Raw genomic sequence first — 57,671 nt, forward strand, 5'->3', positions numbered from 1 at the left:
TTGGCAGCTATTCGTGTCGCTAATGCAGGGATTGTCAATTATAAACAGGTTGCAGGAGCCTTTGCTTCCATTATTGAGAAAAATGGTGGTGAATTACTTCTTAATACTAAGGTAGAGAACATTGTGAATAAGGCAGATGGAATAGAAGTTGAGAGTAATCGTGGTTCATTTAGGACTCATTTTTTGATCAATTGTGCTGGACTTCAGAGTGACCGAATGGCGAAACTGGAAAAAGTAGAAACAGATATAAAAATTATCCCGTTTCGTGGGGAATATTATGAACTGAAACCTGAAAAGCGGTGCCTTGTAAAAAATCTTATATATCCCGTTCCAAATCCTAATTTTCCCTTTTTAGGCGTGCATTTTACACGTATGATTGACGGTAGAGTGGATGCAGGACCTAATGCAGTTCTTAGCTTAAAAAGAGAAGGCTATTTTAAGACTGATTTTGCTATGCAAGATTTTATAGAAGTCATGACCTACCCAGGATTTTGGAAAATTGCATCAAAATACTGGAAAAATGGTTTAGAAGAAATGGTTCGGTCCTTTAGTAAATCAGCTTTCGTCAGGAGTCTTCAGCAACTCATCCCGGAAATCAGTGCTTCAGATTTAGAGACGGCCCCTGCTGGTGTAAGAGCTCAAGCATTAAAATCAGATGGAACGCTGGTGGATGATTTTCATATTGTTTCTGGTAGAAATTCGATTCACGTATGTAATGCACCATCGCCTGCGGCTACTGCATCTATTCAAATAGGTAATGCAATAGTTGCAAAAATAAGTGAGCAGTTTCCTCGGGCAGAACAATTAGCATATGAATCTCCTGGAGAATATAGAAATTAAAAGAAATGATATCGTTCCACTTACAAACATTATTGAAGATTGCTTATAAATTTCCATTGAGTTCTTAGATAAAGCAATGAAACTCGCAAAAGAAATGAGTTATGAACATGAACTTGTTGTAGGAGGACTGTGTCTTGAATATAATACGTTCCTGTCGCTTTTTATTAGGATTAAAAAAACTAGATAAGTAGGGATGTTTATGAAAGTGGTGATTGCTCCAGATTCATTCAAAGGCTCTATTTCTGCTGGGGATATTTGTTTTGCGATAAAAGAGGGAATCCTCCGTGTATTTCCAGATGCGGAAATAAAGGCTGTACCGCTTGCTGATGGTGGTGAAGGAACACTGGAAAATATGATTTATTCATCAAATGGTACCTTAATGCGAATAAAAGTAAAAGGACCAATGGGGAAAGAGGTTATTGCTGCATATGGAATATTGGGAGATGGGGAAACAGTTGTAGTTGAAATGGCTCAAGCTTCTGGTCTTCCCCTTGTTGAACCCGAGGAAAGAAATCCGTATATTGCTACAAGTTTTGGCACAGGCCAATTAATAAAACATGCACTAGATGCAGGTTACCGGAGATTCATCATTGGTTTAGGTGGTAGTGCAACGAATGACTGTGGCACTGGAATGCTAACGGCTCTAGGATTAAAGCTTTTTGATAAAAATGGAAATATATTAACAGAAGGTGGGGGATTTCTCTCCGATTTATCATTTTTCGATGAATCAGGGCTCGACCCTCGGATAGTCGAGTCGAATTTTACCATTGCAAGTGATGTAATAAATAAGCTTTGCGGAAAGGAAGGAGCATCTGTGGTATTTGGCCCTCAAAAAGGTGCATCACCTGAAATGGTTAAACACCTTGACGATGCGCTAAGTCATTTTGCGGACATTGTGTATAAACAAAAAGGTGTTGATATTAAGAGGTATCCAGGAGGTGGTGCTGCTGGTGGCATGGGGGCAGCACTTATTGCATTTCTAGGAGCTTCCGTCCAGTCTGGTGTTGATGTTATTATGAAAGAAGTTGACTTTGATGGGCAAATTATAGGTGCTGACCTGATTATTACAGGTGAAGGAAAGCTTGATGCACAAACAATATCGGGGAAGGTAATTTCAGGGGTAAGCAAAATTGCAAGAAAACATCAAGTACCTGTCATTGTCATATGTGGAGGAGTAGAAATAGAACCAACCAAGTTTAATGAACTGGGCATTCTTTCTGCATTTTCAATTGTTCCCGGACCTTGTTCCTTAAATGAATCCATGAAAAAATCGGCGGCATGGATTACTGAACGGACGGAAGCAATTATAAGAATAATTAGCTACTATAAATAGTTATTATTCAGGTGTTGGCAGTCTTAAAATTTGCCCGAGATCTGCTTGCAAGGGGACTGGTTGTTTAATTCCCACTTTTCCCCGTCAACCAAATGCATCATACCAACAGTCTCGGAGATTTTTCAGTTATGTTTTTCCGACTGTTTAAACTTGAGTTGAAAGTGCGGAATCACCAGTATTTTTCTGAATATTACATAGACTATTACGACGGAATTTGATTTTATGTCCAATCCACCAAGTATTGTATGAATGGTGGATTTTTTTTGCATAAATAAATAGGGAAACCCAAAATAGAGTGAATACCTAAGATTAGGTTGGGACAAATTAACCGCTTCTGTTCTGAAGTTATTCGGAAAAACAGCACAATGGAAAACATTTCATCCTTCATAAAAAGTCCAAGTAAACTTTTCTATTAGGTAAAATATCAGTTGTAAATCATTCATAAACAAGAAAAAATTGAATTGGCTGAGTTCTAAAAAGTAGGTAAAATTCTTTAAGAACGTAGTCTGCTTTCCATTTTAGTATACTGATTTCAGAGGTGTTGTTTATTTCTTTGTTTTTTTGTTTTTTGTCCATAGTTCTTAAGAAATTCATTTTTTGTGGAGGGAAAAAAGTGGGAGATTCTAAAAAAGAAATCGTACCATTACCCGAGGATTTTTATGTTCAGCCCACCCTTGAACTGGCAAAGGCATTGCTTGGATGCCTCCTTGTAAAAGAAACGAATGAGGGAATGTCGGCAGGATATATTGTTGAAACAGAGGCATACATAGGTCCTGGCGATAGGGCTGCACACAGCTACAATAATAGGAGGACGCGAAGAACAGAGGTTATGTTCCAACGTTCAGGACTTGTTTATACTTATTTAATGCATACACACTGCCTTTTCAATGTGGTCAGTGGCGGTGAAGAACATCCTGAAGCCGTTTTGGTCCGCGCCCTTGAACCTCGATACGGTCTCGAATTAATGAAAAAGAGAAGAGGTAAGGAAGATTTGCCAAGTCTGACAAATGGCCCTGGCAATCTGTCAAAATCATTAGGCATTACCATGGAGGACTATGGCTGCCTCCTCACGCTTCCACCGTTATATATCGCGAAGGGCTTTTGTCCGGAAACTATATCCGTCGGCAAAAGGATTGGAATTGATAAATCTGGTGAAGCCCGGGATTATCCATGGCGATTCTGGGTGACGAATAATCAATATGTTTCTCGGCATCAAAAATCTGACTATGTAATTGTCTGAAAAGTAAAGAGGACTTAACTCGTTGGTTAAGTCCCTATAATAAATGGATTCGTTTAGTTTTCCTTAGTAAGAATTAGGCTTATAGCCAATTATTCTTCCTTTCCTAAAGTTTATTTATCGAAAAGGATTATCCATTTAATCCTTTTGTTTCGATTTTACGAGTATGAAGTTTTTCTAAGACTACAATCCTGGTCAACACCCCCTCGTCATAGAAATGGTTTGGTTCTGATCACCCGGACCGATAAAATCTAATGCGGCAGGAGAAAAAACTATAACTTTTCTTTTAACGGCCTCCAAAGGAATTCGGATTGGCTCAAAAACCTCCCTATCCTGAAAAGCTTTACCTCCCTTGGTTATTCGCTTTTTCTCATCTCTTTCGAAGGCAGTCTTATTTTTCTTGTCAATTGTGTTCATAGTGACATGCTCTTTCACTTTTTCAGTTAGTAGTGATGGTTCTTTCTCGGTTTGGCAAACTTCTACTTCCATCGAAGCTACTATTCCGATTTCTCGATTATTAACCACCAAAATGAAGTTGTAACCGGTTTTGGTTTTCTTTTGGAGAATTTCAACTTCTTCTGTGATTAACGTGACGAATTCTTCAGGTTGTTTCGTGTGTGAGTCTTGAGAGTTTTCTTTTTCCTTAATGACACGATAAGCTGCTTTTGCGCCAATTCCTTCATCTGTAAAGTCAAAAGGTTTGATACTCTGTGTGCGTACAAGGTATACATCATTAACCTTTTCTTTGTTGTTTAATTGGACACATAAAGCAACATCTTCTTTCACCGCCTTTCCCTCACTGTTCGAGAGAGTAGGGACATTCATTTTCATTCCTGGAAATTGAACGAAGATGTAGCTGAAGTTTTTCTTGGGATGCACATCTGAAAGTCTCATAAACTCACAACCTTTCCGATTTGTACAAGTTTTTTTCCTTGTAGTTGTATAATTCAATAAGTATCTTCTCATTCCTTTATGAGTATGTTGAGTTTTCATCGTCACTTTCTTATGAAATGTGATGATTCCTCCTAAATTATGAGGAAATCTACTATCGAAACATGTAAATGAGATAAAAACGCTTACAAAAACGACAATTTATAGACTATTCGCTCAATTATGTTACAATAAATTTTATATATTAATGCGACACAAAGAGTCTCCCGCTTAAAAAAATCTTAAAACTTATATACCATGGAGGAAAACTATGAACTTTGTTAGTACACGCGGAAGCGTAAATAAAATTGGTTTTATCGATACAGTCTTAATGGGATTAGCTAATGATGGGGGATTATTAGTACCAGAGAAGATCCCACAAATTCCTGCAGAAAAGTTAGAAGCAATGTCAAAACTTACTTATCAAGAATTAGCTTACGAAATCTTTTCTTATTATGTTGATGGTGAAATTCCAAACAATGAGCTAAAGTCGTTAATCGAGAAAAGCTATGCTACCTTCCGTCACCCAGAGGTAACACCGGTACAAAAGCTGAAGGATAATATGTATGTATTAGAACTTTTCCATGGCCCGACCTTTGCTTTTAAAGATATTGCTCTGCAATTCTTAGGAAACCTATATTCCTATGTTTCAAAGAAGACTGGTGAAACGATTCATATTATTGGTGCAACTTCGGGAGATACTGGTGCATCAGCCATTGAAGGAGTAAGAGGAAAAGAAGGTATTCGCATTTGTATTTTGCATCCCCACGGTAAAGTAAGTAAGGTGCAAGAATTACAAATGACGACTATTGATGACCAAAGTGTATTGAATTTGGCTATTAAAGGGACGTTTGATGATGGTCAAAGAATTATCAAGGAATTGTTTGCAGATGTAGAGCTAAAAACTAAATATCACCTGCGTGCCATTAATTCCATCAACTTTGTTCGTATTTTAGCGCAGACAGTTTATTATTTCTATGCCTATTTCCAAGTGACAAAAGAGAGCGATGTAAAAAATGTTAACTTTAGTGTACCAACAGGTAATTTCGGAGATATCTTTGCTGGTTATCTTGCCAAGAAAATGGGTCTGCCAGTTGGTAAACTCATTGTGGCGACAAACGAAAATAATATTTTAGAAGGGTTTATCCGTGATGGTGTGTATAAGCCAGGTGAGTTCCGCAGCACCTATAGTCCTTCTATGGATATCCAAGTAGCAAGCAATTTTGAACGTTATTTGTACTACTTGCTTGATGAAAATCCAATCGAAGTGTCTGCCTTAATGGAGAAATTCAAGACAGAAGGAAAAATCGTCGTGAACGAGGAACTGCTCCACCAGGTGAAAGAGGATTTTGCGGCACATGGGGTTGATGGAGAAGAATGCTTGCAAACCATTAGTAAGTATTATGATGAAACGAGTTATTTATTAGATCCACATACTGCATGTGGGGTTGCTGCATACGAAAAGTGTAATAAACCTAATGAGGTTTGTGTCACTCTTGCAACTGCTCATCCTGCAAAATTTAATGAGTCCATTGAACGTTGTGATATTAAGCAGCCATTCCCTGAACAAATAAGTGAATTGTTTAATAAACCACAGCAATTCAAAGTGGTTGAGGCGGATAAAGACGAAGTAGTACGTCAAGTAGAAACGCTCTTTCAATTCTCAGCAAAATAAACTCTTTTTATTTTAGTATAAAAAGCAACTACCTCATACTTATGGTAGTTGCTTTTTTCTTCCATTTATAATTGAACCTTTAATTTTATTGTTTTCTTATTTCTGAAATGTACTGTAGTTGCTCCAAAGGTTTTCCTCCGACAATTAATTAATTAATTAATTAATATTTAAAGAAAGATAACTATCATGTATTTTACACTATATTATGAAAAGGGGAGTTAACAGCAGCTCCCTTATTCATAAGCAATTGTTACAGAGCTGTTTTTAATAGCCAAGAATTTATTTGTTATTAATTTTATAAATATTATAAACATTATATATTTTTGTTTTTGGGCTATTGACGAAATATGACCCATATGTGTAAAATACACCTATAGTAATTTTATTGAGGTGTAGTCATGACAAATAATAATAATGAAAAAAATGTTACTCCATCTAAGCACTTTATCCTTCCATTTATATTATTGCTACTTAGTAGGATGTCACTTCATGGCTATGAACTAATTCAAAAGCTTCAAGCTGTCGGTTTTCACACACTTGACCAAGGTAACTTGTATCGTTTAATGAGACAACTAGAGAAGGACAATCTTGTGCAATCAGAGTGGCATACAAATGGAAGTGGTCCTGCCAAACGAAGTTATTCAATAACTGATACTGGTAAAGGGTATTTAAAGGGTCATGCAATACAACTCGAGCAATACCAATCCATGCTCGATAAATTCTTCAACATGTACTTTAGTTTTCTTGAGCTCTACCTTCCTCCTTTACATAGGGAGGATAAAATAGAGAAATTAACGAAACAAATTAACGAAACAAATGAGGAGGAACGACGATGAGCCAAAAGGTGATTGATCAAAAAGAAGAAGTCCTAAAAAAGGAAGTTAAAAAAGGAGAGGTTAAAAAAGTGGAAGTTTCAAAAGTAGAAGTACCAAAAGTGGAAGTTCTAAAAGTAGAGAAGCAGAACGAAACAAGCTATGTTACGGATTCATTTATTGATATTTTTTGGGGGCAATTTGAAGCTGCAGTTTCTCGTACTAGAGAACTTAGAGAACAACAGCAAGATCTTTACTTAAAGGCTATAAAAGAAACAACCAAGTTCAATGGAGTGTACCGCAATACTTTAAAGGGTCTTTTTGAACAAGTAACGACTATAAATGGCGATTTGCGTAAAGGGATATTCCAATACAACGTTATTAACGGAAATGAATCTACACAAGTAATGACTGAATCTTTAAAAAGTCAAGTAAGTGAAGTAGCTAGTAAATTAGAGGAGCTTTATTTAACTCCAATTAACTCAGCTTTTGATTTAATTGAAGGTACAGAGAAGCGTTTTGAACAAAATAGCGAGTCATTCATCGAATCTACAAATGAAGCACTTAATGCTTGGGAATCTGTCACAGACGACTATTTAAAACAAGCTAGAAAAACTCATGAAGATATTGCTCATAAATTGGAAGATAGCGTACGTGGACTTGTTGCTCCAATTAAATAGTACATATCTAAAAGAAAAAACATTCTTTATCTGATGAGCCCTTCTTTGGTAATAGATAACCTATATCACACAAAAAAGCAGCTTTACCTTCATGGCAAGCTGCTTTTTTTTAATAATAACGATTTTACAACCGAGTATTCCATCTTCATATTATTACTTGAAAGTAGGTAATTGAGTAAAGTGGAGTGAGAAAAGTATGCATAACCTTAGCACTGAACAATTGCTAGAAGCATTTGATTCTGCTATTAAGTTAAATCTTTGCAAAGACTTTGTTCTGCTATTGGCTAATGAGTTAAACACACGATTTATTAATGAATCATCACCCATAAATGATTATAGAAAAATTTTAAATCAGTATATTAATTCAGATTAGAAACTTTTCTCGTAGATATGTGAAATGTTTTTCAATCATAGATTACTTGCACCTAAGAAGATTCAATAGACTTTTTGATATCTATTAAAAGTGGAGGGATTTTTATGAATGAACAAGAAAAAACTATATTTATGAGTGAACAAGAAAAAACATTAATATATAAAACCTCAAGCATTTTAAGAAAAGATACCAGCATCATGAGACTAAACGATATTATTGAAGAACTTGTTCAAGTTATAGAATCAAAAACAAAGCCGGATTAAGAATAGAAATGAAGCAATATTAGGTTTTAAAAGCCCATCCATTTAAACTTGGATGGGCACTTTTAATTATAAAGGATATCAACAAAACGTTTTTAAACATTCCAAAAGGAACTTGGATTTTTCTGAAAATGGCTTGTCATATGATTGGATATACCAAAAATTGACATCTGAGGATTGATTGGAATGAATATTTTTAAAAAGATGAGTTTTAGATCTCAGTTAAGCACTTTAGGTTCATTTTTAATCAAGGAGTCATAGCTAATAGAGATGCCTTGCCCGGCTATTACTGATTTTGAATAATATCAAGATTATTTTTAATGAATGGAACTTTATTATGACATGGAAGTCCAATTTTACTATTAAAAATAGTGAATGAGGTAAAAAGAAATGGTAAATATGACTTTCGACGTATATTCTCAGTCAGTATACTATAAAGATACTATTACAGAGTATTAATTACCATATGATTCCTACTTATCAATGAAAAATGTAGGATATACTATGAAATTATCAATTGTGAGGTGGAAAAAATTGAAGGCAGATGCTGTTTTTGAAGGTGGTGGGGCTAGGGGAATTGCTTTTATTGGAGCGATTCATGCAATGGAAGAGGAAAAAGTAGAATGGCAAAGATTGGCTGGAACATCAGCGGGAGCTATCATCGCTGCTCTTTTGGCAAGCGGTTATAAAAGCTATGAAATTAGAGATCATCTAAGTAAACTAGATTTTTCAAAGCTTCGAGGCAGGACGTACTTGAATCGAATTCCTATTATTGGGTCCTTATTAGAACTAATGTTTCATCTTGGTATTTATAAAAACGATTATTTGGAAACATGGCTGGATTCGCTTCTTACAGAAAAAGGGATTAAGACATTTGCGGATCTTCCAAAAGATAAATTGAAGATAATCGCTTCTGATGTTTCGAATGGGGAAATGCTTATTTTGCCAGATGATCTGGATCGCTATGGGATGACTTCTGCTGATCTAAAAGTTTCAACCGCCGTTATGATGAGTGCCTCTCTGCCATTTTTCTACCGTCCAGTTATTTGGAAATTAAAAGACAGTAAAAAATCTTACATTTTAGATGGCGGCTTACTTAGTAACTTCCCAATATGGATATTCGATACAGACAACCCTCGGTTTCCGACGTTCGGCTTCCGTTTTGTGAAAGACAAAGTGAACATAGACGCCGTTATACCAACCCCGCTTCACCTTTTTAAAAATATCATTAAAACGATGATTCAAGCCCATGATTTACGATATTTGAACAAGGATACGATTGAACGGACCATTCAAATTCCAACTGGTGAAATCAACGCTACTGATTTTGAACTTAATCAGGATGAAATCGATTTTCTCTATATGTCAGGTTATGCTTCAACAAAAGAATTTTTATCGAAGTGGGATTTTGAACAATATAAGATAAAAAGAATGCAAAGATTAAAGACTAAATAGCTGAAAAATCAGTCCAAGGGTAACCAGTAGAAGCGACTAATGCCCGTGAAGGTAAAAAAATCACCTCAACGGTAACTAGTGGAAGCCACTAATGCCCGTAAAGGTAAAAAAATCACCTCAGCGGTAACTAGTGAAGGCCACTAATGCCCGTAAAGGTAAAAAAATCACCTCAGCGGTAACTAGTGAAGGCGACTAATGCCCGTGAAGGTAAAAAAATATCTCAGCGGTAACTAGTGGAAGTGAGTAATGCTCGTGAAGGTAAAAAAATCGCCTCACCGGTAATTAGTGGGAGCAACTATTACACGAGACGATAAATGAGTGTAAATAAGCCATGCTTATCTTTAGCACGGCTTTTCTCATTTCCACCATTGCCACCATTTCCTTTGCTCAGCGGCTGCGATTTGTTTTCTTGTTTCTTCATCAATCATTTTACTTCGTTCCTTCTCCAGTTGCTCCTGACGTTCTACATACTTCCAAATTAGACTAATTTTCTCTTCCTGCTTAGCTTCCCGTACGGCCTTCTCCTTCAAAAGTTTGATTAAATCTAAGTTTATTTGCTCCAAATGTTCTATACGATCCAATAGCTCAATAGTGTTAGTATTCTGCTCAAAATCCCCATCATTAGTTGTCTGTAACGGCACCACTTCCTCAAGGGTTACCGGTTTATATTCTTCAGTGACCCATGTCATCACTGCTTCGGCAGATCGATCCATCGTCATACCCTCTTTGTTACAGAATTCGATTAACTTTCGGAGTGAAATAACATCTTTTTCAAAATATGTTCTATGTCCTCTATTATTGCGCTGAACTTGATAGCCATGTCCTTCCAAGAGAGAGGCATACTTCCGTAATGTACTCGCATCAATTCCAAGCAATTCCTGTACGTCACTAGGTGAATATATGACCGTCATAACACTGCACCTCCAATTTAACACTTCTATAAATCACTGAGAATTTCCTTTTTTTAATTAGAAAATCAATCTTCTGAACTAGATAGATGTTTTCTCTATTTGAAAGTCAATTCAGTTGCTGATGATCAGCAATGAGAATTATAGGTTAAGCATTATATGGAAGGATATGGCTAAAAAAGTCAGTATGTCAGAGATATATTATTGAGTTAGGATGACATTCCTTTATACAGTAAAATACAACGTTTTTTCGACTTTGTGTGACTTAGGATTCAATGATAAGATGAAAACTACCCTAAAGAACAATTCGCCATGTGAAAAAAACTGAAAGGAATGATTTTGTTATTAATCATTTACAATTAAGTTATACGAGCGAAATGGAAAAAGCGATGCGTAGTGCCCATGGAGTAGGTTATGAAGACTACAGACGTCATCATGCAGTGAGAATGAGAGTCGAAAAACGCCGTAAAATGGACTATATTAGGTGTCGTAGAATGACAGCAGATTTAGACAGACTTGTTCATTATAATAATCGCCTAAAGATATGAATGAAAAGGGAAAACCATGTGAATAAATCACACGGGTTTCCCTTTTTTTACTTTTAAATAAAAACAAAAGGTCAGGCACTTCTCAATATTTGAAGATGTGTTTTTTTTACTATTTTTTAATCACATAAATAGGTGTATCTTAACTGGACAATATATTTATAGTTAAGTAGACTACAACTAAATCAACAATGCCGCCTTTTTTTCCAATCAGGATAAAAATTTTTGGTCTGCGATTATTGGAAAGCAACAGGAAAATATCCTGCCACCTAAATTACTATAGAGGAGAAATGAACATGTTAGAATTTGATACATCTATGGACCAACTCGCCACGATTAAAGTCATCGGTGTAGGCGGCGGGGGAAATAACGCCGTGAATCGTATGATCGAAGAAGGCGTTGAGGGTGTCGAATTTATTGCCGTTAATACCGATGCACAAGCTCTTCATCAATCAAAAGCAGCCGTCACGATGCAAATCGGTACAGCCTTGACAAGGGGTTTGGGAGCAGGGGCAAATCCGGAAATAGGCAGAAGAGCAGTGGAAGAAAGTAAACAGCAAATCAAGGAAGTGTTAGAAGGCGCAGATATGGTTTTTGTTACAGCAGGAATGGGCGGTGGTACAGGAACAGGCGCAGCTCCTGCCATTGCTGAAATTGCCCGAAATCTTGGTGCCCTGACAATTGGGGTTGTAACACGTCCGTTTAAATTTGAAGGCAAGAAGCGTGCAGTTAACGCAGAAAATGGAATTAGCGGTATGAGGGAAGCGGTAGACACCTTGATTATTATCCCCAACGATCGCTTATTAGAGATTGTAGATAAAAAGACACCGATGATTGAAGCTTTCCGTGAAGCGGATAATGTACTACGCCAGGGTGTTCAAGGAATTTCCGATTTAATTGCTGTACCAGGTTTGATCAATCTAGATTTTGCTGACGTGAAGACGGTTATGTCCCATAAGGGAACTGCGTTAATGGGTATTGGGATTGCCAAAGGTAAAGATCGTGCTGTTGAGGCTGCGCAGAAAGCTTTAAATAGTCCGTTACTTGAAACTTCGATTAATGGTGCTCATGGTGTGATCATGAACATAACTGGGGGAAATAATTTAAGTCTTTTTGAAGTACAGGAGGCAGCCGATATCGTTGCTTCTGCTTCTCATGAGGAATTAAATATGATTTTTGGTTCAGTTATAAACGAGAACTTAGTAGAAGAAATTATTGTGACGGTTATTGCCACCGGATTCACTGAGAAAGAAGATATAATAGTACCAACAGCTACCCAGCCGTCAATTGAAGAAATACCCAATCCATATCAAAGGGAGCAACGAGTACAACGTAATCCAATACACCGAAGTGAACCAATGCAAGATTATGACAGACACTCGGAACAGCAAGAAGAATCTCTAGATATTCCAGCGTTCTTGCGTAATCGAAAAAGACGATTTTAATTAAATAAATAATCCCCTAGCGTTAGATCATAATGGTCTATCTAGCTGGGGATTTTTTTGTAGTTAGAAGTAATATGGGATGGTTTACCGTATAGAGTTCCCCGAGTATACCACGCTTCATACAAACCGAATCTTATAAAAAATCAGTTTACTTACCAATACCATGCTCATTTCCCCTCCTGAAGCTTGAACAGTACGAATTAATACTTCAGTACTATTTCTATGATTGAATCCAATGAATATTGCGAATTTTTATGACTTTTATAACTCTCGCAATAATGCAATACCATTCTAGTATGTTATAATACTATCAAATTAAAAAGAGGCGGGAGTGAATGTTATGATTATTCGAAGCAAAGCGAATGTGGAGCAGTTTTGTGAGAGGTTTGGTGATTTGGCCAGCTGGGATGGTTCTAAACACTACATCGCCATAGAAGATGAAGAAAATAATGGAGTACTTACGTTTATGCAATATCCTGATGGTACACTGACTGCGCATAGGAAATACCAAACGTATTGGGACATTAAGGAATTCCCAGTTGAAACTAAAGATATTTGGCGGTATAGAAAAGTATTAAATTATTACTTGAAAAATATCGATAATTAACAAAGACGACTCTGATTTTTCGGAGTCGTTTTCATCTTATTACAAACTCTATTTGTTATGCATTAAACACTTCGTTTATGAAAAACTACAAGGGAGCCAACACATTGAAAGATAGAGGTGAAAATGTGAATTTAACACATCCTACAGATTATGAAGTACACCTTTTTCATGAGGGAAGTTTGTATGAGAGCTACAAAGTATTTGGTGCTCATCTTGAAACGCAAAAAGGGGTAAAGGGTACTCGCTTCTCTGTTTGGGCTCCTCATGCTATTGAAGTTAAAGTTGTCGGAGACTTCAATAAATGGGATGGCAGCAATCATGGAATGTCTAAGCTAAATAATGAGGGAATATGGTCCATATTTATACCTGGCCTACTAGAAAATGAAAACTATAAGTATCAAATAGATACAGCCGCCGGAAATAGGTTCTTAAAAGCAGATCCCTATGCCTTTTATTCAGAGCTCAGGCCACACACAGCTTCTGTTATTTATAATATTGAAGGATATGAGTGGCAGGATCAGGAGTGGTTCAAAAATAAAAAAAAGAAAAGGGTTTATGAAGCACCCCTTGCCATATACGAGGTTCATTTAGGTTCATGGAGAAAAAAGGATGCAGAAAGATTTTATACATATAGAGAGTTAGCTGCTGAACTGATTCCATACGTTCTTGAGCATCATTTTACACATATTGAAATGATGCCTCTCGTTGAACATCCGTATGATCGTTCTTGGGGATATCAAGGAACAGGATACTATTCTTCAACAAGTCGATATGGCAGTCCACACGATTTAATGTATTTTATCGACCAATGCCATCAAAACGGTATTGGTGTTATTCTTGATTGGGTTCCTGGACATTTCTGCAAGGATGCCCATGGTTTATATATGTTCGATGGTCGGCCTACCTATGAATATAAAGATGTATTTGTTCGAGAAAACGAGGTGTGGGGAACAGCGAATTTTGATTTGGGGAAAGGTGAAGTAAAAAGCTTCTTAATTTCTAACGCCTTATTCTGGATGAAATACTATCACGTCGATGGATTTCGTGTGGATGCGGTTGCCAATATGCTGTACTGGAATGCTGGGGGGATTTTTCAAAAAAATGAATACGCAGTATCCTTCTTACGTAATCTGAATGAAGTGGTTTTTGAGACCGATCCTACCGTCTTAATGATTGCAGAAGATTCGACAGATTGGCCGCTTGTCACAGGACCTGCCTATGAAGGTGGTTTAGGGTTTAACTATAAATGGAATATGGGTTGGATGAACGATATTTTGAAATATATGGAGGCGGAACCTCGGGACAGAAAGTATTTGCATGATAAAGTAACCTTCTCCTTAATTTATGCGTATTCTGAAAACTTCGTCTTACCATTCTCACACGATGAAGTTGTACACGGTAAAAAATCACTTTTAAATAAAATGCCGGGCGATTATTGGCGAAAATTTGCCCAACTACGCTTATTATATGGGTTTCTCATGTCACACCCCGGTAAAAAGCTCCTATTTATGGGCGGAGAATTTGGTCAGTTTGATGAATGGAAGGATTTAAAGGATTTAGATTGGGTATTACACGATTTTGAGATGCACCGCGTTTTGAATGATTACTTTAAAGAATTGATGCAGTTCTACAAACGTACGAAAGCACTGTGGGAGCTTGATCATACAAATGAAGGATTTGAGTGGATTGATGCTAATAACAAAGATCAAAGTATTTTCTCTTTTATAAGAAAAGGAAAAAAAGAAAGTGATCTTCTTATTATCGTTTGTAATTTTACAGAGGTCGTATATGAAAACTTCAAAGTCGGGGTTCCATCCTATGCATATTACAATGAAATTTTTAATAGTGATGCGGTTTCCTTTGGTGGCTCGGGACAAATAAATAAAAAGAAAATCAAATCCGTTGAAAAACCGTTTCACAACCAGCCGAGTCATCTAGAAATGACCATCCCGCCTTTTGGTATATCCATCTTACGACCAATAAAAACAAGACAGGGGAGTCTTAGCAATGGGAAAGAAAAAACAGTGCGTAGCTATGCTGCTAGCAGGCGGTCAAGGTAGCCGATTGAGTGCACTAACAAGAAATAAAGCAAAGCCGGCTGTTTCATTCGGTGGAAAATATCGAATTATTGATTTTCCACTAAGTAACTGCACAAACTCAGGAATTGATACAGTTGGGGTATTAACTCAGTATTTGCCCCTTGTATTGCATACCTATATCGGAATTGGAAGCGCATGGGATTTAGATCGCAATAACGGTGGCGTTACCGTCTTACCTCCCTATTCGGAAACGGCAGGTCTTAGGTGGTATAAAGGTACGGCAAACGCGATCTATCAAAATTTAAATTATTTAAAACAATACAATCCAGAATACGTCCTTATTCTTTCAGGTGACCATATTTATAAAATGGATTATTCTAAAATGCTCGCGTATCATATTGATAAGGAGGCAGATGTTTCCATCTCTGTCATTGAGGTGCCTTGGGAGGAAGCTAGCCGTTTTGGGATTATGAATACAAATGTGGATTTAGACATTATTGAATTTGAGGAAAAACCGAAAGATCCCAAAAGTAACTTAGCATCAATGGGAATTTACATTTTTAAATGGCCGGTGTTAAGAACCTTTTTAGAAATGGATGATAAAAATCCTGAATCATCCAATGATTTTGGCAAGGATATTATTCCTCTCTTACTGGAAGAGAAGAAAAAGGTCGTGGCTTATCCATTCAAGGGTTACTGGAAGGATGTTGGGACTGTTGGTAGCTTGTGGGAAGCCAATATGGATTTATTAAAAGAGGAAACGGACTTGGATCTTTATGACCGGAATTGGAGAATTTCCTCTGTTAATCCAAATCAACCGCCACAATATATTGCGCCAACCGCTCATATCGAAGAGTCATTAATTAATGAAGGCTGTATTGTAGAAGGGACAGTTAAGCATTCCGTTTTGTTCCAAGGAGTTACAGTCGAAGAAGGAAGTGTAATACATGACTCTGTAATCATGCCAAATGCCCGAGTCGGAAAAAATGCGGTGATAGAGCGGGCCATTATCGCTCCAGGAATGACAGTGGAGGACAATGCCGTTATTCGCCCCTCAAAGAACAATGATGCCATCATGTTATATGCGGATGAAGATTAGTTAAAATCCACAGAAAAGGAAGGGCGATTCTATGCCGTGTTCAATGCTTGGAATTATTAATGCAACGAATGAGTTTGACACGTTTAAAAACTTAACTGCTCATCGTTCTTTAGCATCACTTCCGTTTGCCGGACGATATCGATTAGTCGATTTTATGTTATCAAATATGGTGAACTCAGGAATTACGAATGTAGCTATTTTTACTGGAAAAGAAGTTCGGTCACTGATAGATCATTTAGGATCTGGTAAGCAATGGGACCTGGACAGAAAGCGTGATGGTCTGTTTGTCTTTTCCCCTGAGGGCACTTCCAGAATCGAGCGATTTGGTTCCTTTGCCCATTTTGCAAAAAATATTACCTATTTCTTACGAAGTAAGCAAAAATACGTAGTGATTACCAATTGCAATATAATCGGAACCATTGATTTTTGCAAAATATTAGATCACCATATCGAAACGGAAGCAGATATTACCGAGGTGTTTCATAATGGGCAATCGCTGCAAACATACATTTTGGACAAAAATTTATTACTCTCTCTGTTTGAACAATACAAAAATCAAGGATATTACACGATTTTTGATGTTGTGCATGATAAACGCCATAAATTTAAAATTAATATGTATGAATGGTCTGGCTACATTACCATAATTGACTCTCTCCAAAGCTATTATCAAAATAGTTTGGATTTGCTGCAGCCAACCGTATGGAAGCAGGTTTTTACGAAGAATGAGCCAATCTTTACGAAAGTAAAGGATGAGCCGCCAACGCAATATAAAAATGATGCAAAGGTTACGAACTCGATGATCGCAAATGGATGCATTATTCAAGGAGAAGTGGAGCATAGTATCCTTTTCCGTTCGGTTAAAGTTGGAAAAGGAGCTGTGATTCGTAATTCTATTATTATGCAGAAGTGTCAAATTGGAGAGAATTGTGTAATTGATGGTGTAATATTGGATAAGGATGTTAAGATTGATAATGGTGTACAACTGGTAGGAACTAGAGAAACACCATATCTAGTAGAAAAAGGAACAGTTCAAAAGGGGCGTTGAGAAAAAGTGAAAGTTTTATTTGCAGTATCGGAGTGTGTCCCGTTTGTCAAAACAGGAGGTCTTGCTGATGTAGCGGGTGCACTTCCTAAGGCGTTAAAAAAGTTAGGGACTGAAGTACGTGTTATTTTACCAAATTACAGTTTAATTCCTGAGAAACTTAAAAATTTATTTCATTTTCAACAAGCGATAAATGTACAGGTAGGATTTCGCAGTCAATACTGCGGTATCCTAACTGCTGAGCATGAGGGAATAACCTATCATCTGATTGATAACGAATATTATTTTTTTCGTGATTCATTATATGGTCATTATGATGATGGTGAACGATTCTCATTTTTCTCTAAGGCCGTTCTAGAGTGTATTCCGCATCTCGATTTTATTCCAGATGTGATCCATTGCCATGACTGGCATACAGGAATGGTGAATTTTGTATTAGATGCTGAATATCGTCATATACCAATGTATAAGGATATAAAAACAGTCTTTACGATTCACAATTTACAATTTCAAGGGATTTTCCCATATGAGGTGATGAGTGAGCAGTTAGGATTAGGGCATCAATATTTTAATAGTGAACAACTTGAATTTTATGGGAATATTAGCTTTATGAAGGGCGGTATTATTGCATCTGATATTGTAACCACTGTCAGCCCAACCTATAAAGAGGAAATTCAAAATCCCTATTTTGGCGAAAGGCTTGATGGGCTATTACGGAAAAATAGCCATAAGCTAATCGGAATTGTCAATGGTATTGATGATACAGCCTATAATCCTAAAACAGACCGTGATATTGCTCTTCCTTATGATCTTGAATCACTAGAAGGGAAAATGGAAAATAAACAAGAATTACAGCAATATTTTGGGCTGCCAGAAAAAGAAAACACGCCGATCATTGCCATGGTCACACGCTTAACAAGTCAAAAAGGCTTAGATTTAGTGCTCCATGTATTTCAAAATATGATTCAGGAAGATGTCCAATTCATAGTGCTTGGTTCAGGTGACCCTACATATGAAAACTTCTTAAAGCAAATGGCACATGAATATCCGGATAAGGTTCGTGTATACATAGGCTTTAATGAAGCAATGGCACATCAAATTTATGCGGGGGCTGATTTATTTTTAATGCCTTCTCAGTTTGAACCCTGTGGATTAGGGCAGCTTATTGCCTTACAGTACGGAACAATCCCCATTGTTAGAGAAACCGGCGGCTTAAATGATACGGTTCATTCATATAATGAATTTACAGGTACTGGGAACGGCTTCACCTTTAAAAATTTCAACGCCCATGATATGCTCTATACCATTAAAAGAGCCATTTATTTTTATCATCAAAAAGAGAACTGGACTAACTTAGTACAAAAAGCAATGGGTCAAGATTACAGTTGGTTACAATCCGCTAAGGAATATAACGAAATTTATGAGGACTTACTGGCAGGCTCAAAATAATATTCACATAAAAATATGAAAAAAGGGGGACCAGTGTGAATGAACATTGGTCTCCCTTTATTATTCAATAGCTATGAGCTAACCTTCTTAAGTTGTATTTCCTTCACTTTCTGATATTGCTCATCCGGCCACCATGCACCACAATCGTCTGATACAACACATGCAGCACATTTTTGTAAGTCGTAGACCATCATTCCTGTAATGGGAGGGGAATAAAGATGGAGAGTTACCATATCGGTATGGTTGGAAGCTTTCATTTTATGGATTCCCTTTTTGGGGGCATAAAAATATTTTCCTTTATGATGGATTTCATGAAACAATTCGTTAGGCCGGCCATCTCCTTTTACCTCATAAACAGAATTAATGGAAGTGCCGGAAAGGACTTGAATCCAGCCGTGGGAATTGCCATGATCATGAGGGGCACACTCCAACTGAGACCAATTCATGACGAGCAGTTCAACTTCTTCGTTTCTATAAAGTAGTTTCCGGTTGTACGGTTTTCCAGGGGATGGTTCTGGTAAGTGAGCAAGATCATCTAGTGTGAGACCCAGTTTTAATAGCGCGGCTTTCAACTCAACCTTAGATGGTCTTTTTAAAGTACCCAAAACATTTTGTAGCTTAATTGTCAAAGTCATTAAGCTGTCCTCCTACCGTCGTTTTTTCTTGAAGAGGTCGAACAACATAGGCATAAGCTGACCGTTAACAATAATCACTCCAATAATAATTATGATTCCCCCAGCAACACTTATGAGAAAAACTTTTTCATCTAGAAGCAAAACCGCAGCAACCAACGTTGCGACCGGTTCCATATATAGAAACATTGAAACCTTTGACGCCTCTAACACCTCAAGTGCCTTTCCCCAGTACCAATAAGCAATTCCTGAAACAAAAACTCCAAGAAACAATAGATGGGCCCACTCCGAATAGTTCAGAAGGGATAGCGCCTCCCAGCCTTTATTTCTAATAATAAAAGGTGTGGTTAGAATCAAACCTATTAAACTCATGTAAAACCGTGGTTAAGAGAGGAGAATAGGGTATCTTTAAGCTTTTTAAGAGCACTGAATAAACCGCCCAATTCAACGTGCTCAACATCATGAGAAGGAAGCCGATATTAATGGAAAACTGAAAGGATTGACCAATTCTTGTCGTTGTGACGATTAGGACACCAGTTATCGCGAGCACCATTCCCACTGCCTTTGATATACTCAACTTTTCATGTAAAAAGAGAATGGATAGGATGACCGTAAATATGGGGGAAAACGAAATGAGCCAACCAGCAGACGAAGCGTTAATCGTCAACAAAGCTGTCGCTTGAAGTATCTGATGAACAAATACCCCAAGAATGCCGAGGATCATTAAATGTGGGAAATATTTAATGGAGACGAGTAACCGCTTACGTTGCATTAGTAATAGCAACAGCAAAAATAGGGATCCAATACCAAACCGCACAACGAGTAACGAATATGGATCCAATTTTCCTAGCACAGCCTTTGTCGATACAAAGGAAACTCCCCAAAAACTAATCGAAATGGTCGCATATAACGAGGCGGTTAACTTCGATTTATAATAAGTCAAAACAGAGTCCCCTTTCAGCAAAAAGGTAGTTACTTCATCATATGCTTGTCCTGAAAGAAGATGTTTATACCTTTTCGCAGCAAGGTTATGCCTGATTATTTTTCCTAACTTTGTTCATAAGAAGCAAGATAGAAGAATAACATCAATATAGTGTGTGGATTAATATTTGGGAGGAATAAACATGAATGATGTCTTTGAGAAAACTGCTAGATTCGAACACCGTTTCTGGCTCCAAATATTAGGTGATCATTCAAGGTTTATATACGAATCGTTAGCCCCCGTTCAAAAAGAGGAAATTGAAACGGCTTTAACATTTATTAGAGTATTTGACACACTACTTGAGCGTGCGAAATCCGCAAATCTAGGGACATTAACCAGGGAAGCTGAATCCGAGGTTATAAAATTAAGAGGATTTAAATTGGAATTATTAAGAAAACATCTGATTGGAAAAATAATATTTCACCTTTCACCTACCTTCATAAATCATATGGTAAATGAATTAGAGGAGTATTTAAGAATTTTAGAACACTTAAAGGCTGGGCAAGTCCCACCTGTGTACCACGAGCTCCACCATCACCTATTGTGGTTATTGGATGCGGCGGGGCATGCAGAAGCAATTTCCACCAATTTAGATGGTGTTGAAATGAAACTTAAAGAAAAAAGTAATTCATATATGAAGAATTTTGAAAATTTCTACTTAAAATCCGTGGAACTTGGTGGGTATTTAAGAACTAATTTAGCTTCTTTTCCTGCTTTGGATAAAATGAATTTAGACAGTCAATTAGAAATTAAGTTATTTCAAAACTTTCTACAGGAAATCGAAGAACTTAGACTAAGTAAGCAAGCATTAGGAACCTTTGCGCCCTTAATGGCGGATCATATGTACCGTGAAGAATGTTATTATCTAATGAAGTTAGCGGAATCGACAAAGCTTGATCCGCCAAACTGTGATCCTACTAAACCTAGACTAAAAGAATGAGAACTAAGCATCCATAAAAGAGAGGGGATTAATAGTAGTCCGCTCTCTTTTGGAGTACCCTTTGTCTTATTAAACGCAAGTAAACGATTGGATTTGTCGTAAGTCTATTCCAAAATAAACCCATCTAAATCCAGTCCAACGATACCCTGAGACAGAGTTTCGACCGACATGGGTTGGATAAAACCAAAATTGTTGAAAACCTCTCAGCCATACATAGGTGTATCTGAATAAGCATCCTCTAATACCGCCTGGGTCAACTGCATATGCTGATACTTGTTGTTGAGGAACAAAAGATGGTGGTGGTGAAGTTGGTGGTCCTGCCTCTGAGCCTTGACCTGGTGGTGAAAACGGTGGTGGCGAAGTTGGCGGTCCTCCCATTGGACCTTGACCTGGCGGTGCAAACGGAGGTTGAAACCCACCAAATTGTCTGTCAACAGGAATGGCATGGTAATAATTATCCTCTTGGTATGGATTTGAATATAAATAATCTTCTTGACTATTTGGATAGTTATAATACAAAGGTAGGTAATTAGGATACATAATTGCACTCCTTTACTTTTAAACTCACACCATCATATTCATAAGACATTTACCTATCAACTTGTACCTTCGTAAAAGTGTATTTATTTTTCAGTAAAACTCCTTCTAGACCTTACAAAATTGGGTGCTCTTCATGGTTTATTATCAGTACACAATTTTCGTTTAAAATCCCCCTTAACATACCTATACAGATCATTTTCTTTACCTATTGGTGTCATCTAGGCATTGACCTGCATATGGTAAATCAAGTAAATGCAAATGTTTGCAGGGGGGATCTATTTGTACAGGCAATTTCAAGAACAAACCTATGTTAATGATGCTTATTCTGGAAACGTTGTGCTGCTTGACATGAGGCAAGGTGATGTTACAGGTGACGGTATAGTGGATTACGTCTATCTATATGGAAGAAAAAACGGTGAAACTGAAATCTTCGCTGATCAAATTACACTCGTCATCCAAGATGGGCGTTCGAAACGGATTTCAACTATTAATCTTCAAAATAATGCTGGATACAATGCTCAGCTCTTTCTGGGGGATTTTTCTAATGATAAAATATTGGATATTTTGGTAAGTATTGAAACGGGTGGAAGTGGAGGATACGGTATTTTCTATATTTACTCCTACAGAAATAATATCCCTCTCCTATTGTTTGATGTTGAAAAATATAATAAAAGTTATACATTCAAAGTCAATTATGAGGACTTTTATAAAGTAACTGTAGGAAGCCCTTCATTAGATTTGCTTTTCACCCTAGACATTAGTTACAAAGGCTATGATTATCTATCTGAGCTTTATGATGAAAATGGCAAATTAAAACAGCCAGTTAAAGGCGAGGTTCTTGCAGCAACAGCGTTATATCCCATTGTTACAAATGGAAAAAGCCTAAGTTATGATTTACTTGTTCTTCAACGGATTATTGGTACGTCTAATGCGGATACATTAGGTTATGTCGAAAACCTTTTAACATGGAATGGAACTCAATTTATCTCCACATCTTTGGCAACAGAGATTTTTGGAACAAAATTAAGCAGTGTCTACTAGTGTCGGGCTACAATTAATTTAAGCATAGGAGGTAAAAGGATGACAAAATTTTTTTCGTTTCATGGAACTGTCACCATGATTACGGATCTTGTAGGACAAAATGGTACAGGGGAAGGCTGTAATAAATTAATATCCGTAGAAAACGGCACGGGAGCAATAGTAAATTTCGTGGTGTCATCAACAACTTACTTTGTTGACCATGCAATAGTGGCTGTAGGTGATCGCGTGACTGGTTATTATGACGGAAATGCCCCTGCTATTCTTATTTACCCTCCACAATATCCAGCGCTTGTCATGGTAAAAGATAGCCCATATCAGAATGTAAAAGTTGATTTTTTTAATAGTGAATTGGAGAGTAGTGATGGACGGTTACGATTAAATATATCTCCATATACCCAAATACTTTTAACAAATGGGCAACCCTTTACAAGAAACCCTGCGAACAGAAATCTTATTGTCATTTATGGACCAGCCACAAAAAGTATCCCCGCCCAAACCACACCTTATAGAATTATCGTTTTGTGTTAGGAATGGTTTTAGAAAATTTCTGTTTGGAATATTAATAGGTATTGATAAAAACAAAAGACTCGTCCATTTAGGAGAGTTTTTTTATTTCGATTTTTGTTTATAGACAAATTACTTTCTCTCGGAAAAAAGTTCGGCGAATGTTAAATAATTACATCTTTCTTGTTTTTTAAGAACATTGTACAAGTTTTTTTCCATAATCTATTGTATCAATACATGAGGGTGTTCATTATGAGAAGAAATAGGAATCTTCAAGGTCAACCACAAACAATGATTGGTCAAGCATGGACCGGTAGACATGTGATCTTGCTTCACTGTACAAACAATAATCAATTCATAAATCTTTATAAAAGTTACCATGCTCCAATTGAGCCACCACGTCAAAATTGTGCTGAAACGTTGTCACAATTACTGAGTATCGGTTATCGTATTATGGCGATTACTCCCATCTCAGTCAATCATATTCAATATTTTTTAGTCCTAGGAGATTAAGATAAAAATGAACCCATTCCGATGTAGTGGGTTCATTTTTTGTTAGCCCATCTAGGTTCTAAAAAATATGTATTGACATAGTGATTGAATACTACTAAAATTAAAAATTATTTAACAATAATGTAAATTGTGAGATTTGATGATGTCTGAATAACTTTTTTAGTGGGAGATTTTGAACCTTTGGTTCTTCTATACAAAATTAAATAACAAGCAAGCTATGATTGCTATGGGTCAAACTATAGCAGGAGCAGCTTCTGGAGAGACCACAGGAAATCTGCGGCGCCGAAGGGTTCACAATCTCAGGCAAAAGGACAGAAGAGTACTTATTTTATTTGTTATTCTAACAAAAGAGTGATGAATATTATTTGTTATTCTTATGACCGTGAGATTGGAGCTGATCCAGTCTCTTTTTTTTATGGTATTTAACCTTTTGTTCATCTCTTCACAACTCGAATTTTACAAAAATAAGGAGGAAATGAAAATGGCACAACAAGAATTAAAACGAGATTTAAAAGATCGTCACGTACAACTGATTGCGATTGGCGGTACGATTGGGACAGGTTTATTTCTTGGTTCAGGAAGAGCGATCCAGTTAGCAGGTCCATCTATCATATTTGCTTATTTAATCGTTGGTATTGCATGCTTTTTTGTGATGAGGGCACTTGGGGAGCTCCTCTTATCGAATGCGGGGTATCAATCATTCACTGATTTTGCGGAGGAGTATATTGGACCTTGGGCAGGTTATGTGACAGGTTGGACGTATTGGTTTTGTTGGATCATGACTGCCATGGCTGATATTATTGCTGTTGGGGTATATGTGCAATATTGGTTCGATATCCCTCAATGGATACCTGCTTTAGTCTGTTTAATTCTTTTATTGGGATTGAATTTACTAACCGTAAAGCTATTTGGAGAATTAGAGTTTTGGTTTGCAATCATCAAAGTCATTACTATTCTTGCTTTAATCGTAATAGGGGTCATTTTATTGGTTATTGGATTTCAAACCGATTCAGGGACAGTTACAGTCAAAAATCTCTGGGGACACGGTGGTCTTTTTCCAAATGGAATATCAGGTTTCTTACTGTCTTTTCAAATGGTTGTCTTTGCATTTGTAGGTGTTGAATTAGTCGGAGTCTCAGCAGCGGAAACATCTAATCCACGAAAAAATATTCCATCTGCTATTAATAAAATCCCGCTACGAATTCTATTTTTCTATGTGGGAGCGCTTTTCATTCTTTTATGCATCAATCCTTGGACAGAATTGAATGCAGGTAATAGTCCATTTGTTAAGACGTTTAGCTTAGTAGGTATTCCAATTGCTGCAGGAATTATCAATTTTGTTGTCTTAACATCAGCGGCATCTGCATGTAACAGCGGATTATTTTCAACCAGCAGAATTTTGTTTAATTTAAGTGGTCATAAACAGGGACCTGCTAAATTTGCTAAATTAAATAAAAACCATGTACCAAGTAACGCATTATTTATTTCCACACTTGTTCTATCAGCCGGTGCTCTATTAAGTAAACTGATTCCAGAACAAGCCTTTGGAATCGTGACAACGATTAGTGCGATTTGTTTTATTTGGGTTTGGAGCATCATATTAATTTGTCATTTGCGGTACCGGAAATCACGTCCTGATTTACATGAAAAGTCGATTTTTAAAGCACCGTTCGCACCGTTTATCAATTATATCGTCCTAACGTTATTTGCACTCATTCTAATTATTATGGTATTTGCCGAAGCAACTCGTGCCGCTTTATTATTAACACCTGTTTGGTTCATTCTTTTATTCATTTTGTATTCATTTAAAAAGAAAAAGGGTGTCAACCTAACGTCTCAAAACATACACTCTTCATAATGATGTTTTTTTAGACCGTGAGGAGTGTGCGTTATGAAGTTTGAGATGCAAAAGGCGAATTTGCTTGCTGAAAATATCAATGGGTTTATAACATATGTTCAAAAATGTCATGTCAATAGAAACAGCAACAGGTTTACACCAGATAAATTGTATCAAATAAAACTTCTAATTGAAGAGTATAAGTTTCAGATCCTTGCAGATGAATTGATTAGAATTAATAAGTTTGATTGGGATGAAAGGTATACGTATTATTTAGTGGATCGATTTAAAGAAGGGTTCAAGATTATTGAGGAATACGTAAAAAATAGTTACGATGAATTATTTCTGTTAACGGGCAGACTTTACACGTTAAAGAGTCTAAGTGAGACATTTAGCAGAGGAGAATAATGTGATGCAGCTGCTCTCAAAAAGACTCAACTAGTTATTTCTTATTGTCACATGAAAACTATCATGTTACTATTAGATGAAATTAAATTCCTTTAAATTGGTCCAGAGAGGCCAAAAAGGCGAAAGTAAACTTCATATATACTTTTTTACGTATATGAATGCCCTTTTGTCCTTTGGATGAAAGGGCATTTTATTTTTGCCAACTATCTTTTAATCATAGTCCCGTGAGGCTTGAAAGGAGAACGACAGAAATGGATTATCGCAGAAAAACAGTTGTCGCATCAGTAGCAGGTTTAACATTAGAGGGCATGGATATTATGTTCATCTCCTTTGCCATGTCAATGATTATTGCACAGTTTCATATTGACATGGTGGCAGGCGGTCTCATTTCTTCTATTACAAATCTAGGAATGCTAGCTGGAGGAGTCATTTTCGGTATATTAGCAGATAAATTTGGGAGAGTTAAAATATTTACTTATACCATTCTCCTATTTGCTATCGGCACGGCGTTAACCGGTTTAGCCGTTAATATTGAACAAGTATACATCTTTCGGTTTATTGCAGGCTTAGGTGCAGGTGGAGAATACGGGATTGGTATGGCGCTTGTTGCGGAGGCATGGCCAAAGAATAAACAAGGACGGGCGTCTTCTTATGTGAGCGTCGGTGCTCAATACGGTGTAATTCTAGCAGCTCTCCTAAGTGCAATCATCCTTCCTTCTTTGGGATGGAGAGGATTGTTTTTCATCGGATTGGTTCCGGTTATCTTCGCATTTATCGTCCGAAAGAAATTAGATGAATCACCTGAATGGGTGAATTCACAGAAGAAAAAACAACTTGTTCCCAAAGAATGGAAATTAAAGCAATTGTTCGCTACTCCAAGAACTTCAGTCACAACGATTGCTCTAGCGATAATGGCAACTGTTCAAATTGCTGGATATAATGGTTTGATGATTTGGCTGCCATCTATGCTGCAACAATCCCAAGGATTATCCGTTTCAAATTCGGCCCTTTGGACGATTAGCACAGCAGTAGGTATGATTGCAGGGATGTTAACATTTGGACAATTTATGGATCGCTTTGGAATGAAACAATCGTATGGAATCTTCTTATTCGCATCCGCGGTCGCTGTCTTTTTATATGCCTATGCGTCAGGGAGTGCTGGACTATTAATAGGCGGTGCAATCGTCGGGTTCTTCTCGAATGGTATGTTTGCGGGTTATGGGGCGTTAATAAGTAGTTTCTATCCAGTAGAAATTCGAAGTACAGCAACCAACACAATTTTTAACTTTGGTCGAGCGTTAGGAGGATTATCTCCTATATTAGTAGGATATATCCTGCAGCATGCTAATGTTACGGTAGCAATGGGATATCTCGCTTTACTCTACTGTATCTCCTTTATTGCAATGATTAGTTTGAAAAAAGGAAAAACTACTGAAGTGCAAGACGTTACATTATCTAAAGCTATGTAAAATGAAAACAGAATACACTCAGGCATTGGTATTTATAAATCCAATGCCTTTTTTAATTAGTCAAATAGGAGATTAATCGTTAACTGTATCTTTTAGATCACCTGGTCGCTTCCAAACTATTAGTCCGGCAAGCATATAAAGAAGTGAGGTAAGATAGAACAAACTGCCAATTGTTAAAAAGTCAATTATATAACCTGTAGCAATAATCCCAACTGCTGCCCAAATCGATGTCCATAAATGATAGTGTCCGATTTTTTTGCCTACGGGTTCAGAAGTAACTTGCCGAGAAATGGCTGTCTTTTCGGTTGTTTTTTGAATAGCACCTAAGATCCCCATCACCACTTGAATCGTATAAACTTGCCATATTTCAGAAAGTATCGGGACTAATAACATCATCCCTGCCATTCCCCATGCATAAACGATAAGTAATACTTTGTCACCCAATCGATCTGTTAAATGCCCAATCCAAGGGTGACAGAGTGCAGAGGTTAGTGCAAATAATCCATAAGCCCATCCGAATTGTGAATAGCTGTCACCAAGATTTCGCAGCAATAAAGTATAGAAGGGAAACGCTATACTGCTAGCTGTTAAGATGATACTTTGTGCACGAATCAGTTGCCTGAAGGTCATTGTCCATACTCCTTATAAAAGAAATTCATAAATGTTTCACTAGAATCATAGATTCGTTTTTTTTGAAAAAATTCTTTACTATGCGGATAGGCTTTCTCCAATTCTAGTTTGCTTGGGTAAGAGTAGTAAGGCAAATAATAACTTCCTCGATGCTTTAATGTTATGTTAATAAGTTTACGTAACATCTTTTCAGTTTCGGCAATACCTTCTGCACTTTTTGGCTGATTAATGAGCCATACCAAAGCAAACATATCTTCTTTTGCATATGACATGACTGATTGTTGATTTTTTTCAACATAGCGAACGGTAATATTTAAGACATTGAGATTTTCTTTTAATAATATCCTTCGAAGATCATCGATATAGGGAGTAAATTCATCTACTGGAACAAAGTACTCTTGTAAAATATCGGTACGATTCGGATCCGCATATTCCATAAAATCAGTTGAGGTGCGCATAACGTTATTTCTTGTTTCATACTTTCCTGATTGTTTTATGGATAGTTTTTTCTGGGTGGACCAAAGAAGATTTTTACCCCAATCACTATAACGGGCTAGTTGGAGGGTAAACTTCGGAAGAGCAACAATTTGATCGGGATTTTCTAATTTCTGAAAATCGCTTAATTTTCGTTGATTAGGAGCCATCCGATAGTTAGTGAGATACATATCTGTTAAAAAATAATCTGGTGCAACGGAAATTCTTGCAATATGCATTCGCACCTTTTGATCCCCTTGCACATGTTTACGAAAATAATTTGAATAATCTCGGTAGTTCATTGAAATCGTTTCATGTTGATACAGTTCATTGTCTGTCAAATTTAGCTTAACATCTAGAATAACTCCGAATAATCCATATCCGCCAATAACAAGGGAAAATAGCTCAGGATGTTTCGTTCGGCTAACTTGAATAATGGAGCCATCGGCTTGCAATAAGTGAAAGGATTCAATTGTATCAATTAATGGACCATAGCGAATATCTCGACCGTGAACATTGACGCTCATAGACCCGCCAATTGAGAAAATATTTTGAGATTGCTGAACTTTTAAGGCCAGCCCATCTGGATTGATTTTTGCTTGGATATCTGCCCATGTTGCCCCACTTTGTACAGTGATTTGTTTAGCTTTTGGATCATAATCCAAGATTTTATTATACTGTTTCATATTTAGCATTATAGCCCCAGGATAATAGGTTTGCCCTCCTTGACTGTGTTGCATTCCAGCAATAGCAATTTTTTCATTTTGTTGGTGGGCCTGTTTTACCCAATGCTGCAATTGCTCCACGCTTTCTCCACTTTTAATTTCCTTCACTTTTGTAGGTAATAACCCAGCAACGTCCGTAACAATTGGGTTGGCTTGGTGAATTTGATACAACTGGAAGGAACCAAACCACGCTAATACATAGAGCAATAGAACCAGGAGCAGGATACGATTTTTCATCTCCGGTTTCCTTTCCTTAACCTTTTCGTTTTAACTTAATATTTTAATAATATCTTAAATTTATCATGAGACAGGCTTAAATGGACGATAATTATATATATAAACCAATTTTTGTCATAGTTTTATTGATTTATAGAAAGACAGTAAACTATCATGGTAAAATAGACTCGATAAGAAATTTGAAAAAGGTTGGGAGAATAAAAGAATGAAATCAAGTGTAATAAAATTAGGTCTTTTGACTTGTTTAATCCTCCTGGGGATGACAGATAAAGAAGTTTCTGCTGCAATGACATGGCCTGCCAAATGTGCATCTTTCGGCAAGCTTAAACCCAATCAAAATCCAAAACCACAGCACTTGAACTGCTTACTTACAAACGCTGCTATACAAGCAAAGATTCCTCCCGAAGTGGTAAAAGCTGTAGCTACAAAAGAAAGTGATTGGCGACAGTTTAAGAATGGACATCCGTTTATCTCAAGTGATAAGGGAATTGGTATTATGCAAATTACTGATCAAGAAGACTACAACACAGATAAATTAAAAACTGATATATACTATAACATCCAGGCAGGCGTAGAAATACTTAATCGCATGTATCAACGGACAGCGGTTAAAAAGCCAGATCTTCCCAAAATAAAAGGGGCAGGACCAGAAATCATTGAAAATTGGTACTTCCCAGTCATGGCTTATAATGGAACTAAGCCATTAAACAGTCCACTATATAAATCTACCGGAAAGAAAAATACAAAGGCTTATCAGGAAAAAGTCTTTACTTTGATCCAAAAAGACAGCTTTCTAAATCATACCAAATTAGGACAATTCCCTTTCCGAAAAACTGACTTTAAGTATGATCCCAATAGCGACAAAAATATTGTATTCAACAAGTTAGAATATACAATTACTAACCAAATGCACTCTTCAACCCATCTTTTTCATAAGGGCAAAAAGGTAGCTGTAACAATGGATGGTGCAACGGTGAGGTCAAAACCTAGTAGTAAATCCTCCAATTTAAAAAAATTAGCCAAAGGTACGACTCTAATCATTGATGGTGATTTTGTATTTGATCTTAGTTTAGACAGCGATAACAAATTTGTATGGTACCGTGTCAAAACTACCAATCAAAAATTAAAAGGTTATATTTCCTCAGCGTATATTATAAAATATTTTAGTTCTCCTAAAGTAAACAAGGTCACTAACATGGCATTGGCTGTGACAGGAAAAACTGATAAATATGCGTCCGTAACCATAAAAATCGGAACAAGGAAATACACTGCAAAGGCAAATGATTCTGGGAATTTTAAGGTTAAGATACCGAAACAGCGGGCTGGTAAAAAATTATATGTGTATGCTAAAGATACAAAAGGTAATGTAAGTGCAACAAGGACAGTAACAGTATTAAAATGATAAACTTAAAGGGACTATAAGAAATAACAAAGTGGTTCAGTTTGAAAAGGTTCGGTTTAGAAGTGCAAGTAAGCATAATCTAATAGTAAATCAGGGTTGCTTATGATTAACGTCCTTATATCGCGGGATGCAGATGTTGAGCAGAATATGAAAGGTAACAAAGATGAGTATAATCAAGGATTTTTTGCTGCAGCTAACGCTAATGGTAATACCCATATTTATTTACTATACATTTGTTACGGAGTGGGTAAAGAGTAGTAAAAATAGAAACGTAATCATGTCGATTTTGTGGGGAATATCCATATTATTTTGCATGTCCTTTCCAGTAGATTTTGGTCAAAATGCTCGTATAGAGTTAAGAATTATTCCTCTCTTATTAGGGACCCTTTACGGGGGAGTTTGGCACGGCTTCTTCCTCTCAGCTCTTATCATTCTTTATCGACTTTATTTTGGGATTAACCTAGGATTTTATAATACTCTGCTTGTCTTATTATTCTCACTGCCTGTTATCTTGTTTTTTCAAAAAACGTTTGCAAATTCGAAAAAAGATAAAAGGGTTAAAATTGCAGTGTGTCTGGCCTTTTACTACTGTCTTATTGGCCTTACTATTTTTGGTATTCTCAGAGGTTTTTCCATAGAGTATTTGAAAGTACAGATCATTCATCTTGTCTTCGCGATGGTAGTTACTTGGTTCTTCACTATCTTAACTGAAACAATAAGGGTGATTCATCAGTTGCGATTAGAGATGGAAAATTCGGAGAAATTACGAGTGATAAGTGAGTTAGCTAGTGTTTTCGCTCATGAAATTAGAAATCCCATGCAAGTGACGCGTGGCTTTCTGCAGCTTCTAAACGAGCCTGACTTGCCTGATAAAAAAAAGGAATATATCCAATTATCCATTGGAGAGCTTGATCGCGCCAATGAAATTATCAATGATTTTTTAACTTTTGGAAAACCCACCATCGATCACCTCAAAAGGATCAATGTTGGACATCAGTTACATCGCGTTGTGAATATTATTCAAAGTTACTCCCTGAACCATAATGTTGAGATTAAAACTGATTTTTTTGATGACTGTTGGATTTATGCTAATCCTCAAAAATTAAACCAGTCATTGATTAATATTTTGAAAAATGCGATAGAGTCTATGCCTAATGGTGGAATGGTTTGGATTAGATGTACTGCGACTGAAGATGGAAATATAAAGATTAGCATAAAGGACCAAGGAATTGGTATGACAAAAGAACAAATTTCTAGGCTTGGATCTCCGTTTTATTCCTTAAAGGAAAGTGGGACAGGACTAGGTATGATGGTAAGTTTTCAAATTGTCCGTTCTTTCAAAGGTAAAATACTTGTGAACAGTGAAAAGGATAGGGGGACAGAATTTATTATTCTTTTACCCCGGGTAACCTAAAGTGAGAAAACATATTACAAACATTCTAATAATGATATTTTTGTTATAGTGCTTTTTATTACTAAACTTGATTTAGTTTCATAAGAATCAAAAGCGAAGAAGCCCCTTAATAAAAGCTAGATCAGAGAAGCCGATTTATTGGCTTCTCTTTTTCTCGATTACAGATTCGAATGCACAGCAGGTACCAAAACCTTATGTTTTTACTATCCATTTTTAGTAATTTCTTTCAATGACAAAATGGGCCAAATCCCCACGATAGATGGTTTTCGAATATTCAATGATCGAACCATCAAGAAGATAGGCAAAGGTATCAAGCACAAAACAAGGGTCACCAACACTGATATGTAGTTTTTCAGCTGCCTCTTGGTCGGCAATAAACAGTTCAAGGTTTTCAATTGTCTTGTTTATTTTTAAACAAAATTGGGTTTCCAATAGTTTATATAATGATGTTTCACAGCCATGTTTATTTAATGCCGGGGTTTTATACCAGGGTAAATAGGCAATTTCAAACTGGATTGGTTCTTCATTTACATAACGTATTCTCTCTAGCGCATTAACTGGTTCTCCTTCTTGAATCTTTAATTGCTCACTAAGATACTCATCTGCAGGTATAACTTCTAATTGCAATACTTTGATTGATGGTTTCTTTCCTTGCATGGAAATTTGACTCGAAAAGTGATCAACTGTAGTTGTCAATATTTGTTTTACTTTGTTTGCGGACACAAAGGTTCCACTACCCCGTTTACGATAGACATAACCTTCCAAAGTAAGTTGTTGTAAAGCATTTCGTACGGTTGTCCTGCTAACTCCATATTTCTCACAAAATTCTGCCTCAGTAGGCAGCTGTGAGTCGGGTTTATATTCTCCTTCGTTAATCAATTGAATGATTGCGTCCTTTACCTTAAGGTGTAGAGCACTTCCGTCTTTCGGTTCTTCTATCATAATGGTTTCCCCCTCGATACTTATAGATTACCAAAAAAAGGTTACCAATGCACATAAAAAATACAATTTTATAATTTGTAATAACAAATTATAAAATTAGTAACAAGTTAATAAAATTTGTATTGTAAATTGTCTGAATTGTATTTACAATAAGGTTAGGAAATGTAATCGCTTTCTTAAGGGGGATATGAATGAAAATTTTATTATGCTGTTCCGCAGGTATGTCTACAAGTCTATTGGTTTCAAAAATGGAGGTAAGTGCCAAATCTCAGGGGATCAGTTGTGAAATTTGGGCAGTTGGTTCTACTGAAATAAATGACCAGATTAATAAGGCAGACGTACTGCTCCTTGGTCCACAAGTTCGCTATATGTTGCCTCAGCTTAAAAAGGCAGGAGAAAAGCAGGGTATTCCGGTAGATGCTATTAACCCGCAGCATTATGGTCTTTGCAATGGAGAAGAGGTTTTGAAACAGGCAATTAATCTAATTAAAGGGGTGTAGTTCACATGATGAATTTTATTGATAAATTTATTATGCCTTTCGCAAATAAGCTTGGTAATAATAGGCATCTTCTTGCCATCCGTGACGCTTTGGTGGGAATGATTGCGATTACCATGATTGGTTCGTTAGCAGTACTATTAAACAACCTAGGAAAAGTACCTGGTATTGGTAAATATTATGAGAAATTGATGATATCTCTTTTCGGTGAAACGTGGACAACATTGGGGGGAGATATTTGGTGGGGCACCCTTGCCTTTATGACCATATTTGCAGTTTTTGGGATTGCAAATAAATTGGCAAAGTCTTACGGGGACGATGGATTCGAAGCGATGCTTGTAGCAGGTGCGTCCTTCTTTGTTCTGATTCCTCAAGTTGCCAACGTATCCATTACTCCAGAGGGTGGAGAGGCCGTTACCGGTGGAGCATGGGGATTTATTGGCTGGAATTATTTCAATGCCACAGCCCTTTTCACTGGTATCATTGTTGCAATTGTCGCGACTGAAATCTTTGTTCGCCTAGCTAAAATCAAGTTTTTAATCATTAAATTGCCTGATGGAGTTCCGCCAGCGGTATCTCGATCATTTGCAAAACTTCTTCCAGGAATGGCCACCATTTTTACCATCGGGTTGTTTGGGCTTATTTTACGCAAATTTATTAGTGATGGCGCTTATTTAAACGATTGGATTAATAAAGTCCTCGTTTCTCCACTTACGGGTGCAGTAGATTCAATGCTGTTTGCTATTTTAATCGTATTCTTGGTGCACGGATTTTGGATTCTTGGTCTTCACGGTCCAAACATACTTGGAGGAATTACAACTCCTTTAATGACCAAGCTTGGACAAGAAAATGTAAATATGTATGCACAAGGTGTACAGGATTTAGGAAAGTACCACATTCTATCTGGATCTTTCTTGGATGCTTTTGTGTATCTTGGTGGTTCTGGTGCCACTTTAGGATTATTGGTAGCGATGTTTATCGCCGGTCGCAAACGTAATAAGCAATTAATCGCGTTAGGCACTCCTCCAGGGATATTTCAAATCAATGAACCTATTCTTTTCGGATTGCCAATTGTTTTGAATCCCATCTGGTTCATTCCGTTCATACTAGGACCAATCATCATGACCATTGTAGCCTATACATCTATTAGTTTAGGTTTGGTACATCCAGTTGTTGCTGATATCCCATGGGTGACTCCTGCGATTGTAGGTGGATTACTAGCAACTGGCGGACATGTTTCTGGTGCTATTTTAGCATTAGTGAATTTAATCATTTCTGTCGCTATTTATCTGCCTTTTGTTATCGCTCAAGGACGAATGGATGCAAGAAGAGAAAAGAGTGAAACATCATCCCAACCTACTGATACCTTAAATATGTAGATAAAATTCAACCAGAGGTGTTTAAAAATGAATGACGGTTTAAAAATCGTAACGATAGGCGGGGGATCGAGCTATACCCCCGAACTTATTGAGGGATTTATTAAATATTATCACGAACTGCCAGTCCGTGAATTATGGTTAGTTGACGTTGAAGAAGGCAAGGAAAAGCTTGAAATTGTCGGTAATCTTGCAAAAAGAATGGTCGAAAAGGCAGGAGTCCCGATTAAAATCTATTTGACGTTAGACCGAAAAGAAGCGTTAAAGTCTGCGGATTTCGTTACCACTCAATTTCGCGTAGGTTTGCTTGAAGCACGTATGAAGGATGAGAGTATTCCATTGAAACACGGTGTACTTGGTCAGGAAACAAATGGACCTGGAGGATTATTTAAAGCACTTAGGACCATTCCAGTCATCCTTGATATTTGCCGGGAAATGGAAGAGGTATGCCCGAATGCCTGGCTCATAAACTTTACAAATCCTGCCGGGATGGTTACAGAGGCTGTCCTTCGTTATAGTAATATTGATAGAGTGGTAGGATTGTGTAATGTGCCTATTGGAATGGAAATGGGCGTTGCAAAACTATTAGGAGTAGAACCTCATAGAGTTAGAATTGATTTTGCAGGATTAAACCACATGGTTTACGGATTAAACGTTTTTGTCGATGGTGTATCAGTTAAGGATCAAGTGATTTCCTTAATTAATGATCCAGAGAAAAGCATTACCATGCAAAACATTCATGCCATGGGTTGGGAGCCTGAGTTCTTGAGGGCGTTAGATCTTTTTCCATGCCCGTATCATAATTACTATTATAAATCTGGAGACATGCTTGAAAAAGAATTGAAAAATTATCAAGAAGGCGGGACACGTGCAGAGGTCGTTAAAAAACTAGAAGAGGAGCTATTTGAGTTATATAGAGACACTCAATTAGCTATTAAACCGCCTCAATTAGAAAAGAGAGGCGGCGCTTATTATAGTGATGCAGCTGTAAGACTCATCCATTCGATGTATACTGACAAACGTGACATCCAGGCAGTAAACACCGTAAATAAGGGAGCAATCTCAAGTCTCCCTTTTGATTCCGCTGTAGAACTCAGTTGTATCATTACAAAGGATGGGCCGAAACCTATTGCTGTGGGCGATTTACCCATTCAAGTTCGTGGACTTGTTCAACAAGTGAAATCTTTTGAAAGGGTAGCGATTGAAGCAGCAATCAGCGGGGATTATGGAACAACGTTATTGGCCATGACAATAAATCCTTTTGTACCAAGTGATCGAGTGGCAAAAGTCATTTTGGACGAAATGCTCGAAGCACATAAAGAATATTTACCGCAGTTCTTTAATCATAAGTAGGTGATGGAAACGAAATGGAAAATTTAGAACAAGTAATCTTTCAAATTATTCTCCATGGAGGCAATGGCCGCAGTGCAGCCATGGAGGCAATGCTTGCAGCAAAGCAAGGAGACTTTGTAGGAGCAAGAGAAAAATTAAAGGAAGCAGATAACGCATTAAATCAGGCCCACCATATTCAGACATCTCTCATTCAAGGGGAGATAAGGGGAGAAAAAACGGAGGTTTCTTTACTTATGATTCACGCACAAGATCATTTAATGAATGCGATGACCTTGAAGGATTTGGCAGCAGAAATGGTTGAGCTATATTATAGAATAAATTGATTTGTTAAGGTGATTAAATCATGATTAAATTAATCGTTAACGCGGACGACTTTGGGTTTAGCCATGGAGTAAACCATGGGATTATCGACAGTTTTTTGTATGGAATTGTCAATTCTACCACGATGATGATGACCATGCCTGGGACTGAACATGCCATTCAATTGGCAAGAAAATATCCAAATTTACGGGTAGGGATTCATCTTGTCCTAACATGTGGGAAACCATTAGTTGACAATGTACCTTCATTGGTTGATGATACGGGGCATTTTAAATCTTTGTCTACATTTAACCCTACAGTTATTTCATTAGACGAACTGGAAAGAGAGTGGACTGCTCAGATCGAACGATTTATCGGTACTGGACTTAAACCAACCCATTTTGATAGCCATCACCATGTTCATACCTTGAAAGAATTAAATCCAGTTATTAAGAGTTTATCAGCAAAATTCAAACTGCCAGTAAGGAAGAATGGGTTCGATTCCATTGATGGTGTGGACTCTTTCACTGACGTATCATTGTTCGATTTCTATGGTGAAGGTGTTAAACCAAATTATTTTACAAAGTTGAAAGAACGTTTTAAAGATGGCATGACAGTGGAAGTGATGTGTCACCCTGCATATCTAGATAATAACCTATTACACGGGTCATCCTATGCTTTTCAGAGATTAACAGAGTTAGAAATTCTGACATCAGTAAAATTACCTAAAACCATTATCTTAATGTAAACTGTTTGACGAGCATATATTATGACGATAAGTAGAGTATTCTCAATAATAACCTCTTTGTCACCTAGTTTATAATATTGGGTGACTTTTTTATGTGATTTAAAGATAAGGAATTGGCAGGAAATTGCGAATTGTTTGTAAAAAAAGAGTGAAAGAGTAATAATGTTTATAGTTACTGATGAAGAGAGGATGTAAACTTTTGGAATGGAAACAAGCTTTGCAGGAAATTCTGCCTAATGAACAAATAAGTGAAAATCAAACCATCTTAGAACATCACAGCAAGGATGAATCGTACCATCAACCTGTGAAACCAGATATTGTAGTTTTTCCAAAAAATAAGCAAGAGATTTCAGAGATTATGAAAATAGCATACAAGTATAAAATACCGGTTGTCCCTTTTGGGGCAGGTTCCAGCCTAGAAGGACATCCAATCCCCGTTTTAGGCGGGATCTCGATGGATTTTCAATTCATGAATAATATCATTGAAGTAAGGGAAAATGACCTTCTTATAAAGGTACAACCGGGTGTTACTCGAAAACAATTAAATAAGGCACTCAAAAAGTATGGCCTTTTCTTTCCAGTTGACCCAGGTGCAGACGCGACAATTGGTGGTATGACTAGTACCAATGCCTCGGGTACTACCACCGTAAAATATGGCGCAATGAAAGATGTCGTAAGAGGTCTTGAGGTAGTATTAGCAAATGGAGAAATTGCCAACATAGGTGGTTTAGCAGCTAAATCTTCTTCTGGCTATAATTTAACTCCTTTATTTGTTGGCTCAGAAGGAACATTAGGAGTTTTTACTGAAATCACATTAAAAGTTTTTGGAATACCAGAAACTACTCTTGCTTGCAGAGTCGTATTCCCTACTATTGAGAAGGCTATCAAAGCTGCCAATGCAATGGTCACATCCGGTATTCCAATCGCTCGTGTGGAATTGGTAGATGATAGGTCTATGAAACAAGCGAATATCCATAACCAAACAAAGTATCCTGAACAGCCCACACTATTCATGGAGTTCAATGGAAACGAAGAAGGGATTAAATCAGATGTTGCGTTTGCTCAGGAATTAGCAGGTCAAGAAGGCTGTACACAGTTTGTATATGAAACAGACTCAAAGAAAAAGGCGCAATTGTGGGAGGCACGCCACACCCTAGCCTATGCATTTAAACATGGATATGCAGAGAAGAAAAATATGAGTACGGACGTTTGTGTACCATTATCCAAATTACCAGATGCGATTTCTCATGCAAGTTCGTTACTCGAAACTTATGGATTGGTTGGCGGTATTGTTGGTCATGTTGGGGATGGTAACTTTCATGCATTAATCATGATTAATCCGAATGATCCAGTAGAATCAGATAAAGCACATACAGTTAATCATAAAATTGTAGAATTTGCGATTGATTGTGGCGGAACAGCTACAGGTGAACATGGTATTGGTCTTGGGAAGATAGACTATCTATATAAAGAACATGCCAGTTCAATACATCTAATGAAAATGATAAAGGACCAGTTTGACCCACTTGGAATATTAAATCCGGGAAAGATGTTTAAATAATATAAGATTCAAATGTTTTCGTAATATACGTCGATGTTACGAATTTTCCGAAAAATAAGTTGACACTTTCGGATAAACCGTGTTATAAACACAATAAGAAATTTTAGTACTTAAAAGTATAAAAGTATGAAATAATATTGAAAAAGTGAAATAAACAGGGGGAAATACTATCATGGAACAACGTAGCAAAATATTAGACTGTACCATTCGTGATGGAGGATTAGTTAACAATTGGGATTTCAGTGTCGAATTTGTTCAGGACTTGTATGAAGGCCTTAGTGCTTCAGGTGTTGAATACATGGAGATTGGTTACAAAAATTCTCCTAAACTTCTTAATGCGACCGAGCCCAATCCATGGAGATTTCTTGATGATAACTTCTTGAAAGAAATTATCCCTGTGAAAAAGTTCACCAAGCTATCAGCTTTAGTAGATATTGGGCGTGTAGATCCCAATGATATTCTCCCTCGTGAACAAAGTGTTCTAGATATGATTCGAGTGGCTTGCTATATCCGTGAAGTGGATAAGGGCTTAGAACTGGTCCAGATGTTTCATGATTTGGGTTATGAAACTTCCCTTAACATTATGGCATTATCAAGTGTACCTGAACAACAGCTGATTAAAGCGTTCGAATTGGTGAAGGAAAGCCCTGTCGATGTGGTTTACATTGTTGATTCTTTTGGAAGCTTAGACCCTGTGGATATTGAGCACCAAGTGAAAAAATTTAAAGAGATGATTCCGAACAAACAACTGGGAATCCATACACATAACAATATGCAGTTAGCCTTTGCCAATACTTTAACTGCACTTCGTAATGGGGTTACCTACCTGGATTCGTCTGTATATGGCATGGGACGGGCAGCAGGTAACTGTAACACAGAACTTCTCGTTAGCTATATTCAAAAATCAAGCTATGAAATTAAACCGGTTCTTGGAGTCATTGAGAAGCACATGCTTGAAATGCGTGAAAAGTGGGAATGGGGCTATATCATTCCTTATATGATTTCAGGCGTTCTTAATGAGCATCCACGTGTGGCAATGGCTTACCGTGATAGTGCTGATCGTGATAACTTCGTAGATTTTTATGACAAGGTAACATCACCTGAAAGTACAGTGGCTACTACTTTAAAATAGTTTAAATTGCTCAAGGTACCTCTTTCGATGGGGTACTTTTTTTATTTTTACTAATGGCTATGCTTCCACAAAGAAGTCTGAGCCATAAAAGGATATAATGAATTTTGTGCGATTCCATGTAGTTAACAAGGAGGTATGCCATCTGAAATCCAAAAACATATCGCTACAGATAAAAATATTTGGGCTCGTTCTATTACTAGGGCTATTTTTAATCATTCTGCTAACAGTATTTTTCAGTTATATGGAAAGTAAACAAATAGAGGAAAACAGGGGCAGGATGGCGCTGGAAATTTCAAGAACGGTTTCATTTATACCCACGATTATTGCTTCGTTTCAGACAAGTGATCCATCCAAAACGATACAACCCTTAGCAGAGAAGATTCGGAATGAAACCGGTGCTGAGTTTGTTGTCATTGGAAATAAAGAGGGGACAAGATTTTCGCATCCTTTACCATCGATGATTGGTAAGAAAATGAAGGGTGGAGATAACGAAAGGGCAATTAAGCAAGGGGAATATTATGTCTCTAAGGCCAAGGGTTCACTAGGGCCTTCAATAAGAGGGAAATCACCTATTTTTAATGATAAGGGTGAAGTGATCGGAATCGTTTCTGTGGGATTTCTGCTTGAAGATGTCCATCAGCAAATTATGAATAATCTTACCAAGGTACTTCTTGTTTCTCTTTTCGCATTTTTTGTCTCTCTTTTTGGAAGTATCTTGCTGGGAAAAAATATTCGCAAAGATACAATGGGGCTCGAACCGTTTGAGATTGCTGCACTATATAAAGAAAAGAATGCTGTACTTCATGGAGTGAAGGAAGGGATTTTAGCTATTAATAAAGTGGGATATATCACGATGATGAATCAGCCTGCTAAGAGACTATTACAAATTAACGGGTCGGTCCGCCATATAAAAGTAGATGGGTTATTTCCTTCTGACTATTTGTATGAAGTATTAAAATCAGGAAATCCACAAGTTGATAAAGAAATGGTCTTGGAAGATAAAACGGTTATTGTCAACTGTACTCCGCTCTTTGAAGGGTCTGGAGTAAGTGGAGTGGTTGCTTCTTTTCGTGATAAAACAGAAATTGAGCAGATGTTAAACACCCTATCAGAAGTAAATAGCTATTCGGAAGATCTTCGTGCGCAAACACATGAATACACCAATAAATTATATGTGTTATTAGGACTGCTTCAGCTAGGAGAAAATGAACAGGCAATTGAAATGCTCCAATCTGAAACACAAGTGTTGCAATTTCAGAATTCTATTGTTTTTAACCATATCAAAGACACGAAAGTCCAAGCTATTCTTTTAGGAAAATTGGGTAAGGCTTCTGAAAAGAAAATAAAATTTGAGATCATATCTGATAGCTTTTTAAAGGAATTGCCATCCCATTTTAAGCTTTCGAACTTAATTGTGATTCTTGGGAACTTAATTGACAATGCCTTTGAAGCTGTCTATGGTGTGGATTCTCCTACGGTAAAATTCTTCGCTACAGATATTGGCAGTGATATCATATTTGAGATTGCGGATAATGGGAAAGGAATAACTGACGTAGAAATTCCACTCCTATTTTCAAGAGGGTTTACATCTAAAGAAGGGTCTGAGCCGAGGGGATTTGGCCTGTCCAATGCAGAGGATGCCGTGTTAGAAATGAATGGTATGATTGAGGTGCAGAGTACCCAGGAAAGTGGAACTGTCTTTACCGTGTACCTACCGAAGGAATTCGAGAGGAGTGAAAAAATTTGAATAGAATAAAAGTCGCGATTACAGAAGATGATTTCCGAATAGCCGATATCCATGAGAAATTTTTAAATAAGTTTAAGGAAATCGAAGTGGTTGGTAAGTCATTAAATGGTGAGCAAACTCTAGAACTGTTAAAGGAGAAAAGCCCCGACTTATTGATTCTTGATGTCTATATGCCAGACATGCTGGGTTCTGATTTGCTTCCAATCATTCGAGAGCGTTTCCCTAAGATAAGTATTATTATGGTCACAGCTGCGACTGATAAAATTTTCCTTGAGAAAGCATTAAGCTACGGAGTAGAAAATTATTTAATTAAACCTGTAAATAGGGAAAGATTTGACGAAGTGGTCTTAGAATTTATAAAAAAACACTCCCTCCTATCTTCTGGCCAAGAGGTCGACCAGAATTATGTTGACCTCCTTTTCGGTAAAAATAAGATTGAAAAGTTGGGGAAGGGTACGGGATTACCTAAAGGAATTGATGAAATCACCCTTGGAAAGGTGAAAAACGCTCTACAAGTAAAAAACCAGGGACTTTCTGCTGAAGAAGTAGGGAAGGAAATTGGTGCTTCTCGAATTACAGCACGGAGATATCTAGAATATCTATCCTCTATAAAAGAGGCAAAAGCAGAAGTGGTTTATGGAATTGTCGGGAGGCCGGAAAGAAAATATTATCCTGTTAAGTGAGGATGCCAATTGGCATCCTTTTAGTTTGTTTTGCCTAGCGTGAACAAAATGAACAAAATATAGAATAATGTACGATAATAACTTTATTTTGGAAACGTTTTCACCATAGAATATTTAGATTATTATTAATTTACTAACAAAAGGGGGTAAAATGATGCTGGCAACTTTAGGATTTTTAATGATTTTTATTTTTATGATACTTATTATGACAAAACGTTTATCAGCTATGATTGCTTTAATGGTGGTGCCTGTTGTATTTGCATTAATAGGTGGATTCGGAAAAGAATTGGGACCTATGGCGCTTGAAGGGATAAAAAGTGTGGCACCAACAGGAATTATGATTCTTTTTGCGATTCTCTTTTTCGGAATTATGATAGATGCAGGTGTATTTGATCCAATCATCTCGACAATCTTGAAAGTAGTAAAAGGGGATCCTGTAAAAATAGCGATTGGAACAGCAGTCCTTGCGTTATTAATTTCCCTTGATGGTGATGGAACGACTACATATATGATTACCATTTCAGCGATGCTTCCATTGTATAAACGAATTGGCATGAGACCTTTGGTCCTGGCAGGAATTGCTGTATCTTCTTCAGGTGTGATGAACCTTCTTCCATGGGGAGGACCAACTGCTAGAGCAATGACAGCACTACATCTTGAAATGGGGGATATTTTTACTCCGGTAATCCCTAGCATGATAGGCGGCGTGTTGTTTGTATTATTTATGGCGTACTGCCTTGGTAGAAAAGAGCGCAAACGTATTGGAGTTGCAGAAATAGATTATAGCACGATGGCTATGATGGCAGCTACTTCTGAGGATGCTTATCTGAAACGTCCAAAACTAATACTTGTAAACTATCTATTAACCATTCTACTTTTAGTTGCATTAATCCAAGAAGTGTTGCCTTCCACGGTATTGTTTATGATAGGCTTTGCGATTGCTATTACGCTTAATTATCCTAATATTTCTGAACAAAAAGAACGAATTATGCACTATGCGGATAATGCCTTATCAGTTGTTTCCATGGTGTTTGCTGCAGGGATTTTTACAGGTATTCTTTCAGGGACGAAAATGGTGGATGCCATGGCACAAACGATGATTACTCATATTCCCGATGCTCTTGGCTCCCATTTTGCTCTCATTACAGCAATAGCTAGTGCTCCTTTTACATTTTTTATGTCCAATGATGCCTTTTACTATGGAGTTCTACCATTGCTTGCTAAAGCGGCAAGTGTGTATGGAATTGATCCAGCAATGATTGGAAGAGCATCACTATTAGGATTACCAGTTCATTTATTAAGCCCTTTAGTACCTTCCACTTATTTATTAGTTGGTATGGTTGGAGAAGATTTCGGAGATTTACAGCGCACTTTTCTAAAATGGGCATGCGGATCAACAGCAGTGATGATATTAGTTGCAGTTCTATTGTCAATTATTCCAATCTAACAGCTAGTCCATAGTCCAAAGACTCGTTAGGAGAGTCTTTGGACTAAATTTGATTTTAAGGGAGTAGAATAAAGGAGAGTTTTATGGAAGTATTTTTTCTTATTGTATTAAATGTTATTTTGCCTGTATTTACTTTAATAGGAGCTGGTGTCTTTCTTCATCGAAAATTTAAGTTTGATATGAACACTTTATCAAAGCTAAATACTTATTTTCTCATGCCTTGCGTTAGTTTTGTTAATATTTACCAAAATAATGTTGGCGGAGAAACACTTTTGCATATTCTTGGCTTTTTAGTAATACAATGTTCATGCTTAATGATTATAAGTAGTCTAATCTCTAAAGTGGCTAAATTTGACAATGGTCTGTCATCCACTTTTAAAAATAGTGTGGTCCTTAATAACTCTGGAAACTTTGGTTTACCTGTCAGTCAACTAGTTTTTCAACATAACCCATTGGGTGCATCCATACAGATTGTCGTTATGATTTTTCAGAATTTGCTAACCTACACTTATGGATTACTGAATTCTGTTTCTGTTGATCAAAATGGATTGAAAGCAATGAAGGAGTTTCTAAAAAACCCCGTCATATATGCCTTTTTATTAGGATTGTTCCTCCATATGTATCATATTAACATCCCGAATTTTCTATGGACTCCAATAAACAATACTTCCAATGCATTTTTGGCAGTGGCGCTAATTACATTAGGGGCACAAAGTGCTTTTATAAAAATAAGTCGTTTCTCTTTGCCGCTGTTTTTAAGTTTACTTGGTCGTTTAATCCTATCTCCAGCAATTGCATTCATCATTATTTTATCATTAAAGCTGGATGGCACTACGGCACAGGCGTTGTTTATAGCAAGCTCTTTCCCCACATCAAGAAACAGTGCTCTTTTCGCTTTAGAATATGGAAATCATCCAGATTACGCTGCACAAGTTGTTTTGTTATCTACTTTACTTAGCGTGATTACAGTAACCACAGTTGTATTTTTATCGAAAATTTTATTTTAATTTTTTGAAGACCGTTTATTTATTTAAACGGTCTTGTTGTTGACATACTATATTGTTAAACCCGATAACATTAAATATAATGAGAATAGTTTGATAGTTACCAAGAATAAAACAACCTTAAGAAGAGGGTAATGAATCGTATGAATGAGGAGTTAATAAAAACCGCGAATATAAGCTATCAGATGGCTGAGCAGAAAGCTGCTCTTTATTTTCATTCCCTTCATAAACAGGCAATGGAGAAAACCTATGTAGAGACCATCACAAAAGATATACAATCCTGGAAACGGAACCATATTCATCATCATTCGATATTATCCTTCTTTTCACGAGGAAAGGGAAAACCTGATACTCGAGCGTATCATAATTATATCCAATGGCTCAATTATACTGGTAAACTAGATAATTACTTAGATCGAAGCATATCTTATATTTTCATGCGCGATTTGGGAAAGGCTTTGGATTCTCCAGAGACACAGACCAGAGTCAAACGTGTGGTTGACAGCTTGAAAAATCAACTGATTCATTCTGGTGCACCAGATCGAAATACCAAAAATGAGATGTTTAGCATGGCGGGGTTATACCGTATGGCCCAAAATGAGGGAATCGAACTCACGTTGATCTGGGTGTTAAACAAACTAAAGACTGTGTCTACTAATATTCCAAACGGGATGGATGCTGAAAATGCCCAGCGAAAGCTCATTAAAATCATTGCCGGGGTACTCATGAATGAGATAGAAGAGATGGGTGATGAGATAACCGTTGAAGAGCGCAGACAAAAACTTGCTGACGCGATGATACTGGGGTACTCCTATGGTTTGACCTATCCATTTATTGACGATCTTCTAGATGCAGGAATCTTGTCCACTGATGAGGAAAAACAATATTCAGATTTAATACGTACCACCCTTATCACAGGAACGGTACCTAAATTGGGAGATTGGACTGGAAAAAACGTGAATCTGATTCGATATATTCATTCCGAACTCCGCGAAGCCTTTGAGTACATTACAGCTCATCTGCGACCAGAGACGAGGAAGAAATTTTTCGAGCAGGCCTATGTATTTTTTCAGTCTCAGGAAGTCGACCGTTTAAAGGATTTATCCAATCCTAATTATACAAATGAAGAACTCTACATCCCAGTCATTTTAAAATCCGCCTCTTCCCGATTGATTGTTCGCTCAGTAATCAGCGCTCCAGAGGATGAAGGCTTTGATAATCGTACGTTCTATTACGGTATTTACAACCAGCTTGCGGATGATTTTGCTGATATGGATGAAGACTTGAAAGATGGCAGGGTAACACCCTATACCTATTATTTGAAATATCATAATAAGCGTGTCGATCTAATTAATCCGTTTGAATTATATTGGACAGTCATCTCTAATTTGATCCACCAGGTGTATCACTCAGATAGCAAGGCAATCGAGGTGATTCTTGACCGTGCAATAAATGGCCTTAAGCGCTATAAAGAACGTATGGGTACTGATAAATACAATGATGTGATGAAGCTTTTTGCTTCTGGAAATCCTTCATTCAATCGTGCCATTCAAAAGATGGTACGTAAAGCCGATGATGTTGATTTCTTTGATAAATTACTTCGGGACCATATGATTACAACACTAAAGAATGAACGGAACGAGCAGGAAATCTTTAAAGATACGGTTGAAACGATTCGCAATGAAATCAACCACATCTTAAGAATCCCTAAAACCGAGGATGTTGAGCCAATAATTGATGCTGCAAACTACAGCCTGGAAGGTGACGGAAAGCGGTTAAGGCCAATTATGACTTGGGTCATGGGCGTGAACGAGTATGGACTTAATAAGAATGCCATCATTCCGCTTCTGAAATCATTGGAATATATGCATACGGCATCCTTAATTTTCGATGATTTGCCATCCCAGGATAATGCCTCGATCCGCAGGGGCCGTCCAACCCTTCATCAAGTATTTAATGTTTCCATTGCGGAATTAACTGGACTGTTTTTGACCCAAAGGGCTATTGAGGAACAAGCATCTCTGGACCAATTCGATTCAAAGTCAGTGCTTACCTTAATTCATTATTCGGCTCAAATGACATCGCTAATGTGTAAGGGACAGGCGCTGGACTTGGATTCTAAAGGGAAGCAACTGACATTAGAACAATTAAATACGATGTGCTTTTATAAAACCAGTATTGCGTTCGAAGCTTCGTTAATCATGCCTGCGATCCTTGGTCGCGCAAAGGAATCCGAAATAGATGCTTTGAAAAAATTCGCCCATCATGCCGGGATTGCGTTCCAGATAAAAGATGATCTGCTTGATGTTGAAGGTGATACGAAATTATTAGGAAAACCAATTGGCAAAGATGCAGAAAACAACAACTCGACTTTTGTGTCTATCCTGGGTCCTGATGGGGCTAGAAAAGAAATGTGGGAACATTATTGTCTGGCAATGGAAGCATTGCAAGAGGTACCGCGGAATATTTCTTTTTTAAAGCATTTATTAAATTATATAGTTAATCGTGACCATTGATAGTGGTTTATGTCGAAAATGATAGTCTTTTTTATCCATTCCCTTTATAAATTTACTCATATAAAATAATGATAAAAAAGAGGGAATGAAGGGAATATTTTGAACACAGATCAAGCTTTTGACTTGTTAATTGAAGCAGGAGTCACAGAAGATAGTAGTATTCAAACCGTTAGACGGTGGTTTCGTGAAAGAAAGATTACTTATAAGGGGTCAGAACAGGATAATGGATACATACTTGACAATACAGATCAAGCTTTTCATCTATTAAAGGACGCAGGGGTGGCCGATAGCACAGCTGTTCAAATCGTTCGTCGTATGCTGCGTGAAGGACAGATTGAAAAAGTGGGCAGTGGAATTCAGAAACCTACCTATCCGCTAAAAGAACCAGCATCAAAACGGTTTACCAATCGTCCTTCCGACCAGGATATGACTATCCGTCAATTAAAAGTAAAAATAAAGGCACAGGAAGAGCATATAAAAGGAATTGAACATCTTCATCAGACCTCAATCGCTACTTTAATCCAGCAAATTGACATCTTAAAAAAAGATATGTTGAAACTGGAAAAAGAGAAAAGTGAATTTCAAAGGGATACTAAGAAGTTGCTAAAAGAGAATATTGATTTGACGAATGAATTGCTAAAATTAAAAGGTAAAGTATTAAAAGGAAACCAAAAAGGCTCTGATTATGAAGAGGATGTCCATACACCTTCTCCTCCTAAGACAATTGATTATCGTCAAAAATTGGGACTTTCCAAAATGGCGAGCGATAAAGAGGTCTTAACAAAGTATAAAAAATTATTAAAAATAACACACCCCGATCACGGTGGTAACGAATTAGCATTTCATTTCATAAAAACGGATTATGATCATTTTAGACATAGTATCAATCTGAAATAGGTTCTAAGGATACAGGGAAATTGATTGATCTCTATTGGCGGCTGGACCCCTTCATATTGATGGGTCTGGTCGCCAATAATTTTTTCCCTAACATAGGTGGATTCACTCGAACGAATAAAGTCACCCAAAATGCATAAATGGTACGTAATCACCGATATAATAAACCTAGAGGGTAACATCAAGGAGTGGTGGTATGCGGGAAAAGGTTAAAGGAAAAATAGTAATTGCAATCTTGTTATTAATAGTGTTTGGAATGATATCAATAAATAGCTTTGCAAAAATGGCAAATAGTGAATATCCCCACAAAAACCGTATAACGGTATATCTTGCGGGTGATTCAACTGTTTCTAATTATTCAAGTTCATTAGCACCTCGAGCAGGCTGGGGACAAGTTATTAATCAGTATTTCGATGATACCGTTGTGGTGAAAAATCTAGCTTCACCTGGCAGAAGTTCAAAAAGTTTTATTGATGAAGGAAGACTCGACTCCATCTTAAAACAGATTCAGAAGGGGGATTACTTATTTATTCAATTTGGCCATAATGACGAAAAAATAAACGATCCGAACCGTTATACAGAGCCGTATTCTACCTACAAAAGCTATTTAAAACAATATATAAACGGGGCACGTGCCAAAGGAGCCATCCCTGTCCTTGTAACACCTGTTGAACGAAGAAGTTTTACCGATGAAGGCAGAGCACGCCATTCACATGGGAAGTATCCAATGGCTATGATGGAACTTGGAATAGAAGAACATGTATCCGTTGTGGATCTTACTGCCAAAAGCAATGTATTGTTCCAGGAACTTGGTCCAGAACGGAGTAAGGGCATAGTCCTTTGGCTGAAACCTGGGGCAAATAAAAATTATCCGAATGGTGTCCAGGACAATACTCACTTTCAGATTACCGGAGCAAAAGAGATTGCTCGTCTTGTCGTAGAAGGCATTAAGGAATCCAATCTGGTAACACTTCAAGACCGTCTTAAAAAGTAACTCAAACCAGAAAGTTAATCTTAAAAAAAGCAGCAGGAAACCATAATGGTTCCTGCTTATTTTTATTTACTTTTAAACTTAATCGGATAACATTAATACATCCAAGTTTGAAATGTTTATCGCACCTGAGTCTCTGAGTTCTTTTAATCGATCGATTTCAAGGATGTCGATCGTTCGGTTTGAGATTTTGATCCATTGTTGATTTTTCCACTTATTAAGTATTTTATTTACCGTAATCCGGGAAGTCCCTATGTAGCGGGCAAACGATGTTTGGTCAATTGAAAAATTACCATTTTCACTTACCAGTTTTAAAAGGAAATGAGCCATTTGTTGTTCTATAGGCGAATTAAGAAAGGCAATAATTTCTGCCAGAATCCTAAATTTATAGATTAATGAATTAGTAAAAATACATGCTGCCTCAGGATGTTCTTTACAAATCATCACTAAAGCTTCATCAGAGAAAAAATAGATTTCAGATTGACAGTTTGAGATGGCAGAAGTTAAATAGGGCTCATTTCTAGCTCCATGTTCCCCAAATAACATACCTTCTGGAACATAATTCACCGTTCGCTCTACACCTTCATGGGAAAGGAGAGTGATCTTTATACCACCACTGGATAAGTAGAAAAAGCCTTTGCCTTCACTGCCCTGATGGTACACGATTCCATTTTCTTCTATCTCAAGTTTTTTTCCGTATTTTAAAAACGGTCGCCATGAATAACGGAGATTTTTCATTACAACACCTTACCAAGAAGTTTTTTTAATTCATCCGTTTTTTTTATTAAAAACTTTTTCTTATGGATTTCAAGGATTTCTTCTTCTTTCCATTGTTTTAAAATCTTATATAAGGTGATTCTCGTTAAGCCAGTGCATTTTGTAAGGTCTTGTTGTGTAAGATGAACTTCATAACTCTTAAATTCATAACAAATATTAAGGAGAATCACTGCCAACTGTTGCTCGGGGGTGAGAGTGTCCAAGTATATTTTATCAGCCAGGATGTGCATTTTATGAATGACGGTTTTGATAAAAATGTTAAGGATAGAAGGCTGATCCTTAATTAATTTTTGAAAATGATCACAAGAGAAAAAATAAAGTATAGAGTCATTTACCGCTGTTGCTGTCGTAAAATGGGGCTGACGGTCCATCGCTTGAACACCTAATATCTGCCCAGGAATGGCGATGTTTAACAAGCGCTCTTTTCCAGTGGAAGTGGTAGTAGTCACTTTAATTAATCCCTTTTGGATATAATAAAATCCATCCCCCATCGTACCTTGCTGGTAAATTGATGCTTTCTCTTTGAAGAATTGTCTAGTACCAAACTGTAAGCAAGAATCCCAATTGATATCACTGTCAAACAAGATTGCCAACTAATCAACTCCTAAGTGAAATGGTGAAAACTAATCCATAAAACTGTAAATCTATGAAATATGTAATTATTCCTGTGTTATGACTTAGATGTAATTATTTGTTAGCGCTTACATTTGGGTGTAAAAAAATTTATTTGTGTTAACCACTTAACAGTAGTGTAAAAGATTCAAGATATAAAATCAACATTGTGATTGAATTTTAAAAATTCATCCAAAACCATCGTTTACCCAATTTGATTAACGTTCCAGTTTTTAACTTCAAGTAGTCAAATAATGGGAAGAACAGTATGGTTAGATCAAAAAAAGGAGGGCAGAAGAGGGTTTGCACCTGAGACATAACAAAAGAGACTATTGGACCGAATAATAAAAGGGGATGGTTGGATGAACCAGGAAGTACGATCTGTAGTAACACAAGATTTATCTCAAACAAACAATCTAAACGCTACTAATCTTTCATTGAAGAATATGCCTAAAGCAACCTTACTTGTAGTTGTGTTGTGCTGGTTCGCGATGTTAGCGGATGGATATGATTTAGGAATTTATGGTGCGGTTTTACCATCATTAATGGAGTATAAAGATTGGAGTATGACACCTGCACAAGCAGGAGCTATCGGTAGTTATGCTCTAGTGGGAATGCTTATCGGTGCAATTTGTGTAGGAACAATTACGGACATGATCGGTCGAAAGAAGACATTGGTTTTTTGTATCATAGTATTTTCCTTATCGATGTGCCTTGTTGCCTTATCCACATCTCCTGAGATGTTTGGATTATTCCGATTTATTGGTGGCCTTGGACTAGGTGGGGTAATACCTACAGTATCTGCATTAACAATCGAGTATTCTCCCTTGCAGCATCGATCAAAACTGTACGCTATTATGTATACAGGTTATCCAATTGGTGGAGTCCTTGGAGCATTATTCTCTATGTTTCTTTTAGAGGATTATGGCTGGAGATTATTGTTTTGGATTGGTGTGACTCCACTTTTAGTCATTCCTTTTATTATAAAATTTCTTCCTGAGTCGATTAGTTTCCTAATAGCAAAGAAAAAGTTGGCAAAAGCTAAAAATATTGCTCTAAAATACCATCTTCCCGATGACTTTGTCCAAAGCCATATGGAGGATGAGGACAAAGGCTCCAGAAACAAACTTTCGGCAATCGCGAGTCTATTTGCAAGAAAAAATATTCGGGCAACCATGTTTTTTTGGGTGACCTTCTTTTTGGGCCTGCTTATGATTTATGGTTTGAGTACATGGCTGCCAAAAATGATGAGAGAGGCTGGATATCCACTGGGACCCAGTTTAGGATTTTTGCTGATGCTTAATTTATCGGCAGCGATTGGTGCTTTGATAGCAGGAACTGCAGCAGACCGCTGGGGATCCAAGAAAATCATCAGTATTTCTTATTTCTTAGCAGGAGTCTCAATTGCGCTATTAAGCATTAAATCATCGATGTTATTGGTGTATTGCTTAGTAGGTGTAGCTGGGTTTGGAACAATTGGGACAACACTAATTCTCAATGCCTATATTTCTAAATATTTTGAAGCAGAAAACAGAGCCACAGCACTTGGATGGGCACTTGGATTTGGCAGGATTGGTGCAATTTCCGGACCCATCCTCATCGGCCTTTTTATGAGCTCAGATTTAGATTTTTCCATCAATTTTTATCTTTTTGCTGTAGCAGGAGTCCTTGCATCTATCACTATTTTATTTATTCCTAAAAAAGGGAATCTGAAAATTTAGCATTTATCATCGATAAGCAGCCCACATCATTTGTATAAAGAATGATGTGGGTTGTTTTATTAGTTTTAATAAAGTGAAAATTATATTTTTTTAGAAAAAATGTTAATCAGACTACAATGACTTAAAAAATTCAATTTTATAATGAAAATATAAATTCAAAGGAGGATTTTTATGGGAATTCGTACAGGAGCACAGTATATCGAGGCGTTAAAAGCACGAACACCAGAAGTTTGGTTATCTGGAAAAAAAGTAAAAAATATCTTTGAAGAGCCAGTTTTTCATCAGCCAATCCTTCAAATTGCAAAGCTATATGATATGCAGCATGATTCCAAGTATCAAGAGGACATTACTCATATTTGTGAAGAAACGGGAGAAAGAATCTCGAATGCATTCTTAGTACCTAAAAGCTACCAAGATCTACAAGCTAGAAGAAAGACGTTCGAAGAGTTTGCTAAAGCGACATTTGGTTTAATGGGCAGAACCCCTGATTTCTTAAATGTCGTCGTAACTTCAATGGCGAGTAATTCCGAGTTCTTAGATAAATATAATCCTGAATGGGGAAAAAACATTCGATCCTATTTTAAGCATATCCGAGATAATGACTTATTTTTAACTCATGCCATCATCAATCCACAAAATGATCGCAGCAAATCATCACATGAACAACAAGATATGTTTACTCATTTAGGAGCGGTAAAAGAAACTCCTGATGGATTAATCGTAAGAGGTGCGAAGATGCTAGCTACCCTTGCACCGATCACGGACGAAGTGATTGTTTACTCTTTTCCTGGTTTTAAGCCTGGTGATGAACGTTATGCACTTGCGTTTGCACTTCCACTGGATACTCCAGGTCTTCGCATTGTCTGTCGCGAAGCGATGCAGGATGGAAAGCGTTCGGTATATGATCACCCATTAGCATCAAGATTTGAAGAAATGGATGCGGTCCTAGTCTTTAATGATGTTTTGGTACCTTGGGAGCGTGTATTCCTTTATAACAATGTAGAAGCAGCCAATTTACTTTACCCGAAAACAGGAATCGCTCAGCAGCCAGCTCATCAGTCTGGTGTAAGAGGGTTAATCAAACTACAATTTGCAACCGAAGTGGCTTGTAAAATCGCCGACTCCATCGGTGTTGATAGTTACCTTAATGTACAAAATGATTTAGGAGAATTAGTCCAATCGGTTGAATCGATTAGGGCATTGCTCCGAATTTCAGAGTATGAACATGAAGTAACTGCTACTGGCGAAGCGATGCCGGCCTACGCGCCACTTGAAACCATTAGAGGATTGCTGCCAAAAATGTACCCGCGTGCGATCGAGGTTATGCAAATCATTGGTGCAGGTGGACTATTAATGTCACCTACAGATGCCGATTTCGAGAATCCGGAATTAAGAGAGGATTTAGAGAAGTATTATCTTGGAAGAGAGGGTGTTTCAGCGGAAGAGCGTGTCCATCTCTTTAAATTAGCATGGGATTTATGCGGTGAAGCATTTGGACAAAGGGTACTTCAATACGAACGCTATTATACTGGAGATCCAATTCGTAAAAGAGCGATTTTCTATAACAACCACAAAAGGAAAAATTCCTTTGAACTGGCTGATGAAGCCATGAAAATATTTAATCAAAAAAATGAGGTTACTAGCTTATAAACGTCAATTAATAGGAAGAGGAGGTGTGAAGGATGCAAACGCTTAAAGATGGAGTTCTGAAACTTGGAGGTTCTGTGATTGCCATTGGTGCATTTGATGGTGTCCATAAAGGACATCAAGCCGTGATTAAGCAAGCAGTGGAAAAGAGTCGGGTAAATCAGGTTCCGAGCGTTGTCTATACTTTCGATCCGCCTCCTCGAAATTATTTTAAGGGCGTTCAAATTTTGACACCCATTCAGGAAAAGGTTAGCAGGATCGCGAAGTTAGGTGTTGATTATATAATTGTTGCCAGCTTCGATGAATGGTATGCGACCCGTCCTCCTGAAGATTTTATCTGTGAATTATCTAAGTTAAACCCGGTAGAGGTTACAGTGGGTGCTGATTTTCATTTTGGAAAAAATAGAGAAGGCGATGTGAATCTTTTAGAAAAGTATTTTCATATTAATATCACTCCACCTGTTTATTGTAAAAGCGGAAAACTTATTTCATCGACGAGAATTCGCCAGTTAATTTCAGAGGGAGATTTCCAGCAGTCCTACTCGTTACTAGGACTATAAACAGTAGAAAAGTAAATGAAACTACTTGATATCACTCAGCAATAGATGGGAGTTCACACTATGAAGTTATTAGGAATTTCAGGCACCATTATTGGTGCAAAAACAAGTATTGTTGTTCAAAAGGTATTAGAGGAAGTAAAGAAACATCATCCTAACGTTGAAGTAGAATTGCTTGATTTAAGAGATTATGAAGTTCAATTCTGTGATGGACGAAATCCTTCAACCTATACAGGTGACACGAAAAAAGTTCTCGATATTGTGAATTCTGCTGACTTCTATATTGTAGGAACACCGATATTCCAGGGGTCTTTATCAGGGCCACTCAAAAATTTGTTTGATTTAATCAATCCAAAGGATATTCGCAACAAAGTAATCGGTTTTGTCGCAACAGGTGGAACATACCAGCATTACCTTGTTATCGAAAATCAATTGAAGCCGATTGCAGGATTTTTCAGAGCCTTTGTGGCACCAGGCTATGTATATGTCAATAACGATCATTTTAATAAAGAAAATGAAATCATTGATGCTGAGGTTCTTACAAGAATTACATCTTTAGCCAAAGAGGTAGTTTTCATGCAGGAGGCATTAAAATCAGCAGAGGAAAAATTTGCAACAGTAAATGGATAAGCATTTCTATTAAAAGTTGAGAGGAGAAATTTCTATGACAAACTCTTTAAAACCAATTAACCTTTGGGGATTTATTGAAGAAAATAAGGATTTACTTAAGCCGCCAGTAAATAATAAAGTGATTTGGAAGGATTCTGAACTAATGTTTATGGTCCTCGGAGGCCCAAATAAACGACGTGATTTTCATGTGGACCCTTCTGAAGAGATTTTTTATCAATTAAAAGGTGATTGCTACGTTGAAATTATTAATGCGGAAGGCAAAAGAGAAGTAATTACCGTGAAAGAAGGAGAAGTATTTCATCTCCCACCAAATGTTCCCCACTCCCCGCATCGGGTCGCAGATACCATCGGGATCGTTATTGAACGTGACAGAGCAGATGGGGAATTAGAGGATTTTGTTTGGTTCTGTGATGAATGTGATCATGAAATGCACCGCGTTACCGTTCAATTAACAAATATTGAAGTGCAGGTAAAAGAAGCAATTCATGGATTTAACAGTAATTTAGAACTTCGGACTTGCAAGAACTGTGGTCATATTATGGCTGAAGAAGCGAGTGAATGGAAATGCGAGTAGATTTTCATACACATATCATCCCTGAAAATTTCCCTGATTTTGCGGCGAAGTTCCAAAATGATAAGTGGCCGGTCCTAAAGCCTACATGTTCATGCGGTGCCAATATCATGGTATCCGGAAAGGTGTTCCGTGAAGTGACCGACCAAGTTTGGAGTCCAGAAAAAAGGATTCACGATATGGATGTAGAAAATGTAGATATACAAGTTTTATCGCCAATTCCCGTTACGTTCTCCTATTGGGCACCTATAGAAGAAGCGGTAGCTATGGCTAGATTTCAAAATGACTTCATCGCTGAAACAGTAGCTAAACATCCAACCAAGTTTATTGGTCTAGGGACGGTTCCTCTTCAAAATGTCGAAGAAGCGATTCTTGAACTAGACCGATGTGTACATCAACTTGGCTTAAAAGGGGTTGAGATTGGCACAAATATTAATGGTAAAAATTTAGACGATGAATCGTTAATCGATTTCTTTGCGATGTGTGAGAAATGGAATGTCCCTATATTTATTCATCCATGGGAAACACTGGGTGGAGAACGTTTTTCCTCACATAACTTAATGTATACGGTTGGAATGCCAAGTGAAACAGCACTAGCTGCTGCTAGTTTAATCCTAGGCGGTGTTATCGAGAAATTTCCAAGACTAAAAATTTGTTTTTCTCATGGAGGCGGTTCATTACCTTACATTCTTCCAAGACTTGATCATGGTTGGAATGTGTGGCCGCATTTGCAGCTTACGGAAAAGCCGCCAAGTTTTTATGCCAAGAAATTTTTCTATGATTCAATCGTAAATAACCCTGTTAATATCAAATTTTTAGTCGAAAAATTTGGTGCTGAACAAGTGATTATGGGGTCGGATTATCCATTTTTACTGCGGGAAACACCACCAGGAAAGATTATTGATGACACACTCAGCCTCAGTGAAGAACAGAAACGGGCGATGTTAGGTGAAAATGCACTTAGATTTTTAAATTTACCAGTTAATCTACTAATTTAATCGGAAAAGAGGATGAAAAGATGATAGACAAAGTGATGACTCCAGAAGAGAGATTAGAGGAACTTGGAATAAAGCTGCCGGCTCTCCGCCCCGCATCTGGTAATTATGTTAGCTGTGTACGAACCGGGAATCTAATTTTCACATCAGGACAAGGTACTGATGAATACCGGGGAAAACTTGGTGAGGATGTATCGATAGAAGTAGGCTATCAAGCAGCAAGACAATGTATGCTTAATCTATTAGCAGTTATCAAGAATGAACTCGGCGATCTTAGCAAAGTGAAACGGATTGTCAAAATCCTTGGTATGGTCAACAGCACGACTGATTTTAAAGACCATCCTAAGGTCATGAATGGATCCTCTGATTTGTTGGTGGAAGTGTTTGGTGAAAAGGGAAGACATGCGAGATCAGCAATAGGGATGGCACAACTTCCACACAATAATGCAGTCGAGGTCGAGATGATTGTAGAAGTTTGGGAAGGTGAAAT

56 protein-coding genes, 1 pseudogene and 1 riboswitch (2 of these 58 only partly in view) are annotated in these 57,671 nt (G+C 37.3%); of the genes and pseudogenes, 46 read left to right on the forward strand and 11 right to left on the reverse strand.

Annotation, left to right across the window (positions count from 1 at the left end; translation table 11 throughout):
• From lhgO to BR30_RS0121620, 3 genes are all read left to right on the forward strand, one after another.
• Positions 1-840: the 3' portion of an L-2-hydroxyglutarate oxidase gene (gene lhgO, locus BR30_RS34240; protein WP_035445782.1), read on the forward strand. Its footprint begins 399 nt before the window's first position; the window shows 840 of its 1,239 coding nt (coding positions 400-1,239); its start codon lies beyond the left edge, outside the window; its stop codon occupies positions 838-840.
• A gap of 199 nt (positions 841-1,039) precedes the next feature.
• Positions 1,040-2,173 (forward strand): glycerate kinase, encoded by a 1,134-nt coding sequence (locus BR30_RS0121615; protein ID WP_026566808.1) that lies wholly within the window; start codon positions 1,040-1,042, stop codon positions 2,171-2,173.
• Between the two features lie 613 nt (positions 2,174-2,786).
• Entirely contained in the window at positions 2,787-3,413 is a 627-nt protein-coding gene (locus BR30_RS0121620; protein ID WP_035445783.1) for a DNA-3-methyladenine glycosylase, read from the forward strand.
• A 192-nt stretch (positions 3,414-3,605) separates the two neighbouring features.
• Here the strand turns inward: BR30_RS0121620 and BR30_RS0121625 are convergent, their stop codons facing one another.
• The gene (locus BR30_RS0121625; protein ID WP_231507763.1) at positions 3,606-4,376 is read right to left on the reverse strand and encodes a hypothetical protein; all 771 of its coding nucleotides are present in this window, start codon (positions 4,374-4,376) and stop codon (positions 3,606-3,608) included.
• A 235-nt stretch (positions 4,377-4,611) separates the two neighbouring features.
• Between BR30_RS0121625 and thrC the strand changes: the two genes are divergently transcribed.
• From thrC to BR30_RS0121655, 6 genes are all read left to right on the forward strand, one after another.
• Complete coding sequence (gene thrC / locus BR30_RS0121630) at positions 4,612-6,015, forward strand: threonine synthase (protein WP_026566811.1); 1,404 nt, start codon at positions 4,612-4,614, stop codon at positions 6,013-6,015.
• Between the two features lie 398 nt (positions 6,016-6,413).
• Entirely contained in the window at positions 6,414-6,851 is a 438-nt protein-coding gene (locus BR30_RS0121635) for a helix-turn-helix transcriptional regulator (RefSeq protein WP_026566812.1), read from the forward strand.
• Positions 6,848-7,507: a hypothetical protein gene (locus BR30_RS0121640; RefSeq protein WP_026566813.1), complete on the forward strand. Its 660-nt coding sequence runs from the start codon at positions 6,848-6,850 to the stop codon at positions 7,505-7,507. Before BR30_RS0121635 ends, BR30_RS0121640 begins: the two co-directional genes overlap by 4 nt.
• Before the next feature lie 196 nt (positions 7,508-7,703).
• Positions 7,704-7,880 carry a sporulation histidine kinase inhibitor Sda gene (sda, locus tag BR30_RS36140; RefSeq protein ID WP_081825532.1) on the forward strand — a complete coding sequence of 59 codons (177 nt, stop codon included), beginning with the start codon at positions 7,704-7,706 and terminating at the stop codon, positions 7,878-7,880.
• A 104-nt stretch (positions 7,881-7,984) separates the two neighbouring features.
• Entirely contained in the window at positions 7,985-8,143 is a 159-nt protein-coding gene (locus BR30_RS36885; protein WP_155928762.1) for a hypothetical protein, read from the forward strand.
• A 531-nt stretch (positions 8,144-8,674) separates the two neighbouring features.
• Positions 8,675-9,595, forward strand: coding sequence for a patatin-like phospholipase family protein (locus BR30_RS0121655; protein ID WP_026566814.1), 921 nt, complete (start codon positions 8,675-8,677; stop codon positions 9,593-9,595).
• Between the two features lie 356 nt (positions 9,596-9,951).
• Here BR30_RS0121655 and BR30_RS35390 read toward each other — a convergent pair whose 3' ends face one another.
• Positions 9,952-10,506 (reverse strand): MerR family transcriptional regulator, encoded by a 555-nt coding sequence (locus BR30_RS35390; protein ID WP_051633721.1) that lies wholly within the window; start codon positions 10,504-10,506, stop codon positions 9,952-9,954.
• A gap of 838 nt (positions 10,507-11,344) precedes the next feature.
• On the opposite strand from BR30_RS35390, the gene ftsZ reads away from it, so the two are divergent.
• The 6 genes from ftsZ (at position 11,345) to glgA (ending at position 18,732) form a co-directional block, all read left to right on the forward strand.
• The gene (ftsZ, locus tag BR30_RS0121665; protein WP_026566815.1) at positions 11,345-12,493 is read left to right on the forward strand and encodes a cell division protein FtsZ; all 1,149 of its coding nucleotides are present in this window, start codon (positions 11,345-11,347) and stop codon (positions 12,491-12,493) included.
• 340 nt (positions 12,494-12,833) lie between these two features.
• The gene (locus BR30_RS0121670; RefSeq protein WP_026566816.1) at positions 12,834-13,100 is read left to right on the forward strand and encodes a hypothetical protein; all 267 of its coding nucleotides are present in this window, start codon (positions 12,834-12,836) and stop codon (positions 13,098-13,100) included.
• Positions 13,101-13,225: 125 nt separating this feature from the next.
• A complete protein-coding gene (gene glgB / locus BR30_RS0121675; RefSeq protein ID WP_026566817.1) occupies positions 13,226-15,160 on the forward strand; it encodes a 1,4-alpha-glucan branching enzyme in 1,935 nt (644 codons plus the stop codon).
• Positions 15,108-16,238, forward strand: coding sequence for a glucose-1-phosphate adenylyltransferase (locus BR30_RS0121680; protein WP_026566818.1), 1,131 nt, complete (start codon positions 15,108-15,110; stop codon positions 16,236-16,238). Before glgB ends, BR30_RS0121680 begins: the two co-directional genes overlap by 53 nt.
• Positions 16,239-16,281: 43 nt before the next feature.
• Positions 16,282-17,286 carry a GlgC family sugar phosphate nucleotidyltransferase gene (locus tag BR30_RS0121685; protein WP_442852986.1) on the forward strand — a complete coding sequence of 335 codons (1,005 nt, stop codon included), beginning with the start codon at positions 16,282-16,284 and terminating at the stop codon, positions 17,284-17,286.
• Between the two features lie 6 nt (positions 17,287-17,292).
• Entirely contained in the window at positions 17,293-18,732 is a 1,440-nt protein-coding gene (glgA, locus tag BR30_RS0121690; protein WP_026566820.1) for a glycogen synthase GlgA, read from the forward strand.
• A gap of 71 nt (positions 18,733-18,803) precedes the next feature.
• Here the strand turns inward: glgA and BR30_RS0121695 are convergent, their stop codons facing one another.
• Genes BR30_RS0121695 through BR30_RS34250 form a run of 3 tightly spaced genes read right to left on the reverse strand, consistent with a single transcriptional unit; the run spans position 18,804 to position 20,307 of the window.
• On the reverse strand, positions 18,804-19,367 hold the full coding sequence (locus tag BR30_RS0121695; protein ID WP_026566821.1) for a cysteine dioxygenase: 564 nt from the start codon (positions 19,365-19,367) through the stop codon (positions 18,804-18,806).
• Between the two features lie 12 nt (positions 19,368-19,379).
• The gene (locus BR30_RS38730; protein WP_331280805.1) at positions 19,380-19,736 is read right to left on the reverse strand and encodes an EamA family transporter; all 357 of its coding nucleotides are present in this window, start codon (positions 19,734-19,736) and stop codon (positions 19,380-19,382) included.
• Positions 19,693-20,307 (reverse strand): DMT family transporter, encoded by a 615-nt coding sequence (locus tag BR30_RS34250; RefSeq protein ID WP_331280806.1) that lies wholly within the window; start codon positions 20,305-20,307, stop codon positions 19,693-19,695. The genes BR30_RS38730 and BR30_RS34250 overlap by 44 nt, the downstream gene beginning before the upstream one ends.
• Before the next feature lie 181 nt (positions 20,308-20,488).
• Between BR30_RS34250 and BR30_RS0121705 the strand changes: the two genes are divergently transcribed.
• Positions 20,489-21,286 carry a DUF2935 domain-containing protein gene (locus BR30_RS0121705; protein ID WP_026566822.1) on the forward strand — a complete coding sequence of 266 codons (798 nt, stop codon included), beginning with the start codon at positions 20,489-20,491 and terminating at the stop codon, positions 21,284-21,286.
• Between the two features lie 69 nt (positions 21,287-21,355).
• Here the strand turns inward: BR30_RS0121705 and BR30_RS0121710 are convergent, their stop codons facing one another.
• On the reverse strand, positions 21,356-21,826 hold the full coding sequence (locus tag BR30_RS0121710) for a hypothetical protein (protein ID WP_026566823.1): 471 nt from the start codon (positions 21,824-21,826) through the stop codon (positions 21,356-21,358).
• A gap of 279 nt (positions 21,827-22,105) precedes the next feature.
• Between BR30_RS0121710 and BR30_RS0121715 the strand changes: the two genes are divergently transcribed.
• From BR30_RS0121715 to BR30_RS0121745, 6 genes are all read left to right on the forward strand, one after another.
• Positions 22,106-22,867: a hypothetical protein gene (locus BR30_RS0121715; RefSeq protein WP_026566824.1), complete on the forward strand. Its 762-nt coding sequence runs from the start codon at positions 22,106-22,108 to the stop codon at positions 22,865-22,867.
• 39 nt (positions 22,868-22,906) lie between these two features.
• Positions 22,907-23,395: a hypothetical protein gene (locus tag BR30_RS0121720; RefSeq protein WP_026566825.1), complete on the forward strand. Its 489-nt coding sequence runs from the start codon at positions 22,907-22,909 to the stop codon at positions 23,393-23,395.
• Between the two features lie 228 nt (positions 23,396-23,623).
• On the forward strand, positions 23,624-23,884 hold the full coding sequence (locus BR30_RS0121725; protein WP_051633722.1) for a hypothetical protein: 261 nt from the start codon (positions 23,624-23,626) through the stop codon (positions 23,882-23,884).
• A gap of 244 nt (positions 23,885-24,128) precedes the next feature.
• Positions 24,129-24,209: riboswitch (glycine riboswitch) on the forward strand.
• A gap of 156 nt (positions 24,210-24,365) precedes the next feature.
• Positions 24,366-25,742: an amino acid permease gene (locus tag BR30_RS0121735; protein ID WP_026566828.1), complete on the forward strand. Its 1,377-nt coding sequence runs from the start codon at positions 24,366-24,368 to the stop codon at positions 25,740-25,742.
• Positions 25,743-25,775: 33 nt separating this feature from the next.
• Positions 25,776-26,129 (forward strand): hypothetical protein, encoded by a 354-nt coding sequence (locus BR30_RS0121740; protein WP_026566829.1) that lies wholly within the window; start codon positions 25,776-25,778, stop codon positions 26,127-26,129.
• Between the two features lie 251 nt (positions 26,130-26,380).
• Positions 26,381-27,598 carry an MFS transporter gene (locus BR30_RS0121745; RefSeq protein ID WP_026566830.1) on the forward strand — a complete coding sequence of 406 codons (1,218 nt, stop codon included), beginning with the start codon at positions 26,381-26,383 and terminating at the stop codon, positions 27,596-27,598.
• Between the two features lie 72 nt (positions 27,599-27,670).
• Here the strand turns inward: BR30_RS0121745 and BR30_RS0121750 are convergent, their stop codons facing one another.
• On the reverse strand, positions 27,671-28,228 hold the full coding sequence (locus tag BR30_RS0121750; protein WP_026566831.1) for an MFS transporter: 558 nt from the start codon (positions 28,226-28,228) through the stop codon (positions 27,671-27,673).
• Positions 28,225-29,664, reverse strand: coding sequence for an FAD-binding oxidoreductase (locus BR30_RS0121755; RefSeq protein ID WP_026566832.1), 1,440 nt, complete (start codon positions 29,662-29,664; stop codon positions 28,225-28,227). The genes BR30_RS0121750 and BR30_RS0121755 overlap by 4 nt, the downstream gene beginning before the upstream one ends.
• Before the next feature lie 205 nt (positions 29,665-29,869).
• Here BR30_RS0121755 and BR30_RS34255 point away from each other — a divergent pair, with 205 nt between their 5' ends.
• The 3 genes and pseudogenes from BR30_RS34255 to BR30_RS38095 all read left to right on the forward strand — a co-directional run bounded on the left by BR30_RS34255 (position 29,870) and on the right by BR30_RS38095 (position 32,480).
• Positions 29,870-31,066, forward strand: coding sequence for an Ig-like domain-containing protein (locus BR30_RS34255; RefSeq protein WP_081825534.1), 1,197 nt, complete (start codon positions 29,870-29,872; stop codon positions 31,064-31,066).
• Positions 31,067-31,268: 202 nt separating this feature from the next.
• Positions 31,269-31,511: pseudogene (locus tag BR30_RS38905) on the forward strand (LytS/YhcK type 5TM receptor domain-containing protein); the annotation flags it as partial.
• Between the two features lie 231 nt (positions 31,512-31,742).
• On the forward strand, positions 31,743-32,480 hold the full coding sequence (locus BR30_RS38095) for a sensor histidine kinase (protein WP_231507764.1): 738 nt from the start codon (positions 31,743-31,745) through the stop codon (positions 32,478-32,480).
• 213 nt (positions 32,481-32,693) lie between these two features.
• Here the strand turns inward: BR30_RS38095 and BR30_RS0121780 are convergent, their stop codons facing one another.
• Positions 32,694-33,422 carry a GntR family transcriptional regulator gene (locus tag BR30_RS0121780; RefSeq protein ID WP_035445784.1) on the reverse strand — a complete coding sequence of 243 codons (729 nt, stop codon included), beginning with the start codon at positions 33,420-33,422 and terminating at the stop codon, positions 32,694-32,696.
• A gap of 191 nt (positions 33,423-33,613) precedes the next feature.
• Here BR30_RS0121780 and BR30_RS0121785 point away from each other — a divergent pair, with 191 nt between their 5' ends.
• The 14 genes from BR30_RS0121785 to BR30_RS0121850 all read left to right on the forward strand — a co-directional run bounded on the left by BR30_RS0121785 (position 33,614) and on the right by BR30_RS0121850 (position 49,674).
• Positions 33,614-33,922, forward strand: a complete 309-nt coding sequence (locus BR30_RS0121785) for a PTS sugar transporter subunit IIB (RefSeq protein WP_026566835.1) — start codon at positions 33,614-33,616, stop codon at positions 33,920-33,922.
• Positions 33,923-33,927: 5 nt separating this feature from the next.
• Positions 33,928-35,298 carry a PTS sugar transporter subunit IIC gene (locus BR30_RS0121790; RefSeq protein WP_026566836.1) on the forward strand — a complete coding sequence of 457 codons (1,371 nt, stop codon included), beginning with the start codon at positions 33,928-33,930 and terminating at the stop codon, positions 35,296-35,298.
• Positions 35,299-35,325: 27 nt separating this feature from the next.
• Positions 35,326-36,648: a 6-phospho-beta-glucosidase gene (locus tag BR30_RS0121795; protein WP_026566837.1), complete on the forward strand. Its 1,323-nt coding sequence runs from the start codon at positions 35,326-35,328 to the stop codon at positions 36,646-36,648.
• Positions 36,649-36,662: 14 nt separating this feature from the next.
• On the forward strand, positions 36,663-36,971 hold the full coding sequence (locus BR30_RS0121800; RefSeq protein WP_026566838.1) for a PTS sugar transporter subunit IIA: 309 nt from the start codon (positions 36,663-36,665) through the stop codon (positions 36,969-36,971).
• A 20-nt stretch (positions 36,972-36,991) separates the two neighbouring features.
• Complete coding sequence (gene chbG / locus BR30_RS0121805) at positions 36,992-37,696, forward strand: chitin disaccharide deacetylase (RefSeq protein ID WP_026566839.1); 705 nt, start codon at positions 36,992-36,994, stop codon at positions 37,694-37,696.
• Between the two features lie 199 nt (positions 37,697-37,895).
• Positions 37,896-39,257, forward strand: coding sequence for an FAD-binding oxidoreductase (locus BR30_RS0121810; RefSeq protein ID WP_026566840.1), 1,362 nt, complete (start codon positions 37,896-37,898; stop codon positions 39,255-39,257).
• A 172-nt stretch (positions 39,258-39,429) separates the two neighbouring features.
• On the forward strand, positions 39,430-40,389 hold the full coding sequence (locus BR30_RS0121815) for an aldolase catalytic domain-containing protein (RefSeq protein WP_026566841.1): 960 nt from the start codon (positions 39,430-39,432) through the stop codon (positions 40,387-40,389).
• A gap of 241 nt (positions 40,390-40,630) precedes the next feature.
• Positions 40,631-42,136: a sensor histidine kinase gene (locus tag BR30_RS0121820; protein WP_331280807.1), complete on the forward strand. Its 1,506-nt coding sequence runs from the start codon at positions 40,631-40,633 to the stop codon at positions 42,134-42,136.
• Positions 42,133-42,819, forward strand: a complete 687-nt coding sequence (locus BR30_RS0121825) for a response regulator (protein ID WP_155928766.1) — start codon at positions 42,133-42,135, stop codon at positions 42,817-42,819. Before BR30_RS0121820 ends, BR30_RS0121825 begins: the two co-directional genes overlap by 4 nt.
• A 124-nt stretch (positions 42,820-42,943) precedes the next feature.
• Positions 42,944-44,266, forward strand: a complete 1,323-nt coding sequence (locus tag BR30_RS0121830; RefSeq protein WP_442852989.1) for a CitMHS family transporter — start codon at positions 42,944-42,946, stop codon at positions 44,264-44,266.
• Between the two features lie 83 nt (positions 44,267-44,349).
• On the forward strand, positions 44,350-45,273 hold the full coding sequence (locus BR30_RS0121835) for an AEC family transporter (protein WP_026566845.1): 924 nt from the start codon (positions 44,350-44,352) through the stop codon (positions 45,271-45,273).
• Positions 45,274-45,404: 131 nt separating this feature from the next.
• Positions 45,405-47,786, forward strand: coding sequence for a polyprenyl synthetase family protein (locus BR30_RS0121840; RefSeq protein WP_035445785.1), 2,382 nt, complete (start codon positions 45,405-45,407; stop codon positions 47,784-47,786).
• Positions 47,787-47,885: 99 nt separating this feature from the next.
• Positions 47,886-48,683, forward strand: a complete 798-nt coding sequence (locus tag BR30_RS0121845; RefSeq protein ID WP_026566847.1) for a hypothetical protein — start codon at positions 47,886-47,888, stop codon at positions 48,681-48,683.
• A gap of 253 nt (positions 48,684-48,936) precedes the next feature.
• Positions 48,937-49,674: a rhamnogalacturonan acetylesterase gene (locus BR30_RS0121850; protein ID WP_051633755.1), complete on the forward strand. Its 738-nt coding sequence runs from the start codon at positions 48,937-48,939 to the stop codon at positions 49,672-49,674.
• Positions 49,675-49,752: 78 nt separating this feature from the next.
• On the opposite strand, the gene BR30_RS0121855 is transcribed toward BR30_RS0121850, so the two are convergent.
• Positions 49,753-50,409 (reverse strand): Crp/Fnr family transcriptional regulator, encoded by a 657-nt coding sequence (locus BR30_RS0121855; protein WP_026566849.1) that lies wholly within the window; start codon positions 50,407-50,409, stop codon positions 49,753-49,755.
• A complete protein-coding gene (locus BR30_RS0121860) occupies positions 50,409-51,041 on the reverse strand; it encodes a Crp/Fnr family transcriptional regulator (protein ID WP_026566850.1) in 633 nt (210 codons plus the stop codon). The genes BR30_RS0121855 and BR30_RS0121860 overlap by 1 nt, the downstream gene beginning before the upstream one ends.
• 465 nt (positions 51,042-51,506) lie before the next feature.
• On the opposite strand from BR30_RS0121860, the gene BR30_RS0121865 reads away from it, so the two are divergent.
• The 7 genes from BR30_RS0121865 to BR30_RS0121895 form a co-directional block, all read left to right on the forward strand.
• On the forward strand, positions 51,507-52,781 hold the full coding sequence (locus BR30_RS0121865) for an MFS transporter (RefSeq protein WP_051633756.1): 1,275 nt from the start codon (positions 51,507-51,509) through the stop codon (positions 52,779-52,781).
• A gap of 171 nt (positions 52,782-52,952) precedes the next feature.
• The gene (locus BR30_RS0121870) at positions 52,953-54,431 is read left to right on the forward strand and encodes a 4-hydroxyphenylacetate 3-hydroxylase family protein (protein WP_026566852.1); all 1,479 of its coding nucleotides are present in this window, start codon (positions 52,953-52,955) and stop codon (positions 54,429-54,431) included.
• 32 nt (positions 54,432-54,463) lie between these two features.
• Positions 54,464-54,988 carry an FAD synthetase family protein gene (locus tag BR30_RS0121875; protein WP_026566853.1) on the forward strand — a complete coding sequence of 175 codons (525 nt, stop codon included), beginning with the start codon at positions 54,464-54,466 and terminating at the stop codon, positions 54,986-54,988.
• 60 nt (positions 54,989-55,048) lie between these two features.
• The gene (locus BR30_RS0121880; protein WP_026566854.1) at positions 55,049-55,615 is read left to right on the forward strand and encodes an NADPH-dependent FMN reductase; all 567 of its coding nucleotides are present in this window, start codon (positions 55,049-55,051) and stop codon (positions 55,613-55,615) included.
• Positions 55,616-55,649: 34 nt separating this feature from the next.
• Positions 55,650-56,189 carry a 3-hydroxyanthranilate 3,4-dioxygenase gene (locus BR30_RS0121885; protein WP_026566855.1) on the forward strand — a complete coding sequence of 180 codons (540 nt, stop codon included), beginning with the start codon at positions 55,650-55,652 and terminating at the stop codon, positions 56,187-56,189.
• Positions 56,174-57,184, forward strand: a complete 1,011-nt coding sequence (locus tag BR30_RS0121890; RefSeq protein WP_035445786.1) for an amidohydrolase family protein — start codon at positions 56,174-56,176, stop codon at positions 57,182-57,184. The genes BR30_RS0121885 and BR30_RS0121890 overlap by 16 nt, the downstream gene beginning before the upstream one ends.
• A 23-nt stretch (positions 57,185-57,207) precedes the next feature.
• Positions 57,208-57,671, forward strand: the 5' portion of a protein-coding gene (locus tag BR30_RS0121895) for a RidA family protein (RefSeq protein ID WP_026566857.1). The gene runs 10 nt beyond the window's last position; the window shows 464 of its 474 coding nt (coding positions 1-464); its start codon is at positions 57,208-57,210; the stop codon falls past the right edge of the window.

The sequence above is a fragment of the Bacillus sp. UNC41MFS5 genome (assembly GCF_000686805.1).

What these genes read in the sequence shown, in the direction of transcription:
- BR30_RS0121820 (WP_331280807.1), top strand. Translation starts at nt 40,631, where the DNA reads ATGGAAAGTAAACAAATAGAGGAAAACAGGGGCAGGATGGCGCTGGAA.
- BR30_RS0121625 (WP_231507763.1), bottom strand. Translation starts at nt 4,376, where the DNA reads ATGAGAAGATACTTATTGAATTATACAACTACAAGGAAAAAAACTTGT.
- BR30_RS35390 (WP_051633721.1), bottom strand. Translation starts at nt 10,506, where the DNA reads ATGACGGTCATATATTCACCTAGTGACGTACAGGAATTGCTTGGAATT.
- BR30_RS0121885 (WP_026566855.1), top strand. Translation starts at nt 55,650, where the DNA reads ATGACAAACTCTTTAAAACCAATTAACCTTTGGGGATTTATTGAAGAA.
- BR30_RS0121800 (WP_026566838.1), top strand. Translation starts at nt 36,663, where the DNA reads ATGGAAAATTTAGAACAAGTAATCTTTCAAATTATTCTCCATGGAGGC.
- BR30_RS0121855 (WP_026566849.1), bottom strand. Translation starts at nt 50,409, where the DNA reads ATGAAAAATCTCCGTTATTCATGGCGACCGTTTTTAAAATACGGAAAA.
- BR30_RS0121875 (WP_026566853.1), top strand. Translation starts at nt 54,464, where the DNA reads ATGCAAACGCTTAAAGATGGAGTTCTGAAACTTGGAGGTTCTGTGATT.
- BR30_RS36885 (WP_155928762.1), top strand. Translation starts at nt 7,985, where the DNA reads ATGAATGAACAAGAAAAAACTATATTTATGAGTGAACAAGAAAAAACA.
- BR30_RS0121725 (WP_051633722.1), top strand. Translation starts at nt 23,624, where the DNA reads ATGAGAAGAAATAGGAATCTTCAAGGTCAACCACAAACAATGATTGGT.
- BR30_RS0121850 (WP_051633755.1), top strand. Translation starts at nt 48,937, where the DNA reads ATGATATCAATAAATAGCTTTGCAAAAATGGCAAATAGTGAATATCCC.
- sda (WP_081825532.1), top strand. Translation starts at nt 7,704, where the DNA reads ATGCATAACCTTAGCACTGAACAATTGCTAGAAGCATTTGATTCTGCT.
- ftsZ (WP_026566815.1), top strand. Translation starts at nt 11,345, where the DNA reads ATGTTAGAATTTGATACATCTATGGACCAACTCGCCACGATTAAAGTC.
- BR30_RS0121890 (WP_035445786.1), top strand. Translation starts at nt 56,174, where the DNA reads ATGGAAATGCGAGTAGATTTTCATACACATATCATCCCTGAAAATTTC.
- BR30_RS0121835 (WP_026566845.1), top strand. Translation starts at nt 44,350, where the DNA reads ATGGAAGTATTTTTTCTTATTGTATTAAATGTTATTTTGCCTGTATTT.
- BR30_RS0121815 (WP_026566841.1), top strand. Translation starts at nt 39,430, where the DNA reads ATGGAACAACGTAGCAAAATATTAGACTGTACCATTCGTGATGGAGGA.
- BR30_RS0121705 (WP_026566822.1), top strand. Translation starts at nt 20,489, where the DNA reads ATGAATGATGTCTTTGAGAAAACTGCTAGATTCGAACACCGTTTCTGG.
- BR30_RS38730 (WP_331280805.1), bottom strand. Translation starts at nt 19,736, where the DNA reads ATGAGTTTAATAGGTTTGATTCTAACCACACCTTTTATTATTAGAAAT.
- BR30_RS0121735 (WP_026566828.1), top strand. Translation starts at nt 24,366, where the DNA reads ATGGCACAACAAGAATTAAAACGAGATTTAAAAGATCGTCACGTACAA.
- BR30_RS0121840 (WP_035445785.1), top strand. Translation starts at nt 45,405, where the DNA reads ATGAATCGTATGAATGAGGAGTTAATAAAAACCGCGAATATAAGCTAT.
- BR30_RS0121680 (WP_026566818.1), top strand. Translation starts at nt 15,108, where the DNA reads ATGGGAAAGAAAAAACAGTGCGTAGCTATGCTGCTAGCAGGCGGTCAA.
- BR30_RS0121635 (WP_026566812.1), top strand. Translation starts at nt 6,414, where the DNA reads ATGACAAATAATAATAATGAAAAAAATGTTACTCCATCTAAGCACTTT.
- BR30_RS0121720 (WP_026566825.1), top strand. Translation starts at nt 22,907, where the DNA reads ATGACAAAATTTTTTTCGTTTCATGGAACTGTCACCATGATTACGGAT.
- BR30_RS0121745 (WP_026566830.1), top strand. Translation starts at nt 26,381, where the DNA reads ATGGATTATCGCAGAAAAACAGTTGTCGCATCAGTAGCAGGTTTAACA.
- BR30_RS38095 (WP_231507764.1), top strand. Translation starts at nt 31,743, where the DNA reads ATGGTAGTTACTTGGTTCTTCACTATCTTAACTGAAACAATAAGGGTG.
- BR30_RS0121755 (WP_026566832.1), bottom strand. Translation starts at nt 29,664, where the DNA reads ATGAAAAATCGTATCCTGCTCCTGGTTCTATTGCTCTATGTATTAGCG.
- chbG (WP_026566839.1), top strand. Translation starts at nt 36,992, where the DNA reads ATGATTAAATTAATCGTTAACGCGGACGACTTTGGGTTTAGCCATGGA.
- BR30_RS0121880 (WP_026566854.1), top strand. Translation starts at nt 55,049, where the DNA reads ATGAAGTTATTAGGAATTTCAGGCACCATTATTGGTGCAAAAACAAGT.
- BR30_RS0121870 (WP_026566852.1), top strand. Translation starts at nt 52,953, where the DNA reads ATGGGAATTCGTACAGGAGCACAGTATATCGAGGCGTTAAAAGCACGA.
- BR30_RS0121785 (WP_026566835.1), top strand. Translation starts at nt 33,614, where the DNA reads ATGAAAATTTTATTATGCTGTTCCGCAGGTATGTCTACAAGTCTATTG.
- BR30_RS34255 (WP_081825534.1), top strand. Translation starts at nt 29,870, where the DNA reads ATGAAATCAAGTGTAATAAAATTAGGTCTTTTGACTTGTTTAATCCTC.
- BR30_RS0121710 (WP_026566823.1), bottom strand. Translation starts at nt 21,826, where the DNA reads ATGTATCCTAATTACCTACCTTTGTATTATAACTATCCAAATAGTCAA.
- BR30_RS0121795 (WP_026566837.1), top strand. Translation starts at nt 35,326, where the DNA reads ATGAATGACGGTTTAAAAATCGTAACGATAGGCGGGGGATCGAGCTAT.
- BR30_RS0121670 (WP_026566816.1), top strand. Translation starts at nt 12,834, where the DNA reads ATGATTATTCGAAGCAAAGCGAATGTGGAGCAGTTTTGTGAGAGGTTT.
- BR30_RS0121685 (WP_442852986.1), top strand. Translation starts at nt 16,282, where the DNA reads ATGCTTGGAATTATTAATGCAACGAATGAGTTTGACACGTTTAAAAAC.
- BR30_RS0121780 (WP_035445784.1), bottom strand. Translation starts at nt 33,422, where the DNA reads ATGATAGAAGAACCGAAAGACGGAAGTGCTCTACACCTTAAGGTAAAG.
- BR30_RS0121695 (WP_026566821.1), bottom strand. Translation starts at nt 19,367, where the DNA reads ATGACTTTGACAATTAAGCTACAAAATGTTTTGGGTACTTTAAAAAGA.
- BR30_RS0121790 (WP_026566836.1), top strand. Translation starts at nt 33,928, where the DNA reads ATGATGAATTTTATTGATAAATTTATTATGCCTTTCGCAAATAAGCTT.
- thrC (WP_026566811.1), top strand. Translation starts at nt 4,612, where the DNA reads ATGAACTTTGTTAGTACACGCGGAAGCGTAAATAAAATTGGTTTTATC.
- BR30_RS0121750 (WP_026566831.1), bottom strand. Translation starts at nt 28,228, where the DNA reads ATGACCTTCAGGCAACTGATTCGTGCACAAAGTATCATCTTAACAGCT.
- BR30_RS0121740 (WP_026566829.1), top strand. Translation starts at nt 25,776, where the DNA reads ATGAAGTTTGAGATGCAAAAGGCGAATTTGCTTGCTGAAAATATCAAT.
- BR30_RS0121640 (WP_026566813.1), top strand. Translation starts at nt 6,848, where the DNA reads ATGAGCCAAAAGGTGATTGATCAAAAAGAAGAAGTCCTAAAAAAGGAA.
- BR30_RS0121615 (WP_026566808.1), top strand. Translation starts at nt 1,040, where the DNA reads ATGAAAGTGGTGATTGCTCCAGATTCATTCAAAGGCTCTATTTCTGCT.
- BR30_RS0121865 (WP_051633756.1), top strand. Translation starts at nt 51,507, where the DNA reads ATGCCTAAAGCAACCTTACTTGTAGTTGTGTTGTGCTGGTTCGCGATG.